At 67.0% G+C, this 55,191-nt stretch carries 57 protein-coding genes, 2 tRNA genes and 1 pseudogene (1 of these 60 only partly in view); 15 read left to right on the top strand and 45 right to left on the bottom strand.

The features are described from left to right. Positions 1-381 (top strand): annotated as a pseudogene (locus tag Q7V45_RS02010) (hypothetical protein); the annotation flags it as partial. A gap of 15 nt (positions 382-396) precedes the next feature. Here the strand turns inward: Q7V45_RS02010 and Q7V45_RS02015 are convergent. The 5 genes from Q7V45_RS02015 to infA all read right to left on the bottom strand — a co-directional run bounded on the left by Q7V45_RS02015 (position 397) and on the right by infA (position 2,709). Continuing rightward, a tRNA-Phe gene (locus Q7V45_RS02015) sits at positions 397-472 on the bottom strand. Between the two features lie 35 nt (positions 473-507). Next, positions 508-732: a DNA gyrase inhibitor YacG gene (locus Q7V45_RS02020; RefSeq protein WP_304846140.1), complete on the bottom strand. Its 225-nt coding sequence runs from the start codon at positions 730-732 to the stop codon at positions 508-510. Further along, the gene (locus Q7V45_RS02025; protein ID WP_304846143.1) at positions 725-1,909 is read right to left on the bottom strand and encodes a ribonuclease E/G; all 1,185 of its coding nucleotides are present in this window, start codon (positions 1,907-1,909) and stop codon (positions 725-727) included. Before Q7V45_RS02025 ends, Q7V45_RS02020 begins: the two co-directional genes overlap by 8 nt. Further along, positions 1,906-2,487, bottom strand: coding sequence for a nucleoside triphosphate pyrophosphatase (locus Q7V45_RS02030; protein ID WP_304846146.1), 582 nt, complete (start codon positions 2,485-2,487; stop codon positions 1,906-1,908). Before Q7V45_RS02030 ends, Q7V45_RS02025 begins: the two co-directional genes overlap by 4 nt. A 3-nt stretch (positions 2,488-2,490) precedes the next feature. Continuing rightward, positions 2,491-2,709 carry a translation initiation factor IF-1 gene (infA, locus tag Q7V45_RS02035; protein WP_295137458.1) on the bottom strand — a complete coding sequence of 73 codons (219 nt, stop codon included), beginning with the start codon at positions 2,707-2,709 and terminating at the stop codon, positions 2,491-2,493. A 188-nt stretch (positions 2,710-2,897) separates the two neighbouring features. On the opposite strand from infA, the gene Q7V45_RS02040 reads away from it, so the two are divergent. Next, positions 2,898-3,653: a hypothetical protein gene (locus Q7V45_RS02040; RefSeq protein ID WP_304846154.1), complete on the top strand. Its 756-nt coding sequence runs from the start codon at positions 2,898-2,900 to the stop codon at positions 3,651-3,653. A gap of 17 nt (positions 3,654-3,670) precedes the next feature. After that, the gene (locus Q7V45_RS02045; protein ID WP_304846157.1) at positions 3,671-4,255 is read left to right on the top strand and encodes a hypothetical protein; all 585 of its coding nucleotides are present in this window, start codon (positions 3,671-3,673) and stop codon (positions 4,253-4,255) included. 34 nt (positions 4,256-4,289) lie between these two features. On the opposite strand, the gene Q7V45_RS02050 is transcribed toward Q7V45_RS02045, so the two are convergent. Genes Q7V45_RS02050 through Q7V45_RS27005 form a run of 8 tightly spaced genes read right to left on the bottom strand, consistent with a single transcriptional unit; the run spans position 4,290 to position 9,876 of the window. Then, complete coding sequence (locus Q7V45_RS02050) at positions 4,290-4,733, bottom strand: low molecular weight phosphatase family protein (protein WP_304846160.1); 444 nt, start codon at positions 4,731-4,733, stop codon at positions 4,290-4,292. Positions 4,734-4,746: 13 nt separating this feature from the next. Beyond that, a complete protein-coding gene (locus tag Q7V45_RS02055) occupies positions 4,747-5,235 on the bottom strand; it encodes a UPF0262 family protein (protein ID WP_304846163.1) in 489 nt (162 codons plus the stop codon). Between the two features lie 2 nt (positions 5,236-5,237). After that, complete coding sequence (gene hisD / locus Q7V45_RS02060; RefSeq protein ID WP_304846166.1) at positions 5,238-6,536, bottom strand: histidinol dehydrogenase; 1,299 nt, start codon at positions 6,534-6,536, stop codon at positions 5,238-5,240. Next, the gene (gene hisG, locus Q7V45_RS02065; RefSeq protein ID WP_304846169.1) at positions 6,526-7,206 is read right to left on the bottom strand and encodes an ATP phosphoribosyltransferase; all 681 of its coding nucleotides are present in this window, start codon (positions 7,204-7,206) and stop codon (positions 6,526-6,528) included. The genes hisD and hisG overlap by 11 nt, the downstream gene beginning before the upstream one ends. Positions 7,207-7,254: 48 nt before the next feature. Then, positions 7,255-7,680 (bottom strand): DUF2948 family protein, encoded by a 426-nt coding sequence (locus Q7V45_RS02070; protein ID WP_304846172.1) that lies wholly within the window; start codon positions 7,678-7,680, stop codon positions 7,255-7,257. 5 nt (positions 7,681-7,685) lie between these two features. Further along, positions 7,686-8,969 carry a UDP-N-acetylglucosamine 1-carboxyvinyltransferase gene (murA, locus tag Q7V45_RS02075; RefSeq protein WP_304846175.1) on the bottom strand — a complete coding sequence of 428 codons (1,284 nt, stop codon included), beginning with the start codon at positions 8,967-8,969 and terminating at the stop codon, positions 7,686-7,688. Between the two features lie 12 nt (positions 8,970-8,981). Next, positions 8,982-9,536 (bottom strand): dCTP deaminase, encoded by a 555-nt coding sequence (gene dcd / locus Q7V45_RS02080; protein WP_304846178.1) that lies wholly within the window; start codon positions 9,534-9,536, stop codon positions 8,982-8,984. Between the two features lie 31 nt (positions 9,537-9,567). Then, positions 9,568-9,876, bottom strand: a complete 309-nt coding sequence (locus tag Q7V45_RS27005; RefSeq protein ID WP_370692541.1) for a hypothetical protein — start codon at positions 9,874-9,876, stop codon at positions 9,568-9,570. Here Q7V45_RS27005 and Q7V45_RS02090 point away from each other — a divergent pair. Next, positions 9,775-10,659, top strand: a complete 885-nt coding sequence (locus Q7V45_RS02090) for a haloalkane dehalogenase (protein WP_304846184.1) — start codon at positions 9,775-9,777, stop codon at positions 10,657-10,659. The genes Q7V45_RS27005 and Q7V45_RS02090 overlap by 102 nt on opposite strands. A 1-nt stretch (position 10,660) precedes the next feature. Here the strand turns inward: Q7V45_RS02090 and Q7V45_RS02095 are convergent, their stop codons facing one another. From Q7V45_RS02095 to Q7V45_RS02120, 6 genes are all read right to left on the bottom strand, one after another. Beyond that, positions 10,661-13,756 (bottom strand): efflux RND transporter permease subunit, encoded by a 3,096-nt coding sequence (locus Q7V45_RS02095; RefSeq protein WP_304846187.1) that lies wholly within the window; start codon positions 13,754-13,756, stop codon positions 10,661-10,663. A gap of 22 nt (positions 13,757-13,778) precedes the next feature. After that, positions 13,779-14,909 (bottom strand): efflux RND transporter periplasmic adaptor subunit, encoded by a 1,131-nt coding sequence (locus Q7V45_RS02100; protein ID WP_304846190.1) that lies wholly within the window; start codon positions 14,907-14,909, stop codon positions 13,779-13,781. A gap of 56 nt (positions 14,910-14,965) precedes the next feature. After that, complete coding sequence (locus Q7V45_RS02105; protein ID WP_304846193.1) at positions 14,966-16,501, bottom strand: efflux transporter outer membrane subunit; 1,536 nt, start codon at positions 16,499-16,501, stop codon at positions 14,966-14,968. A 15-nt stretch (positions 16,502-16,516) separates the two neighbouring features. Further along, complete coding sequence (locus Q7V45_RS02110) at positions 16,517-17,209, bottom strand: CerR family C-terminal domain-containing protein (RefSeq protein WP_304846196.1); 693 nt, start codon at positions 17,207-17,209, stop codon at positions 16,517-16,519. A 286-nt stretch (positions 17,210-17,495) separates the two neighbouring features. Continuing rightward, positions 17,496-19,295, bottom strand: coding sequence for an acyclic terpene utilization AtuA family protein (locus Q7V45_RS02115; protein ID WP_304846199.1), 1,800 nt, complete (start codon positions 19,293-19,295; stop codon positions 17,496-17,498). A gap of 21 nt (positions 19,296-19,316) precedes the next feature. Then, on the bottom strand, positions 19,317-20,102 hold the full coding sequence (locus Q7V45_RS02120; protein WP_304846203.1) for an enoyl-CoA hydratase: 786 nt from the start codon (positions 20,100-20,102) through the stop codon (positions 19,317-19,319). Between the two features lie 78 nt (positions 20,103-20,180). Between Q7V45_RS02120 and Q7V45_RS02125 the strand changes: the two genes are divergently transcribed. Further along, the gene (locus tag Q7V45_RS02125) at positions 20,181-21,071 is read left to right on the top strand and encodes a PaaI family thioesterase (protein ID WP_304846206.1); all 891 of its coding nucleotides are present in this window, start codon (positions 20,181-20,183) and stop codon (positions 21,069-21,071) included. Here the strand turns inward: Q7V45_RS02125 and Q7V45_RS02130 are convergent. Genes Q7V45_RS02130 through Q7V45_RS02140 form a run of 3 tightly spaced genes read right to left on the bottom strand, consistent with a single transcriptional unit; the run spans position 21,035 to position 23,674 of the window. After that, the gene (locus tag Q7V45_RS02130) at positions 21,035-21,391 is read right to left on the bottom strand and encodes an Hpt domain-containing protein (RefSeq protein WP_304846209.1); all 357 of its coding nucleotides are present in this window, start codon (positions 21,389-21,391) and stop codon (positions 21,035-21,037) included. The two genes, Q7V45_RS02125 and Q7V45_RS02130, sit on opposite strands and share 37 nt — an antisense overlap. Then, positions 21,388-23,526 (bottom strand): ATP-binding protein, encoded by a 2,139-nt coding sequence (locus tag Q7V45_RS02135; RefSeq protein WP_304846212.1) that lies wholly within the window; start codon positions 23,524-23,526, stop codon positions 21,388-21,390. Before Q7V45_RS02135 ends, Q7V45_RS02130 begins: the two co-directional genes overlap by 4 nt. Then, positions 23,507-23,674 carry a hypothetical protein gene (locus Q7V45_RS02140; protein WP_304846215.1) on the bottom strand — a complete coding sequence of 56 codons (168 nt, stop codon included), beginning with the start codon at positions 23,672-23,674 and terminating at the stop codon, positions 23,507-23,509. Before Q7V45_RS02140 ends, Q7V45_RS02135 begins: the two co-directional genes overlap by 20 nt. Positions 23,675-23,689: 15 nt before the next feature. On the opposite strand from Q7V45_RS02140, the gene Q7V45_RS02145 reads away from it, so the two are divergent. Both Q7V45_RS02145 and Q7V45_RS02150 read left to right on the top strand, forming a co-directional pair. After that, positions 23,690-24,397 (top strand): response regulator, encoded by a 708-nt coding sequence (locus Q7V45_RS02145; RefSeq protein ID WP_304846218.1) that lies wholly within the window; start codon positions 23,690-23,692, stop codon positions 24,395-24,397. 65 nt (positions 24,398-24,462) lie between these two features. Next, positions 24,463-24,538, top strand: a tRNA-Ile gene (locus Q7V45_RS02150). Positions 24,539-24,553: 15 nt separating this feature from the next. Here Q7V45_RS02150 and Q7V45_RS02155 read toward each other — a convergent pair. Further along, positions 24,554-25,348 carry an alpha/beta family hydrolase gene (locus Q7V45_RS02155; RefSeq protein ID WP_370692542.1) on the bottom strand — a complete coding sequence of 265 codons (795 nt, stop codon included), beginning with the start codon at positions 25,346-25,348 and terminating at the stop codon, positions 24,554-24,556. Between Q7V45_RS02155 and Q7V45_RS02160 the strand changes: the two genes are divergently transcribed. After that, the gene (locus tag Q7V45_RS02160; RefSeq protein WP_304846221.1) at positions 25,347-28,955 is read left to right on the top strand and encodes an autotransporter domain-containing protein; all 3,609 of its coding nucleotides are present in this window, start codon (positions 25,347-25,349) and stop codon (positions 28,953-28,955) included. The genes Q7V45_RS02155 and Q7V45_RS02160 overlap by 2 nt on opposite strands. Before the next feature lie 42 nt (positions 28,956-28,997). Here the strand turns inward: Q7V45_RS02160 and Q7V45_RS02165 are convergent, their stop codons facing one another. The 3 genes from Q7V45_RS02165 to groL all read right to left on the bottom strand — a co-directional run bounded on the left by Q7V45_RS02165 (position 28,998) and on the right by groL (position 32,352). Then, positions 28,998-29,510 (bottom strand): host attachment protein, encoded by a 513-nt coding sequence (locus Q7V45_RS02165; RefSeq protein WP_304846223.1) that lies wholly within the window; start codon positions 29,508-29,510, stop codon positions 28,998-29,000. A gap of 104 nt (positions 29,511-29,614) precedes the next feature. Then, complete coding sequence (locus Q7V45_RS02170) at positions 29,615-30,733, bottom strand: hypothetical protein (protein WP_304846226.1); 1,119 nt, start codon at positions 30,731-30,733, stop codon at positions 29,615-29,617. Continuing rightward, positions 30,730-32,352, bottom strand: coding sequence for a chaperonin GroEL (gene groL / locus Q7V45_RS02175; protein ID WP_304846229.1), 1,623 nt, complete (start codon positions 32,350-32,352; stop codon positions 30,730-30,732). The genes Q7V45_RS02170 and groL overlap by 4 nt, the downstream gene beginning before the upstream one ends. Positions 32,353-32,516: 164 nt before the next feature. Here groL and Q7V45_RS02180 point away from each other — a divergent pair, with 164 nt between their 5' ends. Both Q7V45_RS02180 and Q7V45_RS02185 read left to right on the top strand, forming a co-directional pair. Continuing rightward, complete coding sequence (locus tag Q7V45_RS02180) at positions 32,517-32,954, top strand: universal stress protein (protein WP_304846232.1); 438 nt, start codon at positions 32,517-32,519, stop codon at positions 32,952-32,954. 49 nt (positions 32,955-33,003) lie between these two features. Beyond that, positions 33,004-33,693 carry a protein-L-isoaspartate(D-aspartate) O-methyltransferase gene (locus Q7V45_RS02185; RefSeq protein WP_304846235.1) on the top strand — a complete coding sequence of 230 codons (690 nt, stop codon included), beginning with the start codon at positions 33,004-33,006 and terminating at the stop codon, positions 33,691-33,693. 4 nt (positions 33,694-33,697) lie between these two features. On the opposite strand, the gene Q7V45_RS02190 is transcribed toward Q7V45_RS02185, so the two are convergent. Next, positions 33,698-34,324, bottom strand: a complete 627-nt coding sequence (locus Q7V45_RS02190) for a hypothetical protein (protein WP_304846238.1) — start codon at positions 34,322-34,324, stop codon at positions 33,698-33,700. Positions 34,325-34,509: 185 nt separating this feature from the next. On the opposite strand from Q7V45_RS02190, the gene Q7V45_RS02195 reads away from it, so the two are divergent. Beyond that, positions 34,510-35,223, top strand: a complete 714-nt coding sequence (locus Q7V45_RS02195) for a YbaY family lipoprotein (protein ID WP_304846241.1) — start codon at positions 34,510-34,512, stop codon at positions 35,221-35,223. A 10-nt stretch (positions 35,224-35,233) separates the two neighbouring features. Here Q7V45_RS02195 and Q7V45_RS02200 read toward each other — a convergent pair whose 3' ends face one another. The 12 genes from Q7V45_RS02200 to Q7V45_RS02255 all read right to left on the bottom strand — a co-directional run bounded on the left by Q7V45_RS02200 (position 35,234) and on the right by Q7V45_RS02255 (position 48,346). Beyond that, entirely contained in the window at positions 35,234-35,929 is a 696-nt protein-coding gene (locus Q7V45_RS02200) for a CBS domain-containing protein (RefSeq protein WP_304846244.1), read from the bottom strand. Positions 35,930-36,026: 97 nt separating this feature from the next. Then, complete coding sequence (locus tag Q7V45_RS02205) at positions 36,027-37,010, bottom strand: zinc-dependent alcohol dehydrogenase family protein (protein ID WP_304846247.1); 984 nt, start codon at positions 37,008-37,010, stop codon at positions 36,027-36,029. A gap of 269 nt (positions 37,011-37,279) precedes the next feature. Then, positions 37,280-38,584, bottom strand: a complete 1,305-nt coding sequence (locus Q7V45_RS02210) for an NtaA/DmoA family FMN-dependent monooxygenase (RefSeq protein ID WP_304846250.1) — start codon at positions 38,582-38,584, stop codon at positions 37,280-37,282. 69 nt (positions 38,585-38,653) lie between these two features. After that, complete coding sequence (locus Q7V45_RS02215; protein ID WP_304846253.1) at positions 38,654-39,184, bottom strand: hypothetical protein; 531 nt, start codon at positions 39,182-39,184, stop codon at positions 38,654-38,656. Positions 39,185-39,399: 215 nt separating this feature from the next. Next, positions 39,400-40,131, bottom strand: coding sequence for a L,D-transpeptidase family protein (locus tag Q7V45_RS02220; protein WP_304846256.1), 732 nt, complete (start codon positions 40,129-40,131; stop codon positions 39,400-39,402). A 5-nt stretch (positions 40,132-40,136) separates the two neighbouring features. Next, entirely contained in the window at positions 40,137-40,964 is an 828-nt protein-coding gene (locus Q7V45_RS02225) for a universal stress protein (RefSeq protein ID WP_304846259.1), read from the bottom strand. After that, positions 40,961-41,209 (bottom strand): ChaB family protein, encoded by a 249-nt coding sequence (locus tag Q7V45_RS02230; RefSeq protein WP_304846262.1) that lies wholly within the window; start codon positions 41,207-41,209, stop codon positions 40,961-40,963. The genes Q7V45_RS02225 and Q7V45_RS02230 overlap by 4 nt, the downstream gene beginning before the upstream one ends. A gap of 86 nt (positions 41,210-41,295) precedes the next feature. Continuing rightward, a complete protein-coding gene (locus Q7V45_RS02235; RefSeq protein ID WP_304846265.1) occupies positions 41,296-43,821 on the bottom strand; it encodes a cation-translocating P-type ATPase in 2,526 nt (841 codons plus the stop codon). A 3-nt stretch (positions 43,822-43,824) separates the two neighbouring features. After that, positions 43,825-44,931, bottom strand: coding sequence for an SbmA/BacA-like family transporter (locus tag Q7V45_RS02240; protein ID WP_304846269.1), 1,107 nt, complete (start codon positions 44,929-44,931; stop codon positions 43,825-43,827). Continuing rightward, positions 44,931-45,875, bottom strand: coding sequence for a glucokinase (gene glk / locus Q7V45_RS02245; RefSeq protein WP_304846272.1), 945 nt, complete (start codon positions 45,873-45,875; stop codon positions 44,931-44,933). The genes Q7V45_RS02240 and glk overlap by 1 nt, the downstream gene beginning before the upstream one ends. Continuing rightward, positions 45,872-47,257, bottom strand: coding sequence for a GH1 family beta-glucosidase (locus Q7V45_RS02250; protein ID WP_370692544.1), 1,386 nt, complete (start codon positions 47,255-47,257; stop codon positions 45,872-45,874). Before Q7V45_RS02250 ends, glk begins: the two co-directional genes overlap by 4 nt. A gap of 15 nt (positions 47,258-47,272) precedes the next feature. Next, positions 47,273-48,346, bottom strand: coding sequence for a zinc-binding dehydrogenase (locus Q7V45_RS02255; RefSeq protein WP_304846275.1), 1,074 nt, complete (start codon positions 48,344-48,346; stop codon positions 47,273-47,275). Positions 48,347-48,483: 137 nt separating this feature from the next. Here Q7V45_RS02255 and Q7V45_RS02260 point away from each other — a divergent pair, with 137 nt between their 5' ends. Further along, positions 48,484-49,221, top strand: a complete 738-nt coding sequence (locus tag Q7V45_RS02260) for a tetratricopeptide repeat protein (RefSeq protein ID WP_304846278.1) — start codon at positions 48,484-48,486, stop codon at positions 49,219-49,221. A 6-nt stretch (positions 49,222-49,227) separates the two neighbouring features. Here Q7V45_RS02260 and Q7V45_RS02265 read toward each other — a convergent pair whose 3' ends face one another. After that, complete coding sequence (locus Q7V45_RS02265; protein WP_304846281.1) at positions 49,228-49,809, bottom strand: HdeD family acid-resistance protein; 582 nt, start codon at positions 49,807-49,809, stop codon at positions 49,228-49,230. Between the two features lie 271 nt (positions 49,810-50,080). Between Q7V45_RS02265 and Q7V45_RS02270 the strand changes: the two genes are divergently transcribed. Next, positions 50,081-50,320 carry a hypothetical protein gene (locus Q7V45_RS02270; RefSeq protein WP_304846284.1) on the top strand — a complete coding sequence of 80 codons (240 nt, stop codon included), beginning with the start codon at positions 50,081-50,083 and terminating at the stop codon, positions 50,318-50,320. Positions 50,321-50,361: 41 nt separating this feature from the next. After that, entirely contained in the window at positions 50,362-50,661 is a 300-nt protein-coding gene (locus Q7V45_RS02275; protein WP_304846288.1) for a c-type cytochrome, read from the top strand. A 31-nt stretch (positions 50,662-50,692) separates the two neighbouring features. On the opposite strand, the gene Q7V45_RS02280 is transcribed toward Q7V45_RS02275, so the two are convergent. Further along, positions 50,693-51,052, bottom strand: a complete 360-nt coding sequence (locus tag Q7V45_RS02280; RefSeq protein ID WP_304846291.1) for a phasin family protein — start codon at positions 51,050-51,052, stop codon at positions 50,693-50,695. Between the two features lie 158 nt (positions 51,053-51,210). On the opposite strand from Q7V45_RS02280, the gene Q7V45_RS02285 reads away from it, so the two are divergent. Continuing rightward, positions 51,211-51,690, top strand: a complete 480-nt coding sequence (locus Q7V45_RS02285; protein WP_304846294.1) for a DUF992 domain-containing protein — start codon at positions 51,211-51,213, stop codon at positions 51,688-51,690. 69 nt (positions 51,691-51,759) lie between these two features. On the opposite strand, the gene Q7V45_RS02290 is transcribed toward Q7V45_RS02285, so the two are convergent. The 4 genes in view from Q7V45_RS02290 to Q7V45_RS02305 are tightly spaced (at most 5 nt apart) and all read right to left on the bottom strand, a layout consistent with a single transcriptional unit that may run on beyond the window. Continuing rightward, positions 51,760-53,361 carry an MBL fold metallo-hydrolase RNA specificity domain-containing protein gene (locus tag Q7V45_RS02290; protein WP_304846297.1) on the bottom strand — a complete coding sequence of 534 codons (1,602 nt, stop codon included), beginning with the start codon at positions 53,359-53,361 and terminating at the stop codon, positions 51,760-51,762. Further along, the gene (locus Q7V45_RS02295) at positions 53,358-54,851 is read right to left on the bottom strand and encodes a thymidine phosphorylase family protein (protein WP_304846300.1); all 1,494 of its coding nucleotides are present in this window, start codon (positions 54,849-54,851) and stop codon (positions 53,358-53,360) included. Before Q7V45_RS02295 ends, Q7V45_RS02290 begins: the two co-directional genes overlap by 4 nt. 5 nt (positions 54,852-54,856) lie before the next feature. After that, positions 54,857-55,144: a hypothetical protein gene (locus tag Q7V45_RS02300; protein WP_304846303.1), complete on the bottom strand. Its 288-nt coding sequence runs from the start codon at positions 55,142-55,144 to the stop codon at positions 54,857-54,859. After that, on the bottom strand, positions 55,141-55,191 hold the 3' portion of the coding sequence (locus Q7V45_RS02305) for a hypothetical protein (protein ID WP_304846306.1). 285 nt of this gene lie beyond the right edge of the window; 51 of the gene's 336 nt are visible here — the last part of the coding sequence; its start codon lies off the right edge, out of view; it ends in the stop codon at positions 55,141-55,143. The genes Q7V45_RS02300 and Q7V45_RS02305 overlap by 4 nt, the downstream gene beginning before the upstream one ends.

Here is a 55,191-nt window from a genome sequence, read left to right on the forward strand (position 1 = left end):
CTTGAGGGGAAACCCTACACGCGAGATGGTCTTCAGACACTCCTGTGGAACTTGGTTAAGCGGCTGGAGTACCTGGGGCTAGTCGGGTCAGGGCTCTGCTTCCACGGTCTTCGGCATTCTCTCGGAGCAGCCCTCTACGACCTGGGAGTGGAACGTGAAGCGAGGAAGGCCGCACTCGGCCACATAAGCGATGCGGCCAGTGCTGTATATGAGCGCGACGGAAATCGACGGGCAGCGTCTGACCGGGCGTTTATGGCCTTTGAACAGCGGCAACAACAGCCGATGAACGTTGTCCGAACGAACCAAAAAACACTGATTTATACAACGCGTGGCAAACCACGTGGCAAACTCGCCCCGATCGGGAACTATCGATTTGGCTAAGTCATTGAAAACGAATGGTGCCCAGGGGCGGAGTCGAACCACCGACACTGCGATTTTCAGTCGCATGCTCTACCAACTGAGCTACCTGGGCACATCGTTCGTTGGCGGCCGGGCTTATAGGACGGGCTAGCTCCGCTGTCCAGACGCGCCGCCACCGCTATCCTCAAGGTCTTCCTCGCCGGGCGCCTCGTCGGTCGGCACGCGATAACCTTCCTTCAGCCAGCGGCCGAGGTCGATGTCGGCACAGCGCTTGCGGCAGAAGGGCTTGTACTTGGGGTCTGCGGGCTTGCCGCACGTCGGGCATCTCGGTTCGATGCGCACGGCGCGCAGCGGCGGGGTCCGGTCAGGCATCGCTCTTTTCCAGCGCTTCGAGCTGGGCCGCCAGGGTCGGGCCGCGCCGGGCGCGGGTCAACTCGAACAGGCCGAGCCGGGTGAAACCGTAGATCTGGGTGGGCACCGGGTCGTTCGCCAGATGCTCGGCCAGCACCGCCTGGACCTTGTCGCGGTCGTAGGCGCTGCGCATCGTCACGAAGTCGATGACCACCGCGCCCGCGATGTTGCGCAGCCTGAGCTGGTGGGCGATCGCCGGCGCCGCCTCCAGATTGACGTCGACCGGCCGGCGTGGCGCGCGGCCCTGGCGGCCGCCGGCACTGGCACTGTCGACGTCCACGGCGCACAGCGTCTCGCCGGGCTCGAACAGCACCTCGACACCGCTCTGCAGGGCGATGCGCGGCGCCAGCGCGGTGTCGATCTGTCCCGCGACGTCGTCGATGTCGAAGGCCGGCATCGTCCCGTTGTGCCAGCGGACGCGGATCTTCTCGCCCAGCCGGTCCATCTTGTCCTGCAGCGTGCGCGCCAGGGCGCGGTCGTCGAGGATCACCTCCTCGAGACCCGCCCCATGATCGCGCAACGCCCGCGCGATCGGATCGCGCTCGCCCGGGATGCGCGACGACAGGTCGGCCGGCGGTTCGACGTCGAGCGCCAGGCGCCGGATCTTCTCCCACCGTTCGAGCACGCCCGTGGCGTCGGCCTGCAGGACCTCGGCGGTGGCGCCCGCAGCGGCGGTGCGCAGAACGATCCCGCCGTCCAGCAGCCCCTCGACATGGCCACGCAGGCGGTCGCGCTCCAGTTCTCCCTCGATGCGACGGGAGAAGGTCACGCCGGCACCGTTGGGATGATAGACGAGATAGCGGCCGCTGATGGCGATGTTCATCGACAGGCGCGGACCCTTGTCGCCCTCGCCGTCGTTGCGCACCTGCACGAGGACCGGCGCACCGAGCGGCGGCCAGCCATCGCTGCCCGAGAGGTCCTCGGCCCGCAGGAAGCCCGCCCGGTCTATGCCGATGTCGACGAAGGCCGCATCGAGATCGGGCATTACGCGCTCCAGACGGCCGAGGAAGATGCTCTCGACCCTCGATGGCCGGTCGCGGCGGACCACCTGCAACTCGACCAGGCGACCTTCCGTCACCAGCGCCATCAGGAACGCCGTGGGCAACACATGGCAGACGAGGCGATCGACGCGGCTCATGGGGCAGAGGCCTCGAGGAGCGCCACGGTTTCGAACAGCGGCAACCCGACGACGTTGCTGTAGGAGCCCGAGAGGAAGGCGACGAAGGCAGCGGCCCGGCCCTGGATGGCATAGCCGCCGGCCTTGCCCCGCCACTCGCCGCTCGCGAGATAGGCATCGATCTCGGCGGCCTCGAGGCGCTTGAAGCGCACGATGGTCTCGACGAGGCGCGTCCGCACCCGGCCGTCGGGACCGGCCACGGCGACGCCGCCCAGCACGCGATGGCGGCGGCCCGACAGTCTCACGAGGCAATCGCGCGCCTCGGCCTCAACTTCGGTCTTCGGCAGGATGCGGCGACCGCAGACCACGACGCTGTCGGCCGCCAGCACGAGGGCGCCGGCGTGACGCTCCTTCACGACGGCGAGTTTCGCCAGCGCCATGCGCAGCGCATAGGCACGCGGCAGCTCGCCCGCCCGGGGCGTTTCGTCGATGTCGGCAGGGTCGATCGTCGCGGGCTCGTGTCCGACCTGTCGCAACAGGTCGAGCCGTCGCGGAGACGCGGAGGCCAGTACGAGCGGGGGGATCGGCGAGGCGCGCAACGCCTACTTGAAGCGGAAGGTGATGCGGCCCTTGGTCAGGTCGTAGGGCGTCATCTCGACGGTGACGCGGTCGCCTGCCAGAACGCGGATGCGGTTCTTGCGCATCTTGCCCGAGGTGTGGGCGAGAATGACGTGGTCGTTGTCGAGCTTCACGCGGAACATCGCGTTGGGCAGCAACTCGGCCACGACGCCTGTAAATTCGATCAAGTCTTCTTTGGCCATCCGGCCTCCGGCTGGGGTGAATTTCTGGGAAAGCGGCCGGAAAATGGGCCGCAGGAGGGGGTAAGTCAATGGCGGCGCGACCAACGCGGGGGACAGCCGGCCTTCTCAGGGGACCCCGCCTCCCCTATACAGAGCGCGGCTACGGACGCCCGGGAAAGAAGGACCAGCAGAAGATGAACCCAACGCGCATGTCCGGCCTTGTGGCCGCCCTGCTCCTGACGCCGGCACTTGCCTTCGCCCAGGCGTCGCCGGCTCCCGCGGCACCGCCCAACGCCATCACCCATCCGGCCCAGAAGACGATCGGCAAGCCGGCCAAGCGGCAGTATTCGACGGCCCTGATCGTCATCAATGCCCGCGGCGCCAAGCTCGACGGCCAGAAGCTGGTCCTCGACGGCGTGTTGCCCACGGCGACCCTGTTCACCAGCCGGCCCAAACGCTCGGTCGGTCACATGGTGACGCCGGACATGGCCGACATCTGGCGCACCGGCAGCTTCGCCAAGGATCCGCCGAACGCCACGGTTTCCGTCTTCCACAAGGACGGCGGCAACGTGTCGGACCTCGTGGTGACCCTGAAGACCGCCAGGCTCGAAGGCGAGAAACTCACCTTCGATGTCGACGTGCTGGAGGGCAGCCTCGGCGCCGCCGACGGTCCGGCCTCCGTGTTCATCGACACGATCTGGTTCGGCATCGGCTCGCACGGCGCCCAGTACTATGGCCAGAACCAGACGACCGGTGGCGAGACGCCGGCGATCGGCGATCCGGACGGCACCAGCACGTTCAGCGGCTGGTCCAATCCGTCGCCGACGCACCCCGTCAATCCGTATGCCGGCGGCGGCTACAACAGCGGCGCCGGCGCACCGCCTCCGCCCGACATCGATCCGCGCTACCAGCAGCGCTACAACGCGCCGACGTGCGGCAAGCCGCCCCTCCTGCCCTGCTACTGAGCCGCACGGTGATGATCATGCAAACCTTCCGACTCTCCGTCGCCCTCGCGACCGCCGCCGCCACGCTCGGCCTCGCCTTCGGCGCCGCCGCGCAGTCCCAGCCGGCCGCGCCCGCCCCCTCCTCGGTGCAGGGCCTGCCCAAGGTCGTCGGCGCGGCGCGCCATCCGCGCCTCATCCCCTCGATGTTCGTGCTGAATGCCCGCGGCGCCAAGCTGCAGGACAACAAGCTGATCCTCGAAGGCATCGCGCCCAGCGTCATCGTGTTCGCCGACCGCCCGGTCCGTTCGGCCGGCCACGCGATGCTGGCGCACGTGCTCGAGGAGTGGACGCTGAAGGCTCCCAACTCGTTCGCCAAGGATCCGCCCAATGCCACGGTGTCGGTGCTGAACAAGGCGAAGGCCAGCGTCGTCGATGCCGTCGTCACGCTGAAGTCGCCGAAGCTGGAAGGCGACAGGCTCACCTTCGACGTCGACGTGCTCGAGGGCGACCTCGCGGGCGCCGACGGCGGCGCCTCGGTGTTCATGGACCTCGTCAACCTGCCGGTGCCGCGTCACAGCTCGCATCGCGCCGCCTGGTACGCGGGCGCCGACAGCACGCGCTGACGACGTCCTTTCAGGCGCTCGTGCGGGAACGGTCTCAGACCGAGGGCGTGATCGGTATCCCGAAGCGGGCCTTCAGTCGGGCCAGCACCTGGTCGCGGGTATGGCGATAGGCGTCGAGCCGCGTCTCCCGCGATCCCTCCACGGCGCTGGGGTCGGGCATCGGCCAGTACTCGACTTCGGTCGCCGTCCCGCGCGTGAACTCGAGGGCGCTGTGATGCGCTTCCGGCGACAGCGTGACAATCAGCTCGAACGACGCGGCATCGACGTCGTCGAACGTCTTGGCATGGTGACGGTGGACGTCGATGTCGATCTCGTCGAGAGCGGTGACGGCAAATCCGTCGACCTCGCTCGCGCGCACGCCGACCGAATCGATAAAGACCCTGTGGCCGTAGAGCCGCTTGGCCAGAGCCTCGGCCATCGGCGACCGGACGGAATTCTCGCTGCAGGCGAAGAGCAGGCTGGACGGCAGTCCGATCATCGCCCCTCCGCGCTCACGATTTGATGTGCAGGGCGCAGATCAGCGTGAACAGCCGCCGGGCCGTGTCGTGGTCGACCTCGATCTTGCCGTCGAGCCGCTCGCGCAGCAGGTCAGAACCCTCGTCGTGCAGGCCCCGCCGGCCCATGTCGAGCGCTTCGATCTGCGACGGGCCGAGCTTCTTGATGGCGGCGTAGTAGCTCTCACAGATCAGGAAGTAATCCTTCACGACCTTGCGGAACGGGGTCAGCGACAGGACGATGTCGCGCAGCTTCTCGTCGGCCTCGTTGCGCACGTCGAACACCAGGCGCTGTTCGAAGATGCCGATGCGCAGGCGATAGGGGCCGGGCTGGCTGCCGACCAGAAGGAAATCATTCTCCTCGATCAGGTCGAACAGCGCGACGGCCCGCTCGTGCTCGACTTCGGGCGCGCGGCGGGCGACCGATTCCTCGTCCAGCACGACATCGACGATGCGCCGCGCCTTGTCGGTCGTCCCGGCCGGCATCGCTAGCGTCCCAGCCGGAGCGAGACCGAACGGCCATGGGCGCCGAGCCCCTCGGCATCGGCGAGCGCCACGGCGGACGGGCCGAGGGCGGCCAGAGACTGCGGCGTACAGGCGACCAGCGACGTCCGCTTCAGGAAGTCGGACACGCCCAGCCCGCCCGAGAAACGCGCGGCGCGAGAGGTCGGCAGCACGTGGTTGGTGCCGGCGACATAGTCGCCGATCGCCTCGGGCGTGTGGCGGCCAAGGAAGATCGCGCCGGCATGACGGATCTTCTGCGACAGCGCCTCGGCCTCCGCCATCTCCATCGCCAGCTCGACATGTTCGGCGGCAATGGCGTCGACGATGGGCGGCGCGGCCGAGAAGTCCGGCACCAGGATCACGGCGCCATTGTCGCGCCAGCTCGCCGCGGCGATCTTGGCGCGGGCAAGCGTCTTCAGCTCGGCCTCGACGGCGCGCAGGACGGCGTCGGCAAAGGCCGCATCGTCGGCGATCAGCACCGATTGCGACGACGGATCGTGCTCGGCCTGCGACAGCAGGTCGGCGGCAATCCAGGCCGGATCGTTGTGGCGGTCGGCAACCACGAGGATTTCGGAAGGGCCGGCGATGAGGTCGATGCCGACCTGGCCGAACACGCGGCGCTTGGCCGCCGCGACGTAGGCGTTGCCCGGCCCGGTGATCTTGTCGACCGGCCTGATCGATTCCGTGCCGTAGGCGAGCGCCGCCACCGCCTGCGCGCCGCCGATGCGCCAGATCTCGTCGGCGCCGGCGATCGCGGCCGCCAGCATGACCAGCGGATTGAGCGCGCCGCCGGGCGTCGGCACCACCATGACGATGCGGCTCACCCCCGCGACCTTGGCCGGCACGATGTTCATCAGCACCGAGGACGGGTAGGCCGCCGTGCCGCCCGGCACGTAGACGCCGGCCGCGTCCACCGGCCGGTACCGCGCACCGAGCCGCGTGCCGGTGGCGTCGGTGAAGTCGACATCCTTAGGCATCAGCGCACGATGGAAGGCCTCGATACGCCGGGCCGCAAAGACCAGCGCCTCGCGCTGCGCCGCCGGCACCTGCGCCGCCGCCGCGTCGCGTTCGGCGTCGGAGATGCGCATGGTGGCAGCAGTGATTCCCGCCCAGTCGAACCGGGCGGTGTAGTCGACGACCGCCGCATCGCCGCGCGCGCGCACATCGGCCAAGATGCCGGCGACCACGCGGTCGACATTCTCGTCGGTATCCCGATTGCGCCCGAGGAAGGCCGAAAATTCCTTTTCGAAACCCGGCGCCGAGGCGTCGAGCCTAAGCGGCACGGGCGGCCCCTGCGGCGACCTCGCGGAAACGGTCGATCCAGTGGCCGACCCGCTCCGGCCGCGTCTTGAGCGCGGCGCGGTTCACGATGAAGCGCGAGGTGATGTCGGCGATATGCTCGATCTCGACCAGACCGTTCTCCTTCAGGGTGCGGCCGGAATCGACGAGGTCGACGATGCGGTGGCTGAGGCCGAGCGACGGCGCCAGCTCCATCGCGCCCGACAGCTTGACGCACTCCGCCTGCACGCCGCGCGCGGCGAAGTGCCGGCGCGTGACCTCGGGATACTTGGTGGCGATGCGGACGTGGCTCCAGCGGCGCGGATCGTCCCGGCCCGCCATCTCGACCGGCTCGGCGACGGCCAGGCGGCACTTGCCGATGCCGAGATCGATCGGGGCGTAGATCTCCGGATAGTCGAACTCCATCAGCACGTCGGCGCCGGCGATCCCAAGATGCGCCGCGCCGAACGCCACGAAGGTCGCCACGTCGAAGGAGCGGACGCGGATGATGTCGAGATCGGGATGGTTGGTCGCAAACCGAAGCTGGCGGGCATCGGGATCGGCGAAGGCTGCTTCCGGCACGATGCCGGCAGCCGCGAAGACGGGGCCGGCCTCCTTGAGGATGCGGCCCTTGGGCAGCGCCAGGATCAGCTTCTCGTTAGCCTCGCTCGACACGACAGGTTCTCCAGTAACGAATGCCCGCCCCTCGCCGGAGCCGAAAGGCTATTCGACCGGGTGGGCGGGCTTCCACGGGGTGGGCCAAGGCTCCCCTACGTCCCCCAAATGGCATGCGAGCCGGCCGATTTCCAGCCGTATGGCCCGTCCGGCCGAAAAGCGCAGGAGGACTGAACGGTCGTTCTCCAGCACCACCGCGAGCAATTCCAGCATCCGGTCGGGCTCAGCCGTGGGGATGTCATGGTGCCGCACGCCCGTGACCTCGTTGAAAACGAGGGCGGAATGGGTCCGGGTATGGCCGGTCCCCTGCTCGGGATCGGCTTCCCACCGGAACCGGTTGAGCAGCAGGACGAAGCGGCTCTCGTCCTTCAGCAAGGCGCAGTCGCGGACCGCCACCAGCGCGTCCTGCACGGCAGCGGAAATGATGGCCAAGTCGTCGGCATCGAGGGCGGACAGTTTCAGCTTGGCCGTCATGCGTCCTAGCCCTTCAGCCGCTCGATGTCGGCACCGCAGGCGCCGAGCTTCTCTTCCAGACGCTCGAAGCCGCGGTCGAGATGATAGACGCGATGCAGCATCGTGTCGCCCTCGGCCGACAGGGCCGCAATGGCGAGCGACACCGAGGCGCGCAGGTCGGTCGCCATCACTTCGGCGCCGCGCAGCTTCGGCACGCCGCGCACCAGTGCCGACTGGTGATGGATGGTGACGTTGGCACCCATGCGCGCCAGTTCCGGCACGTGCATGAAGCGGCTCTCGAAGATCGTCTCGGTGATCATCGAGGCGCCCTCGGCCCGCGTCATGAGCGCCATCATCTGCGCCTGCAGGTCCGTCGGGAAGCCCGGGAACGGCTCCGTCATTACGTCGACGCCGTGCAGCGCGCCGTTGGTCCGGTGCACCCGCATCCCGTGCTGGGTGTCCTCGAGCGTGACGCCGGCCGCGCGCAGGCTGGCCGCCACCGTGTCGATCAGGTCGACCCGGCCGCCGATCAGCTCGACGTCGCCCGCCGTCATGGCGACGGCCATGGCATAGGTGCCGGTCTCGATACGGTCGGGAATGACCGCATGTTCGATCGGCTTGAATGACGTCACGCCCTCGATGGTGAGCGTCTCGGTGCCGATGCCGCCCACCGGGACGCCCATCGCCGACAGGCATTCGGCGAGATTGGCGATTTCGGGCTCGCGGGCGGCATTGTCGAGCACGGTCGTGCCCTTGGCCAGAGCAGCCGCGATCATCAGATTCTCGGTGGCGCCGACTGACACTTTCGGGAAGGTGTAGCGCGCGCCCTTGAGGCCCTTGGGTGCCCGCGCGACCATGTAGCCACCGTCGATGTCGATCTCGGCGCCCATCGCCCGCAGGCCGGCAATGTGCAGATCCACGGGACGGGCGCCGATCGCGCAGCCGCCCGGCAGCGACACCCTGGCCTGGCCCTCGCGCGCCAGCAGCACGCCCAGCACCAGCATCGAGGCGCGCATCTTGCGCACGATGTCGTAGGGCGCGGTGGTCGAGGTGATCTTCGCGGCCTTCAGCACCATCGTCGTGCCGTGGCTGTGGCCGTTTTCGCCGGCGGTCGCCTCGATCTCCACCCCGTGCTGGCGCAGCAGCTGCATCATGGTGGTGATGTCGGCCAGCCGTGGCACGTTGTGCAGGGTAAGCGGCTGGTCGCTCAGCATCGAGGCCACCATCAGCGGCAGCGCCGCATTCTTGGCGCCGGAGATGTGGATCTGGCCCTTGAGCTGACGGCCGCCCCTGATACGAATTCTGTCCATGGTCGCCTCCGCTCAGATTTTCGGCAGGGTGACGCCGCGCTGGCCCTGATACTTGCCGGCCTTGTCGCGGTAGGAAACCTCGCAGGGTTCGTTGCCCTGAAGGAAGAGGAACTGGCAGGCGCCCTCGTTGGCATAGATCTTCGCGGGCAGCGGCGTGGTATTGGAGAATTCCAGGGTCACGTGACCCTCCCACTCCGGCTCGAGCGGCGTCACGTTCACGATGATGCCGCAGCGCGCATAGGTCGACTTGCCGACGCAGATCACCAGCACGTCACGCGGGATGCGGAAATATTCGACCGTCCGTGCCAGCGCGAAGGAATTGGGTGGGATGATGCAGACTTCAGTGTTGCGGTCGACGAAACTCTGCTGGTCGAAGTTCTTGGGGTCGACCACCGACGAATTGACGTTGGTGAAGATCTTGAAGTCGGTACCGACGCGGGCGTCGTAGCCGTAGGACGACAGGCCGTAGGAAATAACGCCTTCGCGCTTCTGGGCGTCCACGAAGGGCTCGATCATGCCCTTCTCCTGCGCCATGCGGCGAATCCAGCGGTCGGAGAGAATGCTCATCGGGCGCTTCTAAAGGAGGGAGGGAGCTGGCTCAACCGCCAGCCTTGACCGGGGCCCGGCCAACGTCCGGGCCGGAACTCCGGCCTGTGTCCGCCGGCTTCAGGACATCCCCCTTCGCGCGCGCCTGCGCCTTGCGCCGCTTCAGGTTTTCGCGCAGAGCGGCAGCGAGACGTTCGGCGCGTTCGTCCTTCTCCGGAACAGGTTTCGAGGGGGCCACCATGGCCGGGAGGATACACCATTGATCGAGGCCCTGCGCACGCCAGATGAGCGATTTGCCAATCTTCCGGATTGGCCTTTTCAACCGAAATACCTGGAGCGGCCCGATGCGCTGCGCCTGCACTATGTCGACGAGGGCCCGCGAGATGCCGGAAAAACCTTCCTCTGCCTGCACGGCCAGCCCACCTGGAGCTATCTGTACAGGCGCATGATTCCGCATTTCACGGCGGCCGGGCACCGGGCCGTCGCGCCGGATTTCCTGGGTTTCGGCCGGTCGGACAAGCCGAAAGACGAGGCCCTCTATACGTTCGAATTCCATCGCGACACGATGCTTGGCGTGATCGAGGCACTCGACCTCCGCAATATCGTGTTGGTCGTCCAGGACTGGGGCGGCCTGATCGGCCTGACCCTGCCGATGGCAGCGCCCCAGCGCTACACGGCGCTGCTGGTCATGAACACCGACCTCGGCACGGGCGATCGCCCGCTCGGCCAGGGATTCCTCGCCTGGCGTGACTTTTCGAACCGCAATCCCGACCTGAATATTGCCGGCCTGATGAAGCGCGCCTGCCCGCATCTCTCCAATGCCGAAGCGGCCGCCTATGGCGCGCCCTATTCCGATTCGTCCTACAAGGCGGGAGTCCGACGCTTCCCCAATCTCGTGCCCGACAGGCCAGAGGCCGGCGGAGCCGCCCTGTCCCGGGGGGCCCGGACCTTCTGGCGCGAGCGCTGGACGGGCAAGAGCCTGATGGCGATAGGCATGAAGGATCCCGTCCTCGGCCCGCCGATCATGCGCGAACTTCACACCGTCATCCGCAATTGTCCGCCCCCTTTGGAAATCACCGACGGCGGACACTTCGTGCAGGAATGGGGCGATGAAATCGCCCTCGAGGCCCTGAAGACGCTATAGCTCAGTCGCCCGCCGCCAGGGCCTCGATGTGCTCGCTGGCGCCGCGCTTCCTGGAATGGTCGGCTGCCAGCATCACGTAGACGGCCGGCACCACGAACAGGGTGAAGAGCGTGCCGACCGCCAGGCCGCTGGCGATCACCAGGCCCATCGAGAAGCGCGACAGGGCACCGGCTCCGGTGGCGACGATCAAAGGTACGACGCCCAGCACCATTGCCGCCGTGGTCATCAGGATCGGCCGCAGACGGATGGCGGCGGCTTCCTGGATGGCCTCACGCCGCGACTTGCCGGCCTCCTGAAGTTCGTTGGCCACCTCGACGATCAGGATGCCATGCTTGCTGATCAGCCCCATCAGGGTGACCAGACCCACCTGGGTGTAGATGTTCAGCGTCGCCCCCGGCATGCCCACGGTGCTGAGCGCCATCAGGAAGATGAGCGCGCCCGCGATCGACATCGGCACCGAGAACAGGATGATCAGCGGATCGCGAAAGCTCTCGAACAGCGCCGCGAGCGACAGGTAGATGATGATCAGCGCGAAGCCGAAGGTGACGATGAAGCCGCCCGTTTCCTGGATGTACTGCCGCGACGCGCCGCCATAGTCGATCGAGTAGCCCTGCGGCAGCGTGCGCTGCGCCAGCTCCTTCAGCGTCTCCAGTGCCTCGGCCTGCGACACGCCCGGGAAGGCGACGCCCTGGATGGTGGCGCTGTTGAGCTGCTGGAAGTGATTGAGCGACTGCGGAATCGCCTTGGTGACGATCGACGCGACGGTGGACAGCGGCACCGTGGTGCCGTCGCCGGCCTTGATGTGATAGTCGAGGATCTGGTCGATGTTCTGCCGCGAGGACTGCTGGACCTGCGGGATCACCTTGTAGGAGCGGCCGTCGAGGGCGAAGTAGTTGACGTAGCCGCCGCCCAGCATCGAGCCCAGGGCGCCGCCGATGTCGCTCATCTTCAAGCCGAGCGCCGAGGCCTTGTCGCGATCGATCACGACCGTGGCCTGCGGCGCGTCGATCTTGAGGTCTGTGTTGAGGAAGATGAAGCGGCCGGTGGCGAGCGCTTCCTGCAGGAACTTCTGCGCCACGTCGTTCAGCGCATCGAACCCGCCCGTCGTGTTGATCACGAACTGGATGGGCAGGCCGGTCGACCCCGGCAGCGGCGGCGGCTGGAAGGCCACGACCTGGGCGCCGGCGATTCCCGACAGCTCCTGCTGGACGATCGGCTGCAGCTGGTTCGAGGTCATGACGCGCTGGTCCCACGGCTTCAGCACGTAACCCGCGATCGACTGGCCGGGCACGTCGAGCTGGAAGACGTGATCGGTCTCCGGATGGCTGACGCCGATCTTGTAGATCTCGCGCGAATAGATCTGGCGCTGGTCGATGGTCGAATTGGGCGCCGAGGTCGCGAAGCCGATGATGATGCCCTGGTCCTCCTGCGGCGCCAGCTCGCTGCTGGTGGCCGAGTAGAGGAAGTAAATGCTGCCGAGTACCAGCACGGCGAAGGTCGCCGTCACCGGCAGATAGTTGAGGCTGCCGGTCAGCCAGCGGGAATAGCCGCGCCGCAGCCGGTCGAACACGTTGTCGATGCCGCGGATCAGGCGCGCCTCCAGGCCGCCGTCGTCGTGAGCATGCGGCTTCAGCATCCGCGAGCACATCATGGGCGAGAGGGTCAGCGCGACGACCGCCGAGATGGTGACGGCACCCACCAGGGTGAAGGCGAACTCGGTGAACAGCGCGCCCGTCAGGCCGCTCTGGAAGCCGATCGGCACATAGACGGCGATCAGCACCACGGTCATGGCGATGATCGGCCCGCCCAACTCGCGCGCCGCCTGGATCGCCGCCGGGAAAGGCTTCTGCCCTTCCTCGAGATGGCGGTTCACGTTCTCGACCACGATGATGGCGTCGTCGACCACCAGGCCGATCGCCAGCACCAGCGCAAGCAGGGTCAGCAGATTGATGGAGAAGCCGAAGGCCGCCATCATGGCAAAGGTGCCGATCAGCGACAACGGAATGGCGATCAAGGGAATGATCACCGAGCGGATCGATCCCAGGAAGGCGAAGACAACCAGGGTCACGATGACCAGCGCCTCGACCAGGGTGCGGATCACCTCGTCGATCGAGCTGTTCACGAACTCCGTCGAATCGTAGATGATCTGGCCGTTCAGCCCCTGCGGCAGCTGCGCCTGGATCTCCGGAAAGACGTCCTTCACGCCCTTGATCACGTCGAGCAGGTTGGCGGCCGGCGCGACCTGGATGCCGATATAGACCGCCTTCTGGCCGTCGAAGCTCACTTCGGATTCGTAATCGTCGGAGCCCAGCGTCACGTTGGCCACGTCGCTGAGCCGAACGATCGCGCCCTTGTCCTGCTTCAGCACCAGGTTGCGGAACTCCTCCAGCGAACTCAGCGCCGTCGAGGCCTTGAGGGTGACCTGCACCATCTGGCCCTTGGTCGTGCCGAGGCCGGCGATGTAGTCGTTCGCCGTCAGCGCCTGGCTGACATCGGCGGCGGTCATGCCGTAGGCAGCAAGCTTCTGCGGGTCGAGCCAGGCGCGCAGCGCGAAGTTCTTTGCCCCCAGCAGTTCGGCCGTCTGCACGCCTTCGACCGCCTGCAGCCTGGGCTGCACGACGCGGACCAGGTAGTCGGTGATCTGGTTCGGCGCCAGCTCCTTGCTGTTGAAGCCGATGTACATCGCGTCGATCGTCTGCCCGACCTTCACTGTCAGCACCGGCTGCTGCGTCCCGGTGGGCAGCCGGTTCAGCACCGAACTCACCTTGGTGTTGATCTCCGTCAGCGCCTTGCTCGAATCGTAGTTGAGACGCAGATAGACCGTGATGGTGCTCACGCCGCTCTGGCTGGTCGAGGTCATGTAATCGATGCCGTTGGCCTGGGCGATCGCCTGCTCCAGCGGCGTGGTGATGAAGCCTGCGATGACGTCAGGATCGGCGCCGTAATAGGTCGTCGTGATCGTGACGACCGCATTCTCGGTGCGCGGATACTGCAGCACCGGCAGGGCGCTGATGGCACGCAGGCCGACGACCAGGATCAGCAGGCTGACCACGCTCGCCAGTACCGGACGGCGGATGAAGAGATCGGTGAACTTCATGGGACGATGTCCTGCAGGCTGGCTATTTGTCGACGATCTTCGGGGCGGGGTCGTTGGTCGGCACGGCGCGGTTGTCGACCAGCACCGGCACGCCGTTGCGCAGCTTGATCTGGCCGGAGGTGACGACCGTGTCGCCTTCGGAGACTCCCTTCAGGATCGCCACCTGGTCGCCGCGCGTCGCGCCCGTCGTGACGAAGACCTGTCGCGCGACGAGTTCGGGCTTGGCATCAGCGCCCTTGCCCTTGTCGTCGACGAGGTAGACCAGCGAGCCGTAGGGATTGTAGCTCACAGCGGTCTGCGGCAGCGTGACCAGACGCTGCGCCGCACCGGTGTCCAGCTCGACCGTGGCGAACATGCCGGGCATCAGCTTCTGGTCCGCGTTCGGCAGGGTGGCGCGCACCTGCACATTGCGGCTGCCCGTCTCGATCTTCGGATTGACGGCTGTGATCTCGCCTTGGAAGGTGCGGCCGGGGAAAGCGTCGACCTTCGCCCGCACCTTGTCGCCGACGGCGATCTGCGCCACGGCCTGCTGGGGCAGGAGGAAGTCGACAAAAATGGGATCCATCGACTGCAGGGTCGCGATCATGGTGCCCGCCGCGAGGAACTGGCCGAGGTCGACCTGGCGCAGGCCGAGCTTGCCGTCGAACGGCGCCCGGAGCGTCTTCTTGTCGAGGATCGCCTTCTGGACGGCGACCTGCGCGCGGGCATTGCGCAGATTGGCTTCGTCGTTGTCGACGATCGCCTGGCTGATCGCCTGCGCCTTGAGCTGCTTCAGGTCGCGGTCGTAGGTGATCTGCGCGAGGGACGCCGTCGCCTCCAGCGACTGAAGCCGGGCCTCTTCGTCTTCCTTGCGCAGGGTCAGCAGCACCTGCCCCGCCTTCACCTCGTCACCCGACTGGAAGGTGATCGTCTCGACCACGCCCGGCACCTCGAGCGACAGCTCTGCGCCGCGCACGGCCCGCAGGGTGCCGACCGCATCGATCCGCGGCTGCCAGTCGCTGGTCTCTGCCTTCGTGGCGGAGACCGTCTGAGGCATGTTGGCCATGCCCGCCATGGCTTCCTGAATCTTGCCGTTGACGAAGGCCTTGAAGCCGAACAACCCGCCGAGCACTGCGCCGACGAGAATGAGCATGATGAGCATTCGCTTGATCATCGTATGCCTCTTGAGCTGATCAGGATGGATAGGTCTGAAAGGGAAAGAACGACCGGTCAGTGACCGGCGCGCGGAAGCTTGATGTCCTGGACGGGCGGCAGCGCGAAGCGCGTCGGCTTGCCCATCGATTTCGGATCGACGTCGGTGCGGTTCCACCAGCCGCCCCCCAGCGCCTGGAACAGCGCCGCCGTGTCGGAGTAGCGCGCGGCCTGTGCCCGCAGCCGGTTGATGACGGCGGTCTGGTAGGTCTGCTGGGCGTTGAGCAGGATCAGATAGTTCACGGCACCGAGCTGATACTGCTGCTCGGAGAGTCGGAGGCTCGCCGCTGCGGTCTGCTCGGCGGCGACCTGGGCCCGCAGCGTGTCGGCATCGTACTGCACGGCCCGCAGAGCGTTGGCGACATCCTGGAAGGCCGACAGCACGACGCCGCGATACTGCGCGGCCGCACGCTCGTAGGCGGCGATCGCGGCCTGACGCTGATGGTCGAGCTTGCCGCCGTCGAACACGGTCTGCGCGATTCCGAGGCCGATGCTCCACACGCCAGAGCCCGGCACGATCAGGGAGCTGATCCCGCCCGAGGTGAACCCCAGCAGGCCGGTGATGGTGAACTGCGGCATCTGGTTGGCGACCGCGACGCCAATATCGGCGCTGGCGGCATGGAGCTGCGCTTCGGCCGCCCGCACATCCGGCCGCTGCTCGACCAGCGTCGAGGGCAGGCTGAGCGGAAGTTCCTGCGGCAGCTTGAGCCTGGCGAGATCGAAGCTCTCGCCGCGGTCCTGATCCGGCGAGCGGCCGACCAGCCGCATCAGCTGGTTGCGTTGCTGGGCCAGCTGCTTCTGCAGGGGCGGCAAGGTCGCCTGGGTCTGCGTGAGGGCCGCCTCCTGGGCCAGGACGTCGGCGCGCGAGGCGCCACCCAGATCGAACTGGCGGCGCACCACCGTCAGCGAATTGTTGAGGATGTTGACGACGTCCTGGGTCGCTTTGATCTGGGCCTGCAGCGAGGCGAGGTTGATCGCGGCCACGACGACGTTGGAGGAAAGCGTCAGATAGGTCGCCTCGAGCTGGAAGCGCTGGTTCTCCGCCGCCGCTTCCCGGGATTCGACCTGGCGCCGCACGCCACCGAACACGTCGGGTGAATAGGAGATGTTGAGCGACGCCGCGGTGACGCCGAACATGGCGGCCGATCCCACCTGCCCCTGCGAAGCTGGCGAAGCGAGCTGCTGCTGGCCCGACCCGTTGGCGTTCAAGCTTGGGAACAGGCCACCCTGCTGGGCGAAGTAGAGTTCCCGCGCCTGTCGCAGCGCCGCCTGGGCGGCGTCGACGTCGGGATTGGCCTGCAGCGATTCACGAACCAGAGCGTCGAGCTGCGGCGACTGGAACAGGGCCCACCACTCGCCGGGAATGTCCTGCTCGGGCACGAAAGTCTGCGCGCCGCCGCCGGGACTGGCCGCGGAGCTGGTCTGAAGGGCCAACGGCTCGGCCGTGTAGCCAGTCGATGTCGGCTTGGCCGGCTTCACGAAATCCGGACCGGCGGTGCAGCCGGCGAGGAGGAAGGCCGTGAAGGCCACGAGAAAGGGTGACCGCCTGTGCATGCTGTACTCTTGAAACTATTTTTCGGGCACGACGCCGCGACAGATGGCAAGCGTCTGTTCGCGCACGATCTGCTTCATCAACAGAACGTTCTCTCCCTCGAGACCGACCGCTTTGAGGATGGGTCGCTTGTGGTTGTTGCAGAAGATGACGACCTGCCCGATCAGCGCCATCGTGCGCATCGTCATCTCGGGATCGCCTTCGGACTTGCCGTGGATGCGGGCGAACAGGGCGAGACAGGGATTGAAGATCTGCCGCATGCCGTTCTCGTGCAACCGGTCGAGCCCGGGTGTCTCTTCCACCTCGGAGCGCGCGAAAATGAGGCGCCGGCTGTCGACCTGCGGGCCGCTCGTCACCACGGTGATGAAGGCTTCGAGCGTCTCACACAGAAGTTCCCTCAGCTCGGCCGGCGTAACGCCCGGATCGTCGAGCGCGGCGCGGACGCGGGGCAGCACCCCGGACATGTGCCGCTCCGTGTCGGCGACGATGTCCTCGATGATCGCCCGGTAGAGGCCTTCCTTGTTGCCGAAATAGTACTGGATGGCCGGGAGGTTTACGCCCGCGCCGTCGGCGATCTGCCGGGTGCTGGCACCCTCGTATCCATGGGCGGCAAAGAGATCGAGCGCCGTTTCCAGGATGCGCCGGCGCGTATCCTCGCCCCTCGCCTGGGTGCCCTGGCGGCCACGTGCAGTGGTTGGAATGTTAATCATCGCTACCCTGAGCAGTGCGGTCCCGAGCCAATTACTATCAGTCGATAAACTATGTCAATCGATAGTAATTCTCGCGGGCGGCGCGAATTCTGAGCCGGTGAAGGGGGCAATCGAAAGTTTGGCGTCCCGCTGGCAACGGCGGGCATCGTGCTTCATGCCATCCTGCCGGGATCGCCAGAAAGCCTATGGCACGGGCGCGAGGGACATCATCCGGCTCGACGCGCGCGAGGTCCTCAACCGGGAAATCGCGGGCTTGATCGCCTTCCCCGCGCCTCGGCGTCGGACGTCAAGACTCGAGCTTGGCCGCCATCGACGTCGGCACGCGCACCGGCATGTCCAGAAGCATCTGGGCGAAGGCCTTGGCCAGCGGATCCGCCTTGAGTGAGGCCATGCCGCCGCCGCCCAACGCCTTGCGCAGCAGGAAGTTGAAACCCTTGATGCCCGGCAGCCGCCAGCGCGTGACCGGTCCCTCGATGCGGTGGGCGAAGTAGCTGGCCACCGCCGCCTCCGTCACCTCGGCATCGAGGATGGGTTCGTACTCCGGCCGGCGCGCGAAGATGCCGATGTTGGCGTTGTCGCCCTTGTCGCCGGAGCGGCCGTAGGCGAGCGCGATCAGCGGCACGGTGGCGGTATCGCCGGCCCGCAACGGCGCCGCCGCGGGCGCCTCAACGGGAAGCTGTGCGATGGTGAAGTCGCCGCTCAGCGCGCCTTCCTGCATCGCGATCCTGTGACCGTCGACGTCGACCGTGACCGGCACCATCGACTTCGGCACCAGGCAGGAAAACATGCGGATGACGGGCGACGGGGAGACGCGCCCGGCACCGAAACTGCCGGTCATGCCGACCACGCCGCCGGTGGACATGGGCGAGATCTCGCGGCCAAGCAGCGCCAGCGCTTCCTTCTGGTCGTGCCGGGCGGCGATCTTCACGACGACCTCGCGAGCGTCGGGCACGCGGCCGTGCGGCCCATAGGTCGCCTCGCTGCCGATCACCTCGATGTTGACGTCGCGATAATCCGCCATGCCCTTCTCGCCGAACAGGCGGCGCGTCTTCTTGATGATCGACTCCGCACTGTGTCGGCCCTTCGCGACCGCCTCGCGTCCGCCCAGCATGAAGATCGAGCTGAATTTGTAACCGTCGGGCCAGGTCGTCGAGACCTTGTAGGTGTCGGTGGGCGGGCGGCCGCGGGCACCACTCACCCGCACGCGGTCCTTGGCCACCTGCTCGTAGGTCGCCTGCGTGAAATCGCACACCACGTCGGGCACCATGTAGGCGCGCGGATCGCCGATCTCGTAGAGCATCTGCTCGGCGACCGTCGCGGTCGTGATCAGGCCGCCGGTACCGTCGGGCTTGGAGAGCACGAAGCTGCCGTCGCTCGACACTTCGGCGATCGGGAAGCCCATGTTGTCGTAGTCCGGTACCAGCCGCCAATCGGTGAAGTTGCCGCCGTTGCACTGCGCGCCGCACTCGATGATGTGGCCGCACAGCGTCCCGGCGGCGAGACGATCGAACTCCTCGGGTGTCCACGAGAACGCGTGGATCAATGCGCCCAACGTGACGGCCGAATCGACACAACGGCCGGTGATGACCACGTCGGCGCCCTCGGCCAGCGCCCGCGCGATCGGGAAGCCGCCGAGATAGGCGTTCATGCTGGCGATCTTCGCCGGCAGCTCCGCGCCCGTATCCATCTCGCGGATGCCGGCGGCGCGGAACGCCTCGACGCGCGGCAGGATGTCGTCGCCCAGCACGACCGCGACCTTGAGCGTCACGCCCGCCGCCTCGCAGGCCTTGAGGACCGCCTCCCGGCAGGCCAGCGGATTGACGCCGCCGGCATTGGTCACGACCTTGATCTTCTTCTCGGCGATCTCGCGCGCCAGCGGCGCCATGACCACCGACACGAAGTCGATGGCATAGCCCGCTTGCGGATTGCGCAGCTTCTGCGCCGCCATGATCGACATGGTGACTTCGGCAAGATAGTCGCTGACCAGATAGTCGACGTTGCCGTGGCGCACGAGCTGCACCGCGGCGGTTTCTGTGTCGCCCCAGAAGCCCGAGTGGCAGCCGATGCGGACGGTCTTCTTGCTCATCGCCCAGCCCCTCTCGTCGCCCTACTTCTTCTTGCGATTGACGAATGCTGCCATGCGCTCGACGTGCTCGCCCTCGGCGACCGACTGGGCGAAGGAATCGATTCCGGCCTGGACCGCCTCGTCGAGCGGCAGCCGCTCCCAGCGCCGCATCAGCCGCTTCTGCGCCCGCACGGCGAGCGGCGTCGCATCGACGATGGAATTCACGCAGCGCTCGACGGCCGCATCGATCTTCGCCACCTCGACGACCTCCTCGACCATGCCCCAGGCTTCGGCCCTGCGCGAATCGATGTTCTCGGCGGTCAGCAGCATCCACGAGGTGCGGCCCCAGCCGATCAGGCGCGGCAGCAGCGCCGCCTCGACGACGGAGGGAACGCCGACCTTGACCTCGGGCATGCCGAAATGCGCCGTGTCGGTGGCGATGCGCAGGTCGCAGGCGGCCGCCACTTCGAGGCCGGCGCCCAGCGTGTAGCCTTCCATGCGGCAGATCACCGGTACCGGACAGTCGCGGATCGACTGGCAGAGCTTGTGAACCATGGTGATGAAGGCGCGGCCGTCCTCGGAGGTCCGCATGCCCGCCATGTGGTTGATGTCGGCACCACCGATGAAGGCCCGGCCGCCGGCGCCGGAGAAGACGACGACGCGCAGATCCTCCTCGGCCGACAGCGTGTGGAACGTCGCGGTGAGATCGTGCAGGGCGGGCGGGTTCAGGACGTTGAGACGCCGCGCATTGTCGAATACGAGATGAGCCACCGTGCCGGCATCGCGTTTTTCGCGCCGGATCTCGATCTTGTGCGCGGACTCCGCCATGACGTTTCGCTCCGTGGGTCTTTGTGATTGCGTGATTCTCCCCTATTAGAACCCGCCAACGACGCTTCACAAGAGCCAATGCCCGATACGATCGACCTCTCCCGCTACACCGTGTTCGTGCCGCCGGATCCGTTCGAGGATCATGTTGGGCCGTTCTACTTCGACCTCCAGGGCGATGCCCGGAAGGCCGGCACGGTGCATTGCGTGCTACCGACCCTGCCGCGCCACGGCAACTACATGGGCGGGGTGCATGGCGGCGGCATCCTGACCTTCGCCGACTATGCGCTCTGCCTGGTGGCCGGCCGCGCTGCGGACGGCGGCACCAACACGTCCTTCGCCATGACGGTGAGCATCGCCGTCGAGTTTCTGAACGGCGCGGCCATAGGACCGCCGCTGGAAGCGCGCGGCGAGCCGCTGCAGGTCACGGGCCGCCTCGCCTTCGCGCGCGGCTCGATCACCCAGGAGGGCCGCACGATCGCGCTGTGGTCGGGCGTGTGCCGGCACGTCGCCCGCGCCAAGGCGATGGCGCGCAAGGACGAGCAGGCGCCGTCGAGGATCGACCTGCCGCCGCAGGTCGTGCCCGAGGGCTTCGAGCCGTTCAAGGCCAGCGCCTACTCCACGCATATTGGCCCCGCCTTCGTCCGCAAGGAGGCCGACGGCGCCTCGCTGGTGCAGCCGACGCTGGCGCGCATGTGCAACTCTGGCGGTGCGCTCCACGGCGGCTACATGATGAGCTTTGCCGACACCGCCATCACGCGCGCTGCGGCCCTGACGACCGACCTCGCGCCCGCCACCGTCTCCTTCGCCGCCGAGTTCCTGGCCGCCGGGGACATTTCCGCGCCGCTGGTCACCCGCGTGGAAGTCCCCAAGCACGGACGGTCGATTGCCTTCCTGCGCGGTCTGCTGGAACAGAACGGCAGGGGCCTGCTCTCCTACTCCGCGACGGTGATGCTGAGGCCGCGGGCCTGATCTGCACCGGCCTGAGCGGCCACCTTCGACACTTCCTGCGCGAGGGCTCCGTCGAGGCCGAGCACAGCCGGCAGGTCCCCGGACAGGGCCGCGCGTTCCACGGCGTCGGCGATCCTGCCGAGCGCCGCCGCGCCGATCATGCCGGAAGCGCCCTTCAGCCGGTGCGCCGCCCGCGCGATCGTATCGAGATCTTCAGTCGCGCGAATTTCCTCGTGGGCGCTTCGCGCGGTGTCGAGGAACTCGCGCTCGATCTCCGCGAGCGTGGCCGCGTTGTCGCCGAACAGCTCGACGAGCCGGTTGCGATCGTAGGCCGGGCTCATGTCACGCGCTCCCGCGATTCATCCTTCAGCCAGACCTCCAGGGTCGCTTTCAGCTGCTCGATGCCAACCGGCTTGGTGATGAACCCATCCATCCCGGACGCCCGGCTGCGCTCCTCTTCCGACTCGAGCGCGCTGGCGGTGACAGCGAGGATCGGAAGGCGCGCGCTGCCGGTCGAGGCCTCGCCCTGGCGAATGCGCCGGGCCAGTTCGAAGCCGTCCATGTCGGGCATCTGCAGGTCGGCGAGCATCAGGTCGTAGGGACGCGAGCGCCACATCGCCAGCGCCTCCTCGCCGCCGGCCGCCATGTCGGCCGATGTGCCTGCCAGTTCGAGCTGCCGCGCCAGGATCCGGCGGTTGACCGAATTGTCGTCGACCACCAGGACGCGACCGCCCAGCCGGCCGACCGGAGCCGGCGCCTGCGCCGCCGGAGCGACAAAGCCCGTCCGTCCGGCGGCCTGCGCGATCACCCGCACCAGCACGTCACGTCGCCACGGGCGCTTGAGGTCGGCGAGACACACCTGATTGCCCTGGTGCTTGCTCTGGCCCTCGATGGTCACCGCCGCTTCGGACGACACCACGACATCGACCTCTGCGCCCGCGTCGCGCAGATAGCGCGCGATGGCGGCGCTCTCCTGCGGGTCCGGCAGGGACAGGATCAGGGAGAGATGGTCGAGCGGGAGCCCGGCGGAGGCGGGTGCCGGCGGGGCCGCCTCGAGCCTGACCGTGACGACGAAGGTCGAGCCGACGCCGGGCGCGCTGTGCACCTCGACACGTCCCTCCATCGCCTCGGCGAGCCGACGCACGATGGACAGGCCGAGCCCGGTGCCGCCGAAGCGGCGGGTCGTCGAACTGTCGGCCTGGACGAAGGGATTGAACAGCCGCTCGCGCTGGGCGGCCGTGAGACCGATCCCCGTGTCGACCACCCGGATGCGGAGCACGAGCGAGCCGTCCTGCTCGCCGCCGTCGCCTTCGAGGAAAAGGCGGACACTGCCCTTCTCCGTAAACTTGATGGCGTTGCCCAGGAGGTTGAACAGGATCTGCTGCAGCCGCAGCGGGTCGCCGATGGCCCGAGCGGGCACCTCGGACGCCACATAGGCCGACAGGATCAGCCCCTTCTCCGAGGCCCGGGCAGCCAGCGCCTCGGCCGCCCCTTCGATCAGCTCGACGGTGGAGAATTCCACCCGCTCCAAGTCGAGACGCCCGGCCTCGATCTTGGAGAAGTCCAGGATGTCGTCGATGATCCGCAGCAGCGACGCCGCCGAATAGCGCACCGTCCCCAGGTGGTCGCGCTGGTCGGGCGAGAGTTCGGTGCGCTCCAGAATGTCGATCATGCCCAGCACGCCGTTCATCGGCGTGCGGATTTCGTGGCTCATGGTGGCAAGGAAGGTCGACTTGGCCTGGTTGGCCTTCTCCGCGTCGCGCTGGGCGGCCAGAGCCGCATCGCGAGCCTGCCGAGCCTCGTCGTAGGCGACCTGCAGCCGGTGCGCCAGATCCTCCTTCTCGTAGGCCAGGGCGATGTTGTCGTACTGCCAACGGTGCACGTCGCGCACATAGGCCATCAGATGGCCGACATAGGCCGCGCCGGCGATGCCGACGAGCTGGTAGAAGGGCCCGCCCGAGGCGATCAGGACCAGCAGCAGCGGTGCCGCAGTGGCCACGGCGAAGGCGTAGAAGGTGGGCGGATGGGCCGAGCGGATCGGCACCGCCGTCGTGACGGTGGCCAGCAGCACCAGTCCGAGCAGCATGCGTTGCAGCTCGAACTCCCTGGACGCCAGCAGATATCCGGCCCAGCCCCAGCAGGCGCCCCCCAGGAAGGTGAAGCCGGCGAACCACCAGCCCCAGCGGAGGGTCTGCTCGTCGTCGGGTCGGGCACGCGCAAAATTGTGGCGGAGAAGGTCGAAGCCCAGCGTCACGCCGAGGTATGCCACGAACGGTCCGGCCAACTCGACCAGGTCGATCTGCCGCCAGTAGATGGCCGCGATCACCGGCCAGAGGACAAAGGAAAAGTAACGCGACGGTGCCGATCCGTGGAACAGGCGTCGCACCAGCTCGGCGCGGATGAACCGGTCCTGGCGGGCGGCCGCCTCCGCCTCGTCGACCTGAGGGGCGGCCGGGTCAGCGGCGGCGAGCGACATCAACCATCCCGGAACTAGGGTTCGAGCCGCCGCCCCATCGGGCAGCTACAGCTTGCGGATTCTCCGCGAGGCCAATCGTATCAAAAATATCAAGAAAACGATATAATTCATTGAGAAATAGTGTTATTTTGAAGGCATTGAAAGTCATTTATTAGGTTAAATCATGCAGCTTCCGTCCGTGTTGTTGGTCGAGGACGACGCATTTCAGCGCAAGGCCGCCGAGACCTATCTTTCGAACCATGAGCTGAAGGTCATTGCGGTTGAGAACGGCGCCCGGATGCGCCGCCAGATTGCCCGCGCGATGCCCGACCTGGTGCTTCTGGACGTCCAGCTTCCGGGACCGGAAGACGGCTTTGCCCTGGCCCGCTGGCTGCGCGAGAGCAGCCCCCGGGTCGGGATCATCATGCTGACGGCGTCCGCCGACCCGGTCGACAAGGTGCTGGGCCTCGAGAGCGGCGCCGATGACTACGTCGCCAAGCCCTACGAACCGCGCGAACTGCTCGCACGCTGCAAGAGCGTGCTGCGCCGGTCGGTGAACAAGGCCACGCCGTCGCGGCTGGAGCGCATCCGAATGGGGGGGCACATGCTCGACCTGTCCAAGCGCCAGCTCCTGGACTCCGAAAACGGCGACGTGCCGCTGACCTCGGGCGAGTTCGACATCCTGAAGACCTTCGCCGAGCACCCCAACCGGCCGCTGTCGCGCGACTGGCTTCTGGAGACGACCAGCCACCGCGCCCGCGACCCGTTCGATCGGGCGATCGACCTCCGGATCACGCGCATCCGGCGCAAGATCGAGCCGGCGCCGGACAAGCCCACGGTGATCCGCACCGTGCGGGGTGTCGGCTATATGTTCGTGCCGCCGGCCGAATAGCCGGGCTATAAGGTCCGGCCCCGGCGCACCCGGGGCGCGGCCATGCTGGCCAAGGTCGGTACGGGGGGCCCGTAGTTCAGCGGTTAGAACGAGCCGCTCATAACGGTTATGTCGCAGGTTCGAATCCTGCCGGGCCTACCACCGCCTCTCGTGGTGTCACGTGCGGGCTTCAGCGGGCCGTCTGCCCAACTTTCCAGATTTCATCCACTTGCCGAGGATGTCGGCGATTTCGGCGAGCACCTCCTGGCTGGTCCGGCCGGACCGGACCAGAACACCGAAGGAATGATCGGCGTCCCTTATCGGCCAGAAGCTGGCTCGCTTCCCCAAACCCTTCAGGACCTTTCGCAGGAGCGCGGGCCGAGCGAGCGCGTCGCGCGTGCCCTGGATGAACAATAGGGGAATGTGGATGTCGGACAGATGCGCCGCGCGCTCCACGGAGGGCTTTTCCGGCGGGTGCAGCGGAAACCCCAGGAACACCAGACCGCGGACCTTCGGCAGGGGTTCCAGCGCCTGGGCCTGGGAGGTCATGCGACCGCCGAACGACTTGCCTCCCGCGAACAGCGGCAACGCCGGCGCCAGCTTCGCGGCTTTCCGGACGGCCGCCCGTATCGCGGCATGGGCCACGGCCGGCCGGTCTGGCCGCTTCGAGCCGGCCTCCATGTAGGGGAACTGGAACCTGAGGGTGCTCACACCCGCTTCGGCAAGCCGGTCGGCCACGGCCACCATGAATGGATGTGTCATGCCCGCCCCTGCGCCATGCGCCAGCACGACCAGCGCGCGAGCGTGAGGAGCCTTTTGATAGAGAGCCGAAACGGTCGTTCCTGGCACGACACGCACGCCCAGCCGCCGCGCTTCCGCAAGAGATTTCATCGGTTGGGGAGTCACCACCATGAAAAATTCAGAAAACAGATTATGATCAACGCGTGGGGAGGACGAGTTCGAGGGACGCATGCGGAAGCACGACGCGTTGGTCTGTGGGCTGGCAATTCTGGCCTGCTGTGAGATTTCCACGGCGATCGGCCAGACGCCGACACAACCGGTCAGCATCCCACTGAGTTACGTCTTCGACAGTCAATCTTATGCCGCGCGTCTCTCGATCAACATCGGCATCAACGGCGGGGCGCCGCGACCATATCTGTTCGACACCGGCTCCTCGCTGTTCAATGCGGCCTTCGACCCGAAGACCTGGGGTGACAAATATTCCGGGTATACGTCGTCCGTTCCGCCCTCCAGCCTTCCCAACGGCAACGGTGTAGAGCTCTGCTATTCGGAAGACGGTGGCTGTCGTGGATATCAGGGAAACATCCTGCAGATACCGTCGCTCAGCTTCTACAAGCCCGACGCAAAGACGACGGAGGCAACCCCGGTGGCGACCCTCACCACCCCCGACGGGCCCGGCCAGGGCTTTCAGATCAATGCTGCCTACCGCTATACCGATCCCACGACCGATCCCAAGACACACGATTTCTTCCCTCACTATTTTTCCGACCCCACGACCAAGGATACTGCTCCGCAGGAGGGCCTGTTCTACGGCGTCTTCGGCTCGCGCATTTCCGTCGATCAGCTTCCCAAGGCGAGTTGCCCCGGCTCGCCGGACTGTTACGTCGCAGGAGGCATACTCGGGCAGGTGAGCATTCCGGGAGCGGCCAAGCAGGGTTTCGTCGTGGCAGCGAACGGCCTAGGCTATGTGATAGACCCGAATGGGCCTCAGCCCGATCCGTCCCCTCCTCAGAAAAACGCTACCGTCCGGATCGGCGGCAAGACCAAGGAGTTGTCCTGCAATCCGTGCGTGACGGTGGGTCTGTCACCGGAGGTTATCGGCCAGTTCGCCCCCGTCGCGATGCCGACACCGAGTTCGGCTCCGGGCCTGATCCCGTGGGTGGCGCCGAAGTCGCCCGATGAAGCGCCTGCCTTTCCGAATCCCTACGGCAGCGGAACCGGGAACAACTCGGCACCGACGGATGCCATGTATTTCACGGTTACCGTGACAGCCGGCGAGGACGGCAAGAACAAGACAAAAACGGCAACGGCCTTCACACTGCTGGATACCGGGACGAAGTACTATTCCTTGAGCAAGGATTTCAAAGACTTTTCCGATAAGGACACCGGCACGATCTCGATCACGGGCCTGACACCGGACCAAGCGTCGATCACCGGCCTGCCGGCAGAAACAAGCTCACTCTTCGGCAAACCCAACCCCAACTACTATGTCGAAGGGAGCGGAAAAACCAACACGATCGGCATCCCGTTCTTCACGCTCTATTCGGTGATGTTCGACCTGACCGACCAGGCGACCGGCTACACGTCGTTCTTCGTCACCACCGAGAAGCTCGACACCAACGCCGGCGGCCCCCTGATCGTCACCAGCAGCAACGTTCCCCTGGGACTGGCCGGCGTCGTTTCCGGTCAAGGGGGCCTCAAGATCGAGAGTGGAGGAAGCGTACAGCTCAGTGCCACGAACACCTATATCGGCCCGACCAGAATCGATGGCACGCCCACCGGGATTCCAGGGACGCTGTTGATTTCCGGACCGGGCAGCATTGCCGCCTCGAGCGGCGTGGTGAACGATGGCGTGTTCGACATTTCGCGGGCCTGGGCGGCGGTCAGCATCAAGGACCTGAGCGGCACCGGGCAGGTGAACCTCGGTGACCAGAATCTCACGATCACCAACGGGAGCAGCACGTTCTCCGGCATCATCGCCGATGGTGGCAAGTATCCGGGCAGCGGCGGCAGCGTGACCATCGCAGGGGGCACGCAAACCTTTGCCGGGGTGAATGGCTACACCGGTGGCACAAGAGTGAGCGGCGGCACGCTCAACCTCACAGGCACCCTCATCGGCGGCATGACGGTCGCGCCTGGCGGCACCTTTAACAATTCGGGCATCTTCGCATCCTTTGGCGGCGCTGGCTTCTGGAACCAGGGTGTCACCACCAACACAGGAACCTTGGCCACCGACGTGCTCAACACCGGCTCGTTCCTGAACAACGGAACCTTCGCCGGCACGTTCGCGAACCTGGGTGTTCTTTCGGGAACCGGCACACTGACGGGTACGCTGGCCAATGCGGGCGTCGTGGCGCCGGGCACGCCTTACGGCACGATGACGGTGAACGGTTCGTACATGCAGTCCTCCGGCGGCACTTTCCAGGTTGCGGTCTCCGACACGGGCCAGGCGAGCCGGCTCAACGTCACCGGGGCGACGGGCACCGCCTCGCTCGCCGGCTCGGTCCTTGCGCAGGTGCAGGCCGGCGGCCGTTATGCGCCACGTTCGACCTACACGATCCTGCGGGCCTCCGGCGGATTGAACGGCAGCTTCTCCAGCGTCGCGAGCAGCTCGCCGTTCCTGCTGCCGAGCCTCAGCTACGACGCCAACAACGTCTATCTCACCCTGGAGATCGGCGGCTTCGCCACCGCGGCGCTCAATCCGCAGCAGCAGGCGGTTGCGAATGTGCTGGACAGCACGGCGGCCACCGCGACCGGGGACTACGCCACCGTGCTGGGCTCGCTTTCGACGCTGACGCCGGCCCAGGTCCAGCCGATCCTGACAGCACTCTCGGGCACCAACTATGCGGGCTTCTCCTCCGCCATGGTGCAGGGCGCACAGCTCTTCATGAACAATTTTGCCGGCCAGGCCACCGGCGGCGGCCCGTCGGGCAGCGCCCGCGTGGCGCTCGCCGAGGCCTGCGAGGTCGCGTGCGATGTGTCGGACACGCCACGCTGGGGCGCCTGGGGCGGGGCGATCGGCGGCCTCGGCACGATTGGCGCCGGCACCCCGCAGGGCGCCGTCACCTACAATGCCGGCGGGTTCGCTGCCGGCCTCGACCGGACCTTCACCGAGAACTTCCGCGCCGGTGTGACGGTGGGTTACAGCGGCGGCACGCAATGGGTCTCGGGTTTCAGCGGCCAAGGCTACAGCGACACGGTGCAGGCCGGTCTCTACGGCAACTATGCCAACGGGCCATTCTATGCCGACGGCCTGATTGGCTATGCCTACAGCAACAACCGGATGACGCGGCAGATCCTCATCCCGGGCCTGGCGGCGCGCACCGCCTTCGGCCAGACAGGCGCCAACCAGTTCTTCGGCCAGTTCGAGACCGGCTACAGCTTCGACATCGGCACCCGGGCCGACGCCTTCGTCAAGCCGTTTGCACGGCTACAGGCCTATACCGGCACTCAGAACGGTTTCACCGAGACCGGGGCACAGTCGCTCAGTCTCTCGGTCGCACCGCAAACGACCAACTCGCTGCGCTCGGTGATCGGGGCCCAGTTGGGGGCGTCGATGGATATGGGCTGGCGGGACAGGCTGGCCATGCGCTTCCGGCTGGGCTGGAGCCACGAGTATGCCGATGTCGCCCGGCCGGTGACGGCCGCGCTGGCCGGCGCCCCGGCATCGCCGTTCACTACTTTCGGCATCTCGCCGGTTCGCGACGGCGTCCTGCTGGGCCTCTCTGCCAGCACCGCCGTCGCCGACGCGACGTCGCTCTACCTGCGTTACGAAGGCACGCTGGCCGGACCCGATGGCAGCCAGGCCCTCACGGCCGGCCTGCGCATGACCTGGTGAGTCACGCGGTGATCTGACCCGACCTGCAGTCGCCGACGGACGTCACCGTCGCTTCAGGTCGGCGGCGGTCATTCTGGGTGGGGATCCGAGCTTGCCGGTGAGCACGGGCTGCAGCCTTCGCCGCAGGCTGCTGGGCGGCTCGCCGGTGAGGTCCTTGGCCACTTCGTGGCTCACACATTCGAGGACCGCCTTCGCCAGGAGGCCGCGCAGCTCACCGAGGCTGCGGCGCGGCGCCACCAGGATGAGATCGTCGAAGGAACCACGGCCGCAGGCATCCTCCAGCACGCCCGCAAGCGTCACCATGAACCGGTGCTTCTCGAGCTTGTGATAGTCGTGCGGCGGCTCGTAGGCGTGCCGGGCGCCACTGCGCGCGGTACTGAAGCCGCGGCCGGGCCGGTCGCTCTTGAGGTCGCGCGTCCGCTGCCGGCTCGCCGGCGACACGAGATCGGAAGGGCCGGCCGGAACGAGCTTTCCCAGCTTCCTGTCCGGACTGAAAATGCGGGCACGGGCGCCGTCGGCAACGACGACCCATGTCTTCGTGATTCGTGTGGCCATGATCATTCGCCTGCGAGTGAAATTCTGAAGAGCGATTGCGTTCGAAGGCTACGCCCGGTGCGGACTGACGAACTTGATCTGCCTCAATCACCGACGCGAGCCGATCACCAGGGACACCGACGGTCGGCACCGAACAGCGAGGCGAACTGCTGCGCCGTGCAGGTCAGCGGCTGGCCGGCGCCCGTCCCGTCGGCGACGCGCGAGAACTCGATCGTCCAGGCCGAGAAGCCCGCCATGAAGAAGCGGCCGACCGTTCCCATCTCGGTATCGCCCTGCCCTTGCTCCAGTCCGACGGCCTGCGGATACCAGGCGCCGCCGTGGACGATCCGGAGCGGCGAACTCCACGCTTCGGGATCCGCAGGGTCGCGGTTGAAGCTCGCGTAGATGCCTTCCTGCACCAGATCGCCGGTGCCGCCGGCGGTGCGGTTGAGCAGCATGACGAAGGCCCCGAGCGCACGGTTGTAGTGCACGGCAGGACCCCAGAACCCGTCGGGATCGGCATGCCGCCAGCCGCGCCGCATCGGCCAGATTGGGCGAGGCGACCGGCTGACGTCCGTCGACCATCCCTGTCCGGTCCAGAGCATCGGTGGCGCGGCCAGGTCCGCGATCGGCAGGCGCAGCACGGCCACACCCTGTGCCGGCTCGTCGGGATGGTAGCTGGAGAAGAAGACGTAGAGCCACCGGCCTTCACGATCCGCAAGGGCACTGAGATCGCCATAACCTCCGGCGAAGAATCCGTTGCGCCACGTGCGGTCGACGCGTTCAGGCGGTAGGCGCAGCAGGTCCCCCCGGTGGCGCCACGTCAATCCGTCGTCGCTGGATACCACCCGCCCCATGTGGGGCGCGAACAGCCTCTCGGACCCACCGACCGGCGTCTCCGCATGGAACCAGCCGTGCAAGGGCCCGCCGGGCTCCTGCCAGATCGCTTCGATCCATTTGCCGATCCCGGGCCCGGGATCGTCGAGGAACCTCACCGGCACCGGCGGGACGTCGAACGCGAGATCGGGCCGCCCGACCCGCCTCAGCGTGTGCCCGATGGGCTCGTAGCGGGAGAAGAACGCGACGGCGGCGTCCCGGTCGATCCTGACCGGACTGTTGCCATCGGTGCGCCAGCAGGTCCGGCCGTGCAGCGTGAGCGGAGAGGCCGGGCGGAAGCGTACGCACACCTCGCCGTTGGCCACGGTCGCGACTGCCGCTTCCGCCTCGCCCGTCATCGCGTTCACATCAAGGCCGCCTCTTCACGTTCCTGCTCTTTCCGCGGCTCGGCGATCTCCGTCATGGTCGCCTCGCTCAGCAGCAGGATGCTCGCGACCGAGACGGCATTCTCCAGGGCGATGCGTACGACCTTGGTGGGATCGATGATGCCGGCTTCGACGAGATCGACATACTGTTTGCGCGCCGCGTCGAAACCCTGGTTGCCCTTCGATTCAAGCATCCGCGCCACCACGACGCCGCCGTCCGCGGCCGAATTCTCCGCGATCTGGCGGGCGGGCGCCTCCAAAGCACGCTTCAGGATCTGGATGCCCGTCCGCTCGTCGCCTTCAGCCCCGGCCTCCTCGGCAGCAACCGCCTCGGTGCAGCGCAGGAGCGCGAGGCCACCGCCGGGAACGATGCCTTCCGCCACCGCCGCCTTAGTGGCGCTGATGGCATCGTCGAGAGCCTCCTTCTTGGCTTTCATTTCGGACTCCGAGGGCGCACCGACCTTTATCACGGCAACGCCACCCGACAGCTTGGCCAGCCGCTCGCGCAGCTTCTCCTTGTCATAGTCGCTGGTCGACGCTTCGATCTCGCGCCGGATGGCCGCCACCCTGGCCTCGATGGCCGCCTTGGCGCCGCCACCGCCCACGATGGTGGTGCGGTCCTTGTCGATGACGACACGCTTGGCCGTCCCGAGATCCTCGATCGACGCGCCCTCCAGCTTGAGGCCGAGTTCCTCCGAGATAACCTTGCCGCCGGTCAGCACGGCGATGTCCTGCAGGATCGCCTTGCGCCGATCGCCGAATCCCGGCGCCTTCACCGCGCAGCAGCGCAGCGCGCCGCGTAGTCCGTTGACAATCAGCGTGGCGAGCGCGTCGCCTTCGATGTCCTCCGCGATCACCAGAAGGGGGCGCCCGGTCTTCACCATCTGGTCGAGCAGCGGGAGCATGTCCTTCAGCGCGGAAATCTTGTGGCCGCACAGCAGGATGCGGACATCCTCGAAGGCCGCCTCCATCCTCTCGGGATTGTTGATGAAGTAGGGCGACAGGAAACCGCGGTCGAACTGCATGCCCTCGACGACCTCCAGCACCGTCTCCGTCGTCTTCGATTCCTCGACCGTGATGACACCGTCGTTGCCGACCTTCTCCATGGCGTCCGCGACCATCTCCCCGATCGCCAGGTCGTTGTGTGCAGAAATGGTCGCCACCTGCGCCTTCTCCTTGCGTGTCGTCACCGGCCGCGACATCGCCTTCAGAGCGCCGACGGCCGCCCGGGACGCGCGATCGAGGCCGCGCTTGATGTCGATGGCGCTGGCGCCCGCGGTCACGTTGCGCACGCCATCTGCCAGCAGGGCGTGCGCCAGGATGGTGGAACCCGACGTGCCGTCGCCCACCACCTCCGCGGTCCGCTCCGCCGCCTGCCGCAGCATCTGCGCGCCTAGATTCTCCTCCGGGTCCTTGAGCTGGATCTCCTTGGCGATGGTTACGCCGTCGTTGCAGACCAGCGGCGCGCCCCAGCTCTTCTGGATGAGCACCGATTTCGACTTGGGCCCGAGGGTAATGCGTACGGCATCGGCCAGTTGAGTGGCACCGCGCAGCACTTTCTCCCGCGCGGCGGCACGGAACATCATATGCTTGAAGGCCATGGCCATCCTCCGTTTCGAAGTTGACTGTGGACACAGACTAGACTCCCGCACCCCGGCCCGACCTGATCCATGTCAATCGACCCGCCGGCCGGGTTGATCCAAGTCAAGAAGCAAGCGTCCCGGTTGTGATATCCTTCCGAACATGCAGTCGGGAGGATCAGGACATGTTCAAGCACATCCTCATTCCAACGGATGGCCTGGCGCTGTCCACGGCGGCCATTCAGAACGCCATGCAGCTGGCTCGCGACGTCAAGGCAAAGGTCACGGTGATCACCGTCATCGAACCCTTCCACATCTTCTCCATGGATAGCGTTCAGCTTGCCGATACGCAGTCCGCCTATCAGACGCATGCAGGGGAAGCCGCCAAGCGTTGCCTGGAGGCTGCGAAACGGCAGGCCGAGGCGCTCGGCGTGGAGTGCGAGGCCATCCATGTCGAGCATGCCATGCCCTACAAGGCGATCACCGATACTGCAGCAGCGAAGGGCTGCGATCTGATCGCCATGGCGTCGCATGGCCGCCGCGGCGCGGCTGCGCTGATTCTCGGAAGCGAAACGGCGAAGGTGTTGACCCACAGTTCCATACCGGTCCTCGTCTATCGCTGAGGATCGGCTGCGAGGCCGCTCAGGGCTGCGGCAGGCGGAGGATGGCGCGATGAAATGGATCAATCCGTATCTCGAACTCCGCGAACGCATGATTCGCGACCAGATTGCCGGCCGGGGCGTTCACGACAGGCGCGTTCTCGACGCCATGCTGCACGTTCCGCGGGAGGCCTTCGTGCCCGCGGCGAGCCGCCTCGCAGCCTATACGGACCAGCCGCTCGCCATCGGCGAAGGTCAGACGATCTCGCAACCCTACATCGTTGCCGCGATGCTCGAAGCGTTGGGACTGCAGGGAGGCGAACGCGTGCTGGAGATCGGGACGGGCTCCGGCTACGGCGCCGCCGTCCTCGCTCATATCGCCCGCGACGTGCATACGATCGAGCGCATCCCGGCACTGGCCAGGGCAGCCCGCGAGACGCTGAGGCGGTTGGGATACGGCGGTGTGGACGTGATCGAAGGCGACGGCACGCTGGGGTGGGATCGGGCCGCCCCCTATGATGCGATCGTCGCGACCGCCCACGGGCCGGGAATACCGCCCTCCCTGCGAGCCCAGCTGCGCCCGGGCGGACGGCTGGTCATGCCCGTGGCCGACAAGGACACGGGACAGATGCTCGTTCGGGTGGTCCGTGCAGGCGACGGCCACGACAGGACGGAGCGCCTCGAGCCGGTCCGGTTCGTTCCCCTCATCGGAGCACAGGGCTGGCCTGAAGGTGACCCGCGAGGCTCGGTCGATCTCCCCTGAAGGGTCAGCGGCTCGGGATTGCGAGCGCGACGGTCTGAGGGGCCGGCCCCGTGGCGCAGCGGCGCACCGCGGCGACGGCCTTGCCGCGCGTGCCGGCCGGGCCACCCTGAAGATCGACCACCGCCTCGCCATCGAAGGCAGCGGGCATTCCCGGCGGTTCGGCGATGAGGTCAAAGCGAAGCCGCATCGTCGTGCCCTGCTCGATTGCATCGAGCAGGCGCTCCGAAACGCGCGGGAACAGTGCCTGGGTTTCGTCGCTCAGCACGACATGGTCTTCGGCGAACAACAGGCCGACCGGAAAGACATGGTCGTCGATGACGATCTCGGCGCGCGGATCCCTCTTCGTCCGTCCCACCGCCACGCCATTGGGCATCAGGGGGCCGTCATTCGTCAGGTAGAGCTGGATCTGCGGGATGCGGCGGTCGTCCGCCTGCTCGCAGGCCAGCACCACGACGTCGAGATTGAGATTGCGGCTGCGCGGCTCGATCACCGCATAGCTGGGCACATCGACACCCTGCTCCAAGGTCCAGCCCGTGGCCTCGAACTCGCCCGCGAGAACCGGGGTAAGCCACAAGCCGGTGGCAATGCCGGCCACCAGAGCCGTTCGCACAATCCGCCGCAGAGCCTGCATGATGGAAGATCCTTCCCGCCTTCGACCTCACGCTAGCCGGGAATTACGCGGCCCGGGCTGATCCAGATCAAACCGGCATCCGGTCGCAGAGCGCGATCGCCGCTTGACGCAGGTCAATGAGGCCGCGCGGGAAGCAGGCAGGCTGAGCCATCGAACTCCGCCATTTACCCGCCGAGGGGCGCCCCATGACGACCATCCATCGGCTCCTTCCCGCCCTGCTTGCCGCCTCGATCGCCTCTCCCGCCCTGGCGGGCCCCGACGGCGGCATCTCCACCCCGATGCTCTCCCGCTGCGCCGGGAAGGCCGGCCTCGAGACACGGCAGTCGGACGCGGCCTTCGGCCTGCTCAGCCTAGACGGCGCGCCGTGGCTCTCCATCGAGCGCACGGACGAGGCGGTGGGAATCCAGCCGATCATGACCACCATCACGGGGACGGGATCGCGACATCGCCGGAATGGCACCTCGGTGCCGTTCCGCTTCACCTGCGTGCTGGATGCCAACGGGCAGGCCCTGATGTTCCACGCGAGCCTTCTCATGCCCAAGCTGGGCGATACCTTGCCGCCGGCGACGGTCATCTCCGGTGCCGCTACGCTGGCCGAGAAGACCGCGCTGCCGCGGGGCGTGGAGCTGCAGCTCCAACTTTTCGATATCGCCCGTTCGCCGGATGGCGAGCTGCTCGCCGAGCAGGTGGTGCGCAGCGGCTGGCAGGTTCCGATCCCCTTTGCCCTGCGGCTGCCCGCAGCCTTTTCGGCCGAGGGCCGCAAGCTGATCCTCATGGCGCGGCTGGTCGCAGCCCACCAGGTCCAATACCGGCTGCCAGCGCCTCGCGTGCTGACCGACCGGGAAATCCTCGCCCCGGTCGTTCTCACGCTCGAGAAGCCCGAATCGAAGGGCCCCTGATGGCCCTGCCCTAGACGCCCATGCCGACGGTGGCGGGTATCGAACGCAGGTGGCTCCTGACCTTCTTCACGCCGGGAACGTTCTCGGCGGCCACGCGGTAGGCCTTCCGGACGTCCTCGCCCCCGACGAAGCCCCAGAGATGGACCACGCCGTCACTGACGACGACATTGACCGGCCACCGCGACTTCCAGGCCTGCTTGTCGAACGCTTCCGCCACGGCCTGGCGGAGCTTCTTGTCGTCGGGCAGCCCGGCGGCACTGTCCGGCTCGCGCGACAGCAGTGCCCCGAGAATATTGGCGCGGCTGACGATGCCAACGAGCTTGTTGTCCCGCACGATCGGGATGCGCTTGACGTGGTGCTTCTCGATCAGCTCGACCAGCTCGCCCAGCGTGGCCTCGTCGCTGGCCGTGACGACCTCGCGGGTCATGACGTCCGCGACATTGCGGGCGTTCGACGTGACGTAATCCCGGGCGACCGAGGCTTCGCTGTCGAGAAGGCGCAAGAGCCACGACTTGCGCGGCGCGGTCTCGAGCTCGGCGCGATGGATGAGGTCGGCTTCGCTCACGATACCGAGGACGTTGCCCTGGTCGTTGACGACCGGCGCCGCGCTCACGCCGGCGCCCAGCAACATTTCCGCGGCGTCGAACACCGTTTCCTTGACGTTCACGCAGACGATGCTCTCGGTCATGATGTCCTTGGCGCGCATTTCCCGGTTCCTTTCGATCGATCTGTTGATGCACGTTCGCCCAGGGGGCGACGGGCCGCATTGCGCCATGTCAAATCCCGGCACAGGCGCACGCCGGTCAGGGCACCAGAACCGCCGCGCCCTGGAAGGCGCCCGAACGCAGATCGGAGATGGCCTGGTTGGCAGACGCCAGCGGGTAGACGGTCGTTGTCGTCCTCACCGGCACCAGCGGCGCCAGCGCCAGGAACTCCCGGGCATCCTCGCGCGTGAGGTTGGCGACCGAAAGAATCTGCCGCTCCTCCCAGAGGAGCTTGTAGGGAAACGAGGGGATGTCGCTCATGTGGATGCCGCCACAGACCACGCGCCCGCCCTTTCGAACCACCTTCAGCGCCGCCGGTACGAGGTCGCCGACGGGCGCGAACAGGATGGCCGCATCGAGAGGATGGGGCGGAATTTCGTCGGAGCCACCGGCCCAGATCGCTCCCAGCGAACGCGCATGCGCCTGCGCCGAAAAATCTCCCGGCCGGGTGAAGGCATGGACTTCCCGCCCCTGCCATCGGCACACTTGGGCGATGATGTGGGCAGCGGCGCCGAAGCCATAGAGGCCGATCCGGTGCGCTTCGCCGCAGAGCTTGAGGGACCGCCAGCCGATCAGTCCGGCACACAGCAGCGGCGCCGCGGCCACCGGATCGTCGAAGCCCTTCAGCGCAAACGAGAAGTCTGAACTGGCCACGACATGGGTCGCGAACCCGCCATCCCGGGTGAGGCCGGTGAAGACCGGGCGGTCGCACAGATTCTCCCTGTCCGCCGCACAGTAGGGGCAATGGCCGCATGTCCCGCCGAGCCACGGCACACCGACGCGTGTGCCCAGGCGTGCGGATGGCACGCCGCCACCCACCGCTTCGACGATCCCGACGATCTCATGACCGGGCACGATCGGATGTCGGATTCCCGGAAGATCGCCGTCGAGGATATGGACATCGGTGCGGCATACGCCGCAGGCCTCGACCCTGATCAGCAGGTCGCCGGGACCGGGCCGGGGGTCGGGCCGCTCCTCGAGCTGGAGCGACCCGCCGGGGGAAGAGAGAACCATGGCCTTCAAGGAAGGACTCCTTCTTCCTTCGGAGTGACGGCCCTCAGGCGGCCTTGATGGCGACCTGCCTGACCTGTGAGGACGGGTTCGCCGTCTTGCGATCTCCAGCTGTCGTCGGTCTGCTCGACCTTCTTCGCGCCGGAGATGGTCCTTCCCGGCTTGCTGTGGTTGCAGGTCCCTGATAGCGGCGTCCGCGCCATCGCGACTTGATCAGGATCAATCCACGCTCTCGCCGTCCGAAGTCACAGCGGCGAGCCCCACGCCGGCCGCGCCAGGTTTCAGAACTCCAGCAGGTTGTCCCGCAGGTGCTTGTGTGCGTACTGCTTGCGGGTCACACCGCGGCGCTGCAATTCAGGCACCAGACCGTCGCAGACTTCCATGATGTAGCGGCGGTCGAAGTAGCTGTTGAAGATCAGGAAGCCGTCGCCTCCCACCTCCTGCATGATCTCCGCCATCAGGCCGGCGACGTAGTCGGGCGTGCCCGTGAAGTCGATGCCGCCCTTGCGCGCATAGCTCTGCAGGATCGAGCGCGGCGTCTTGCCGATCCACTTGGCGAGCGACGACTGGTGGCCGTTGGTCGTGAGATGTGACGGCAGCGGTTCGTCGAGGTCGAACTTCGAGAAGTCGATGCCGGTCAGCCTCGACATGCCCGACAGATGCAGATCGAGATGCTTCTCGGCCTCGGCCGCTTCCATCCGTGAGCGGTCGCGCGCCGCTTCCATGCTGACGTCGATAATCGGATGGGCGAGGTACAGCACCTTGATGTCGTCGGGATTGCGGCCGTGTTCGAGCGCCTGCTTCCGGACCTTGTCGCGATAGGCCTTCATGCTTTCGATGCTGCCACCGCCCTCGGTGATGATGGTGTCGGCCCAGCGCGAGGCGAACTGCTGGCCGCGCGGCGAACCACCAGCCTGGCAGATCGGAACGCGCCCCTGCGGCGAGCGCGGCGCGTTGATCGGCCCGCGCACCTTGAAGTACTTGCCCTCGTGGTTGATGGGATGGACCTTCGAGCCGTCGGCGAACATCGGCTTTTCGCGGTCGAGCACGACCGCGTCGGGCTCCCACGCCTCCCACAGTTTCGTCACGATGTCGGCGAACTCGTCGGCCACGTCGTATCGCTCGTCGTGCGGCCGGTGCTTCTCGTGGCCGTAGTTCTGCGCCGCGCCATCATTGCTGCCGGTCACGCAGTTCCATCCGATGCGACCCTCGGTCGTATGGTCGAGCGAGTTGACCAGGCGCGCCAGCAGGTAAGGCGGATATTCCGACACCGACAGCGTCGGCACGAGGCCGACCGTCTTGGTTGCCATGGCAAGATACGGCACCAGCACCGCCGGATCGAGCTTGGGCGCGCTCGCCGCGTACTGCAGGTACGAATTGTGCGAGCCCTGGTAGGTGTAGGGGACGTTCGAGGAGTCCTCGATGATCATGTAATCGAAGCAGGCCCGGTCCATGCCCTTCGCCAGATCGACGAAGATGTCCGGCATCATCCAGCGATTGAGGTCGCTGCCGGGAAACTGGCTGCGCCAGCTCTTCGGGCCATAACCCTGCGACAGGAACCACGCCAGATGGAACGGCTTCTTCATGACTGAGACCTCACGCTACGATGGTTGGAAGTGGCCGCGTCCTCGTACGACATGATCCGGCATCCCTGCCTAGGCAGCAAGGACGCTCACCTTCATCGTGGCCAGCTTGCGATAGAGCCGGCCGTGGTGACGCACCGGCCACCAGTCGTAGAGGAAGAGCTGAAGCGGCCGCCACATCGCTACCCAGCCCAGGATCAGCAAACCCTCCTGGAAGACCTGCTGGAGGGGTGCGGGCGTGATCGAACCGGCGAGCTGGCGGAGCAGGATGCAGACCGCCAGGAAGGCTAGGCCCATTGCGAGGGCGAAGCGGCCCTCGCGAAGCTGGAATCGAATCCGCCGCGCGCTCGCCACCGCGCGGTAGGAGAAATAGTTGTGGACCGCCTGCGGGATGTTCGATTGCCGCGCCTGGTCGAGCTGCTCGTGCGGCACGCGGATGACGAGTTCGAGAGGGCTCTGCAGCGGATACTCGTCCGCCCATCCGACGATGAACTCTTCGGCCTCCCGGTCGAGATCCCTTTCATGAAAGGGGGACGGATCGAGGGAATTGAAGAGCTGCCGGATATCGCTGATCCGGATGTCGATGATGTTCGAGTCGGGCATGGCTCCCTCCGGCGCTGCTGCGCGGCAGCGCTGACGAATACGCGATCAGCTCGGCAGACTGCTGGAACAGGGCTTTTTGCAGGGACCGGCAAGAAAAATTCACCCGCCTACGGTATCAGGATACCTGAACAGGGGGCTGCGGCATTCATTTCGTCTGATTCGTCTATTTCGTTTATTTCGTTTATTGGCCAAGGCTAGGCTCTTTCAACGGCCTGCTAGATCGGGCCAAGGCAGAACCCGCGAGTGACCTCCTCCGGCGTGGCGGCAGTTTGCGACCGGTAGATGTCGGGATACTCGACGAGGCGGCCGTCATCCTCCGGGAACCGCGTGCGATACACCAGCGCCACGGGAATGTTCGTCGCCAAGATCTCCCGGTGCGTCCCGCCGCGCGCGATCGATCGGTCGATCTCGACCTCCGTCACGTCGAGCGCCCAGGCGGCCAGGGCACGTGCCTTCTCCACGCGTACGCATCCGTGGCTGAAGGTGCGCACCGGCCGGTCGAAGTATCTCCGGTCATTCGTGTCGTGCAGGAAGATCAGCTGGTCGTTGTCGAGTTTGAACAGGATCCGACCGAGCGGGTTCTGTGGCCCGGGCGCCACGCGACGCGCGCCTTCCCAGCGCACCATGGCGGGCGTCGGTGTCCAGGACGGGTTGAACGTGACCGCCCAGATCGCCGTCGACAGTTCGGGCGTAGGCGTCGAGGGTCGGCCGACGACGACGCGGCTGCGCAGGATCGGCTTCCCGTCCTGCAGTGCCACGAGCTCGAACGACGGAATGTTGACGACGACCAGCCGGCCGCGCGGCGGCACGGCGATCCCGATTCCCTGCAGCGCCGCTGCCAGATCGGACACCGGCTCGACGGGCGGACCCGCCGCGACGGAGGCAGCGGGGTTCGGGCCGCTGGCGCAGCCCGCAATTGCCGACAACAGACCGAGGACGGCAATCAATCTCCCTAGTGCGAAAGCAGAACGCATCGCCCGCCCGACAGGAGCTCGCTCGTGATGCCGCCGAGCGCCCAGCGTCCCTGGCGATTGTGTCCGTAGGCGCCAGCCACGATCACGTCGGCGTCGTAGGTCCGTGCCAGACCCGAGACCTGAGACGCGTTCGCCATTTCCGCCGCGACCACCTTCTCTTCCGCAGCGATGCCGTGGCGGGCGAGCCAACCGGACACCCGCGCCACGCTCTGCCAGGCCGCCGCATGCTCGTCCGCCTCGTGGATCTCGACGACGAGGACGTTCCTGGCCCTGGCCAGCAGCGGCAGCGCATCGCAGACCGCCCGCCGCGCCTCGCGCGTGTCCTTCCACGCGACGAGGATCCGGTCGAACTTCGCGCTCCGCGAGGACTCCGGCACCAGCATGACCGGACGCCCGGCCTGCATCACCAGATCGCAAAGGTCGGGCTGCCGGGTCGCGTCCGGCAGCTCGCCGACCTTGGGGATACCGGCGACGACGATGTCGGCTGCGGCGGACTCGCGCGCAAGGCGCTCGGAAAGCGGCTCTGTGCTGCTTTCGCCCTGCCAGTCGCCTGCATGGTCGTGTTTCGCGACAATCGCCCGGAAGTCCGCTTCCGACGCCTTGAGATGCCGCTCGATCTGCCGCCGGTCCTCCTGGAACAGCGCCGCGGGGACCGAATAGTCGCCGCAGATGCAGTGAATCGGACGGCAGTAGGCTCGCGCCAGCAGCATGGCATCGAACTGCCGGGCAAGTGCGATCGCTGCGCCGGCCACGCCCTGACAATCGCGACCAGGCGACAGCGCCGCCATGACGACACTGTATGTCATCGTCCCGCCTCCTCCGGACCCGGCAGCCCGGAGGGCACGTTCGGCTGCCACTGGCCACCCGGCATGGCGTGGTAGTGATGCCTCACGGCCGCCCATGCGGTGCGGCTGGCATGTTCCTCGCGCCCGGCGTCGCCGGTATGCAGGGACCAGGTTTCATTGAAGGCCTCCCGATAGAGGTCCTGCGCCCGCAGCGGAAGCTGCTGGCGAACCGAGATCGGCAGGTTGGCGTTGGAGAGGTAGAGCATGACGATCGCGACCCGTTTTGGTGGCAGCGCTCGACCATGGCCGCGCCGGCACCGCGGTGCCTTGACCTATCTCAACATCGGGCGTGTCAGTTGCGCAGGCTGTGCCGCCACCAGGGCTTCAACGCCTCCAGCGAGAGGATGAGGCCCACGGTCGCCAGCAGCGACACGCCGAGATCGTCGGCATGCAGCGGGCCGAACTGGAAGAGATCCATCGCTGGCGGCCAGGTGAGCGCAATCGTCAGCACCACGGCGACCACCGACAGGAGAAACCACAGAAAGAAATTGGGCCGCCGCAGAGCCACGGACAACGACGAGGAGAAGGAGCGATTGACGACGATCAACCCGACGTTGGTCAGGACGAGCGAGGTGAACATCAGGGCGCGCAATTGGTCGGTCGGCATGTCCCGGCCGATGCCCACCACCAGCACCACAGCGAGCGTTACGAGCGCCAGGCCGCCTTGCAGGAGGCTGAACGCCATCATCGAGGGCGACAGCAACCGGCTGTCTGCGGCCCGTGGCGGCCGCTGCATCAGGTCCCGCTCTTCCGCCTCGGCCTCGAAGGCGATCGAGCAGACCGGATCGATGACCATCTCGAGGAACGCAATGTGGATGGGGCTGAGCATGAACGGCAGGCCAAACAGCAGCGGCAGCAGCGCGAGGCCCGCGATCGGTATGTGCACCGCCACGATGTACGCGCTCGCCTTCCGGAGATTGTCGTAGATGCGCCGTCCGAGGCGAATGGTCCGCACGATCGAGCCGAAATCGTCGTCGAGCAGAACGATGGCGGAAGCTTCCCGCGCAACGTCGGTGCCGCGCCCTCCCATCGCCACGCCGATATGCGCGGCCCGGAGCGCCGGCGCGTCGTTGACCCCGTCGCCCGTCATCGCCACGACCTCGCCGTCGGCCTTCAGGGCCTGTACGAGGCGAAGCTTCTGCTCCGGCATGATACGGGCGAACACATTGGTCGTGCGAATGCACTCGCGCAGGGCGGCGGCGTCCATATTCTCGAGGGAACGTCCGTCGACGGCCTTGCCGGCGTCGAGGCCCGCGCGCCCGGCAATCGCGCGCGCCGTGGCCGGATAGTCGCCGGTGATCATGATCACCCTGATCTGCGCCGAGCGGCATTCGCCGATGGCGCCCGGCACGTTGTCGCGCAGCGGATCAGCAAAGCCCACCAGGCCGAGGAACTCGAGATCGAAGCCCGTCTGCTCCTCCGGCAAGGGACCGTCCGGCAGTTGTCCCCGGGCGACGCCCAGCACCCGCATGCCTTCGCTGGCCATGTCCTCGATCCCGCGATGCAGCCATGCCTGGCCCGCGGCGTCGAGCCGACAGAGGGCGCCGATGGCCTCGGGCGCGCCCTTCGTCGCCACGTGCCGACCGCCATCCTCGTCCTGCCAGACATGGCTCATGGCCAGCAACGTCGGCTGCAGGCCGTAGCGGCGCACGAGCTTGCCGGCCGCCCTACCGCCGGCCTGGGCGGCGAGGGCCTTTTCCATCGGGTCGGAGGGTTCGGGCGAACTCGCGCCCCGGGCGGCCTCGATCAGGGCGGCAACCTCGGCATCTGGTTCGCCATGCCCGACGCGCCACGTCGTGCAGACGGTGCGCACCTCCGCCAGGTTCATGCGGTTCTGGGTCATCGTGCCCGTCTTGTCGGAGCACAGCACCGTTGCGGCGCCCAGCATCTCGATCGCAGAGGCGCGGCGCGTCAGGACCCGCACCCGCGAAAGGCGCCACGCCCCCATGACCATGAAGGCCGTGAGTACGAGGGGAAACTCCTCCGGCAGGAGAGACATGCCGATGGCGATCCCGCCCAGTACCGCCTGCAGCCAGTCCCCTTGCACGATTCCGATCAGGAGCACGACGGCCAGGCTGGCGGCGAGCCCAACCGCGGCAAAGATCCGGACGAGCCGCCGCGTTTCCACCTGCAGCCGTGGCGGCTCCGGGGTAATCGCCTTCAGCGATTGTCCGATGCGGCCGAGTTCGCTGTTCGGTCCGGTCGCGCGCACCACCGCAACGCCCTCGCCATGAACGGCAAGGGTTCCCGAATACAGGTACGGAGTGTTCTCGCCACCGGGGCGCGCCATGGCGGCCCCCGTGTCACCGGCACTCTTGTTGACGGGAGCCGATTCACCGGTGAGCAGAGATTCGTCGACGACGAGGCTGCTGGCCGAACCGACGACCGCGTCGGCGGGAATACGATCCCCTTCGAGCACGACGATTGTGTCGCCGCGCACGACCTCCCGGCCCGGGATGCGTCGCCGCTCTCCGTCGCGGATCACCAGCGCGCGCGGGCTCGCCTGATCGCGCAAGGCCGCCAGCACGTGCTCGCTGCGGGTCTCCTGGACGACCGTGATCAGGACCGAGAAAGTCGCAAAGGCGAGCAGTACGATCGCCTCGCCGAGATCGCCGAGCAGCAGATAGATGGCGCCGGCCGCCAGCAGCAACGAGAACATCGGCTCCCGGAGCACATCGACGACGATGCGCAGGATACCCCGGCCATCGCCCATGGGCAGTTCGTTGAAGCCCTCTGCTCGCAAGCGCGCTTGCGCGTCCGCCTGCGAGAGGCCTGCCCGCCACGAGGCTCCCGCCGGCTCGGTCTCAGGTAGCGACATGGCTTATCTCCCGGACGCAGCCTCGGTCGCCGGGGGCCGGCGCAGGTCGCCCAACTGGTCGACCGCGAGCAGCAGGACGCCCACACGGCTGGCCGACGAGGCCCACTCCGCCAGGCGCGGATAGTTGTCGACCAGCCAGTTGAATGCAATCTGGACGGCCGCGAACGCTGCAGCAGCCTGGGTCACCTCGCCGAGCGACAGGGAGCCGTCGATGTACTTGGGCACCGACAGGATCAGGCCGATGATGGGCGCCAGCAGCGTATTGCCGGACGATACCAGAGTCGTCCGCACATGCTGGCCGCACAAAAAGCGCCAGGTTCGGAGCACCTCGTCCAGCGCGAAGCTGACCGCCCCCGCCTGCACGCCCGCCCCCGTCGCACCGACCGGCGCTGTGCGAAGACGGGCGACCGCGAACTTGAGTTCCGATTCAGCCTGGTTCTTCCGTTCGATGACATGCGCCATCCGCCGCCCAACCAGCAACATGGCCCCCGTGGTCAGCATGGCGTAGGCGATGCTGGCGAACACAAGGTAACCCGGCAGCTCCAGACCGAGGCGCGCAGGCCCGATGGCGATCGCGCCGCCCACCGTCCACAGGACCACGACGAAGGTCGCCGCCGTCAGCACCGAGGAAAGCAGGCCGGTCACGAGATCGATCGGGGCATCGGTGGCAATGCGCGCATCCTCGGCAATCCGGTACTCCGCGAGTTGGGGTTCGTCGCTCCCGGCCTCGAGGCGACGGTAGTTGCCGTTCTGCAGCCACAGCCCGACCAGGTGCGGTGTCAGCCAACCGCGCCACCTCCGCTGGAAGGTCATCCGCGCCCAGACGGCAAAGGCAGCGAGGAAGATGCTGCACGCGGCAAGACCGGGCAGCAGAAAGGTCTGGTGGCGGATCCCTGCCCCGTTCCGCTTTTCCAACGCATCGAAGAAGTCACGGTTCCAGACGTTCAGCCGGTACTGCACCAGGAGCTGCGCCACGACGCAGAGAATGAGCAGCCCGATCAGCGTCCACGGAACCCAAGCCCCCTTGCCCCGGCCAAACCCCAGGGCGCTGTGCCAGAAGCGCCTGAGCGGCCCCGGCCCGACGGCCGAGACACCATCGTCCGTCCTCATCAGGCCCCCCGGGCCGCCAGCGCCGCCAGGCCAAGGAAGGTCGGCTCCAGCCGAACGATGACGGCGGTGGGAATTTGATCGACATACCCGGCGAAGCGGCCCTTCGCGGCGAAGCGCTTTCGAAACGACGAATCCCGAAGAACAGGGACGATGTGAGGCGCAATCCCTCCGCCGATCAGCACCCCGCCGCGGGCCGCGAACGTGAGTGCCATGTCGCCCGCGAACGATCCCAGAAACCCGCAGAACAGTTCGAGCGCGCCAGCGTAGCGGGGCGCGGTGCCGGAAAGCGCGCCCCGGACGATCTCCTCTGGCGTCGGAGTCCCCGGCGCGTGGCCGTCCTGCACCGCCAGCACCGCGTGCAGGTTCACCAGTCCGGCACCCGACAGGACCCGCTCGGCAGAGACATGGCCGAAGCGCTTGCGCAGCCCCGCCAGGATCGCGTCGTCGCCGGCGTCGCTCGCCGCAAGCGTCGTGTGCCCGGCTTCGCTGGCCGCGACGCGTGCAACGGCGCCGGGAAGATGGCAGGAGAGGCCGAGACCGGTCCCCGGCGCGATGACTACGACGGGCTCGCCCATTACGGCGCTTCCCTCGCCGACCGCCACGACATCGTCGGGACCGAACTGCGGCACGGCCCAGGCCAGGGCCTCGAGGTCGTTGACCAGACGGACCGACCGCAGGTGCAGCGATTGCCGGAGGCTTTCGGCGTCCAGCGTCCAGGCGGCATTGGTGAGTTTGCAGCGGCCGCCCGAGACGGGACCGGCCGCGGCGATCACCGCGCGGTCCACGACCGTGCCCTCCGGCTGCCCGTTGAGAAAGTGATGCGCGGCGTAATGCATGCTGGCGTAGGCGCCGGTGCGCAGCGATTCGATCGGCCCCACCTGCCCGTCCGCGAGCAAGGCAAAACGGGTGCGCGTACCCCCGACATCGGCGAGGAGGCAGCTCACGACACCCTGCCGCGAATTTGGGCGGCGATGGTCGCCTTGTACCAACGTGCCGAGGCCTTGGGGATGCGGCGCTGCGTGGGATAGTCCACGCGGACGAGCCCGAAGCGGTTGGCATAACCCGCACCCCACTCGAAGTTGTCGAGCAGCGACCAGACGAAATAGCCCCGCACGTCGGCGCCGAAGGTGACGGCCTCTTCGAGCGCATCGATGTAGCGCGACAGATAAGCGATGCGCTCGACGTCGTTCACCGCCCCCGAGGCATCGCCGCTCTCCTCCGCGCCGGCGCCGTTCTCCGTCACGTAGATCGGCAGCCGATACCGGTCGCAGGCGTCGAGCAGCGTGTCCCTGAAGGCTTCGGGATCGATCTGCCATCCGATCGGCGATCGCGGAACGTCGGCCGGCGCGTCGCTCCAGGCGAATCCCAGGCGCGACTTGGCGTCGGCCCGGGCGTAGATCGGCGAATAGTGGTTGATGCCGAGCCAGTCGATGGGGCGCCGGATCCGGTCCATGTCGCCTTCCTGGACGAAGGGCGCGATCCGCGCGGCGAGCCGCTCGGGATAGGCTCCGCGAACCTGCGGATCTGCGAAGGCACGGTTCCAGTAGTCGTCCAGCAGGGCGGCCGCAGCACGGTCCGCTTCCGTCGGATCGACCGGCCGCACCGGCTGCAGGTTGCAGATGGTTCCGAGCGACGCGCCAGGCAGGTAGGCCCGAAGCACGTCGATCGCCGCGCCGTGCGCCAGGTTCACGTGGTGGATCGCGGCATGGTGCTGCGCGGCATCGTCGACCGCCGGTGGATGCCAGCCGAACGCATAGCCGAACAGACTGAAGACGCCCGGCTCGTTGAAGGTCGCAAACCGCTTCACACGATCGCCCAACCGGCTCGCCACCAGACGGGCATAGTCCGCGAACCAGCCCGCAATGTCTCTATTGGCCCACCCCCCTCGATCCTGGAGCGCCTGCGGCAGGTCCCAATGGTACAGGCAGACCCAGGGCTCGATTCCCGCGGCGAGCAGCCCGTCGACGAGCCGGTCGTAGAAGGCAATCCCGCGCTCGTTTATGGCGCCGCGGCCGTCCGGCAACACACGCGGCCAGGCGATCGAGAAGCGATAGGCGCCCACACCCATGTCGCGCATCAGGGCGATGTCCTCGGCGTACCGATGATAGTGATCGCAGGCGACATCCCCGGTATCGCCGTTGGCGATCCTCCCGGGCTCGTGGGAAAACCCGTCCCAGACGCTGGGACCGCGCCCCTCGTCCCGGGCCGCGCCCTCAATCTGGTAGGACGAAGTCGAGACACCCCACAGGAAGTCAGGACGCAACAGGCGCCGGCCCGGCAGCGAAGGCACGGCCGGACCGTCGAAGCCGGAAGGAGGACTGACCATCGGAATGGCTCCGAATCACGGTGTGAGGGCGACCTTGAGAACCCCGTCGCGCTGATGCGCGAAAAGGTCGTAGGCCTGCTCGATGTCGGCGAGCTTGAAACGGTGCGTCACCAGCGCGCCCAGGTCGGCTCGCCCTGCCGCGATGACGTTCATCAGCCGCCGCATGCGCTCCTTCCCTCCCGGACAGAGCGACGTGACGATCTTGTTGTCGCCCAGGCCCGCCGTGAAGGCATCGAGCGGGATGCGCAGGTCGGACGAATAGACGCCGAGGCTCGAGAGCGTACCGCCCGGCCGCAGAACGCGAAGCGCGTTCTCGAAGGTCTGCTGCGTCCCCAGCGCCTCGATCGCGACGTCGACGCCGCGGCCGGCCGTGAGTTCGCGGATCGCCGCCACCGGATCGCCCTTCTTGAAATCGACGACATGGTCGATCCCCAGCTTGCGCGCGACAGCCAGCCGTTCCGGCACCGTGTCGACGCCGATCACCGTGGTGGCGCCCATCAGCCGGGCGCCCAACGCGGCGCAGAGGCCGATCGGACCGAGAGCGAAGACCGCCACGATGTCGCCGATGCGGACGCTGCCGCTCTCGGCGCCGGCGAAGCCCGTCGACATGATGTCGGGACACATCAGCACCTGCTCGTCGGTAAGGTTCGACGGGACCGGCGCGAGATTGGTCATCGCATCCGGCACGAGGACGAACTCGGCCTGGCAGCCGTCGATCGTGTTGCCGAAGCGCCAGCCGCCCGCCGGCCTGAAGCCATGCCGCGTGCCCGGTCCGTCCTGCGAATGCGCGCCGCAGAGACAGGCGTAGCTGTGACCGCTCGGGGTGATGGCGCCGGCGATCACGCGCTGGCCTTCCTTGTAGCCTTGGACCTGCGATCCGAGCTTCTCGATAATCCCGACCGGCTCGTGGCCGACGATCAACCCCTTGGCGACGGGGTATTCCCCGCGAAGGATGTGCACGTCGGTGCCGCAGATCGTCGTCGTGCTGATCCGCACCAGCGCATCCAGGGGACCGACATCGGGCACCGGTCGCGACTCAAGGACGATCCGGCCCGGCTCGGCAAACACAGCCGCCATCATCTTTGGCATGGGTTCCTCCGTTGTTCGTCCGCACGGTAAGCGCGAGGGACGGTCGGAGAATTGATATGCCTCAAGCCATGTTGCCCCACTCGGTCGATCCTTGATCTGGATCATGTTGCGCCGGGCGAGCGCTGGTAGATCAGGGCATGATCAGGCAATGGGCCCTCCTGTCGATCCTGTCGGGCGCGCTTTGCACCGCGGCCGCCGAGGCACCGCACGCGCAAGGCTACGAGGCGTTCTATCGGAAGTGCTACGAGGATGCCGCATCCGAACAGTTGATCATCAGCTGCACGGCCGTCATCTCGCGAGGGCTGGTCGACAGGAACGACCTGGCAACGGCCTACAAGAATCGTGGCAACGCCTACGACGACAAGGGCCAGTACGAACAGGCTCTGGAGGATTACGCCCGGGCCGTCGAGACCAATCCGCAGGACGCGGAGGCGTTCAACAGTCGGGGCACGACCTATATCGCCCTGGAACGCTACAGGTTGGCGGTCGACGACTTCGATCAGGCCATCCGGATCAATCCCTCGAGCCCGGTCGCCCTTGGAAACCGGTGCTTTGCAAAGGCCGTCCTGGGAGAACTCGAACAGGCCCTGTCGGACTGCAACGAGGCTCTTCGCATCAAGCGCAAGTATCCCGCCGCCTATGCGTCCCGCGCCATCACCTACCTGAAGCTGAAGCGTTACGACGACGCCATCGCGGACTACACGGCGCTGCTCAAGACCCAGCCTGAAAATCCCTACGCGTTGTTCGGCCGGGGCGTGGCCAGGCGCATGAAGGGAGATGCGCGAGGCGGTGACGGGGACGTCGCGGCGGCGGCATCGATCAAGCCGGACATCGCCGAACACATGGCCAGGCGCGGGATCGCGCCTGGGGAGTAGCGATCGCTACGGTGTCGTCCGGCGCAACCAATAGCCTACGCTCACGAGCAGGCTGCCAACCGCCGCCGCGAACCATCCGACCAACCAGAGCAAGGCCTCCGCCCGAAGGTTCGGCCAGAAGGCCAAAGCCAGCCCGAACAGAAGCGCGCCCAGTCCATCGAGCACCAATATCCAATTGCCATCAACCGCCTTGCGCAGCTCGAGCGCAGCCCAGACCTGCATCGCCCCGATCGTGATCGCCCAGATGGAGATGATCCCGACCAGATGCGCGGTGACGTCGTCGAGCGCAAACAGCGTGCCACCGGCACAGACCAGCCCGGCCGATCCGATCAGGCCCAGCCAGAGCCGCGGTGCACCACTCCTCCCGCGGATCGCGGCAACCAGGGCTAGAACACCGTCGACAAGGGAATAGCCACCCCAGAGCATCGCCAGACCGGTAATGGTGAGCCTGGGCCAGAAGAAGACGAGAAACGCAAAGAGCAGGGCCGCCACGCCGCGCAGCAACAGCAGGCGGCTGTAATCGGACGCCACGTCCTCGAAGGCCTCTCCATCCGAGCCCGTGGTGATCTGACCCGGCAGTTGGTTCATGCGACGCTTTCCAGAAAGACTCAGCCGACGGCAATGGATATTGCCGCACTCGACGATGAAGTGAGTCAACTGGGAAAAGCCACATGAGGCCGTGATCCAGATCAAGTCAGCGCGGGTGCCTGTTTGATCTGGAACAAGGCGCCCGGAGCGAAACTCCAATGAACTGGCCGCCGAGACGATCCTGGTCTAGGGAGTCAGTGTGCCGTGTCGACTTCACCACCTGAAGCCGAACGATCGGGGAGGAACGACTGAAATGGGCTCCGGACGGGCATTGATCACGCTGTGGCTGGTCGGCAGCGCCATGTCGTGGATCGGCTGGATGCTCTTCATTAACATGTCGTGCGTTCGCCAGGTCGACGGCCGCCTGTTGTGCCAGACGGAGCGGACGTGGCTCGCCTTCCTGTCGCGCTCATCGAGGGACCCCCTCGAGGTCGCCTTGATGGGGCTGATTCCGGCGCTGTTGGTGCTGGTCGTCGGGATCGCGCTTTTCCGGGCCATGCGGCGTTCCTGAGCGGGCCCGATCGTCACGCCCTTTGGATCATGGAGGAGTCTATGAAGCGACTAGTCGCCCTGCTGCTCGTTCTCCTGCCACTGCCTGCGGCGGCGCAAGGCCCCGGCTATGGCGCGGCCCTGGCCCAGCGCTGGTGCATGGCCTGCCACATCGTCGAGCCCGCGCCCAAGACCGCCAGCGCAAATGGCATTCCGAGCTTCTCCGCCATCGCGGCCAAGCCCACGGCCAACGCCGAGCAGCTCAAGGCCTATCTCTCGACGGGACACACGCGCATGCCCGACTTCTCGCTCAGCAATCGGGAGCGTCAGGCCTTGGTGGACTACATTTTGAGCCTTCGTTAGCTCGCGTGAACGGCGGCTTCGCGATACGGCCTTATCCCAGAAGCTGGGTCGTCTGCTGGGCCTCGGGCGTCGCGCCGGAAAGGGTCACGCTGGTGACCAGCTCAGCCAGTCGCTTGGCTTCCTCGGAATAGTCTTCGGCGGCACGAACGCTCCAGGCGCCCTGAGCCTGCCACACGCTCGCGGCGTCTCGCGCCGACAGCAGCGTCAGCCAGGTCGAAAGATTGTCCTTGAGGCGCCGCTCGGCGAACTGCGAAACCTCGCTCTGCCAGGCCGTACCGGCCGCCGCCCATTCCTCGAAGCAGTCGGCATAGGTCGATAGTGCCGAATTCCACATGTTGCTCGCCGGCAGTGACTCCACGCTCGGCAGCTTGTCCGTGTGCATGTCGTTCATCTCACCCTCCGCATCCGAGGCAACTGTAGGCGCAAAGGGAGCCCGCTCCGTTGATCTGCATCAACGTCGAGGGGCTTGATGCAGATCAACGCTCCTTCAGAGTCGTCGCCCTAGCTTGAAGACTGCGGAGCCCTTTCCGCCTGCCCAGGAGACAAGCGATGAACATGTATGCTGCTGCCCTCACGGCAGCGCTCTCCATTCTTCCCTTCGGTCTTGGGGCGCAAGCGCAGTCGGCTCCCAAAGGCGTGAATGTCGGTTCGCTGACCTGCACGGTCACCGGAGGAGTCGGATTCGTGTTTGGATCCTCGAAGGATCTCGACTGCATCCTCGCCAAGACCGACGGCACCGCGGACCACTACACGGGCACCATCAAGAAGTACGGCGTCGATCTCGGCTTCACCAAGCAGGGCCACGTCGTGTGGCTGGTCTTCGCCCCCGGCCAGGTCGCGAAGGGTGCCCTCGCGGGCGACTATGTCGGTCCGACGGCCAGTGCCTCGGTCGGCGTGGGCGCGGGCGCCAATGTCCTGATCGGCGGCGGCAACAAGCAGGTCAGCCTGCAACCGGTCAGCGTCGAGGGCAATGTGGGCCTCAACGTCGCCGCTGGACTGGCCGAGGTCACGCTCAAGGCGGCCAAGTAAACACCCGACGAACTCGCAGCAGGATGCGCCCGGGCGGTTCCGGGCGTGTCCTGTTTCTGCCTTCGGCTTCTATCGGCTGCTATTGCCCAGCACGCGGCGCAGCTGTTGCAGGAGCCTGTGCCGCGCGGCATCGTCGGGAGCGGCTTGCAGGGCTCCGCGGATATCCAGCAGCATCTGCGCATAGTCGTTGTGCCAGTCGCGCCGCGCGTTCGCGGCCTCGGGCGGGAGACGCGGCATTCCGTCCGCCTCGGGTGTCGCTCTCCAGCGCCCGTCGCGATGGACGAACACGAAATTCTCGTCGAGGGTCGGGGCGACGATGCAGCGTCGGTCGACACCGGCCGCCACGAGCGCGTCGGAGAGACCATCGATCCCCTCGGGCTCCCCGTGTACGAGCATGAGGGAACCGAGACCGTCCAGCATCGGCCTGCACCAGGCGACCAGCTCCTCGCGATCGGCATGACCCGAATAGGAACCGATCGACCGGATGCGCGCCCGGACTCCTATTTCCTCGCCGTGGATGCGCACCTGCGCGGCACCACCGCGGATCAGCGCCCCCAGCGTGCCGGGCGCCTGGTATCCGACGAAGAGAATGGTGGAATCCGTGCGCCAGAGATTGTCCTTGAGATGATGCTTGACCCGCCCGGCATCGCACATTCCGGAACCGGCCAGGATGATCGCGCCGCCGTGGATACGCCCGATCGCACGGCTCTGATCGACGGTCTCGCTCAACCGGAACTCGCCGCCGCTGAAGGCATGTCCGCCCTCCGACCGGCTCAGGGAGTGGCGATGAGTCCGGAACACTTCCGTGGTCCGGCCGGCCAGCGGCGAATCGAGGAAGACCTGCGCGCCCTTTAGTTTCCCGCCGCGCTTCAGCTCCGCGATATCCTCCAGGATTTCCTGCGTACGCTCGACCGCGAAGACCGGCACGACGACATTGCCGCCGGCGGACAGGGCGGTCTCCAGTTCGCGGCCCAGGACGGCCCTGCGGCTGACCTCGGAGAGGGGCTCGCGAGACCGGTTGCCGTAGGTGGACTCGACCAACGCCACGTCAGCACCCCCGGGCAGCGCGGGATCGGGCTGCAGGGCCTTGTCGAGGGGCCCGACATCGCCGGAGAAGACGAGCCGCAGCGGACGCGGTTCGGCGTCGACCTCGATCTCGATGAAGGCGCTGCCAAGGATGTGGCCGGCATTGCGCATGCGGGCCCGCACGCCGGGCAGCGGTTCGAACCAGCGATCGTAGGGCTGCGCGTCGATGAAGGAGAGCGACGCCTCGGCGTCGGCCCTCGTATAGATCGGCACGACCTCGGGCTCGGCCCGGCGGGCGTTGCGGCGATTGAGGCGTTCGACGTCGTTTTCCTGGATGGCGCCCGCGTCGGGCAGCAGCCACCGAAGCAGGTCGCGCGTCGCTTCGGTGGCGAAGGCCCGCCCCTGGAATCCTGCGAGGGTCAGCTTGGGAAAGAGGCCGCTGTGATCGATATGGGCATGCGTGAGCAGCACCGCGGCGATCTCCGCCGGCGCGAAGGGAAACGCCCGATAGTTCAGGGCACGCAACGACTTCGGCCCCTGGAACAGGCCGCAATCGACCAGAAGCGTCCCGCGCGGCGTCACCAGTCGGTGGCAGGATCCCGTGACGGTGCCGGCGGCGCCATGGATGTGCAGCGACAGGGTCATGCGCGCCGCCCGATCGTCATGCCATCCTCGGCAGCGGCGAGCTGGGTGGCGAAGCGGAAGTCGGCCTCGAAGGCGGCATGGATCCGGTAGAGCGGCTCGCCCCGCTCCACGGGATCGCCGATGCGCTTGAACAGATCGACGCCCGCACCCTTGTCCATCGGCGCACCGGCAAGACGGGCGACGCGCGCCAGGCGGAGGCAGTCGATCGCCGTCACGACCCCGTCCTCGGTGGCCGGTACGTCATGGGTGAGCGTGCCGAGGCTGGTCGCCTGCGGGGGAGCCCCCTGGGCCGCGATCAGCCGTCGCATCTTCGCGAGCGCCGCGCCGCTGTGGAGCAGCTCGCGGGCCCGCACGATCCCCTGGCCGCCGCGCAGCGCAGGATCGAACTCGAGCACGTGGCCGGCCAGCAACACGGCCCGCTCCTCCAGGTCGCGCGGCGCATCGGGATGTCGCTCCAGCACCTGCATGACGTCGCGGGCCTCGAGCCACGGGCCGATGCCGCGGCCAATCGGCTGGCTGCCGTCGGTCGCCAGGACGGTCGTATTGATTCCGACCTGGTCCGACACGTACTCGAAGAGCTTGCGCAGCCTGACGAATCGCTCGCGGTCCCGCAGTTTCGCCGTGGGTCCGACCGGCAGATCGAGGACGAGATGCGTGGATCCCGCCGCCAGCTTCTTCGACAGGATCGAGGCGACCATCTGTTCGGGCGTGTCGATCGCCAGCGGCCGTTCGACCGATATCAGGACATCGTCTGCCGGAGAGAGGTTGGCGTGGCCACCCCACACCAGGCAGCCTTTCTCGGCGGCCACAATCTCGTGCATCTCGTCGGAACCGACATCGACCCTCGCCAGCACTTCCATCGTGTCGGCAGTACCGGCCGGCGAGGTGATCGCGCGCGACGACGTCTTGGGAATGGTGAGGCCGTGCGCGGCCACGATCGGGACGACGATCATGGAGGTCCGGTTTCCCGGGATGCCGCCGATGCAGTGCTTGTCCACGACCATGTCGATGGGCCAGGACAAGCGGCCCCCGACGGCCGCCATCGCCCGGGTCATCGAGAGCACCTCGGGTGCCGTCGTGAAGCGTGCGCCGGCGATCAGGAAGGCCGCGATCTCCATCTTTGAATAGCGATGCGCGGCGAGGTCACGCGCGATTTCCTGATAGGCGGCAGGACCGAGCTCGGCACCGTCGATCTTGGCACGGACATGGTCGAGGCTGGGAGGCGGTCCCGCCTGGGCGATCTCGACCGCCGTTCCCTCGGGAAGGCCGAGCTGGCGATAGGCGAGTTCCGACAGGCCGAGCTCGTCGGTCGCCATGATCGACTCGTCGTCGACGATGTTCAACGTGGCGACGATGCGGCGGCCGCCACCCCAGATCTCGATCCGGGCAAGAGCCACGAACTCCTGAGCGCGATAAGGCTCGCAGCGGCGTGCGAGGAAGGCGACGGTCTCCTGGCAGGCGTCGATCCCGAGCTTGCGGACCTTGAGCATGAACCCTAGCGACGGCGCATCTGAGCGACCAGCGCCGCGGTCAGGCCCGCGACCAGGTAAAAGCAGCCGACGATCAGGGGGGCATAGACATCGCCAACCGACACCATGATCGCACGATAGGCCGACAGGGTCAGGAAAGCGAGGCTGACGGCCAGCAGCAAGCCGACCAGAACGTAGGCCGCCACGGTGGCCGCGAGGCGCCGCCCGGACGCGACGAGGACGCCGGCGCCCAGGGTCGCGGCCGACCGGACCAGGGCGACCAGCAAGGTTCCGGTTTCCGACGCAACGCTCATTTGCGCCGCACGAGCAGCGCCAGCACGAAGCCGGCGGCTGTGGCCAG

The sequence above is a fragment of the Reyranella sp. genome (genome assembly GCF_030651995.1).
In the GTDB taxonomy this organism is placed as follows: Bacteria; Pseudomonadota; Alphaproteobacteria; order Reyranellales; family Reyranellaceae; genus Reyranella.

Excerpts from the sequence above, each read along its gene's own strand:
- Q7V45_RS02230 (WP_304846262.1), bottom strand. The coding sequence starts at position 41,209 with ATGCTCTACCTCTCCAACGCCAACCTGCCGATCTCGGTTCGCCAGCAG.
- Q7V45_RS02295 (WP_304846300.1), bottom strand. The coding sequence starts at position 54,851 with ATGCTCAAGGTCCGCAAGCTCGGGATCGACGCCTGCCAGGAGACCGTC.
- Q7V45_RS02125 (WP_304846206.1), top strand. The coding sequence starts at position 20,181 with ATGCCCGATACGATCGACCTCTCCCGCTACACCGTGTTCGTGCCGCCG.
- Q7V45_RS02160 (WP_304846221.1), top strand. The coding sequence starts at position 25,347 with ATGCGGAAGCACGACGCGTTGGTCTGTGGGCTGGCAATTCTGGCCTGC.
- Q7V45_RS02290 (WP_304846297.1), bottom strand. The coding sequence starts at position 53,361 with ATGACCCTGTCGCTGCACATCCATGGCGCCGCCGGCACCGTCACGGGA.
- Q7V45_RS02105 (WP_304846193.1), bottom strand. The coding sequence starts at position 16,501 with ATGCACAGGCGGTCACCCTTTCTCGTGGCCTTCACGGCCTTCCTCCTC.
- Q7V45_RS02215 (WP_304846253.1), bottom strand. The coding sequence starts at position 39,184 with ATGCCCGACTCGAACATCATCGACATCCGGATCAGCGATATCCGGCAG.
- Q7V45_RS02185 (WP_304846235.1), top strand. The coding sequence starts at position 33,004 with ATGAAATGGATCAATCCGTATCTCGAACTCCGCGAACGCATGATTCGC.
- Q7V45_RS02240 (WP_304846269.1), bottom strand. The coding sequence starts at position 44,931 with ATGAGGACGGACGATGGTGTCTCGGCCGTCGGGCCGGGGCCGCTCAGG.
- Q7V45_RS02070 (WP_304846172.1), bottom strand. The coding sequence starts at position 7,680 with ATGACGGCCAAGCTGAAACTGTCCGCCCTCGATGCCGACGACTTGGCC.
- Q7V45_RS02140 (WP_304846215.1), bottom strand. The coding sequence starts at position 23,674 with ATGACTTTCAATGCCTTCAAAATAACACTATTTCTCAATGAATTATAT.
- Q7V45_RS02250 (WP_370692544.1), bottom strand. The coding sequence starts at position 47,257 with ATGGTCAGTCCTCCTTCCGGCTTCGACGGTCCGGCCGTGCCTTCGCTG.
- Q7V45_RS02285 (WP_304846294.1), top strand. The coding sequence starts at position 51,211 with ATGAACATGTATGCTGCTGCCCTCACGGCAGCGCTCTCCATTCTTCCC.
- Q7V45_RS02225 (WP_304846259.1), bottom strand. The coding sequence starts at position 40,964 with ATGACATACAGTGTCGTCATGGCGGCGCTGTCGCCTGGTCGCGATTGT.
- dcd (WP_304846178.1), bottom strand. The coding sequence starts at position 9,536 with ATGAGCATTCTCTCCGACCGCTGGATTCGCCGCATGGCGCAGGAGAAG.
- Q7V45_RS02110 (WP_304846196.1), bottom strand. The coding sequence starts at position 17,209 with ATGATTAACATTCCAACCACTGCACGTGGCCGCCAGGGCACCCAGGCG.
- Q7V45_RS02050 (WP_304846160.1), bottom strand. The coding sequence starts at position 4,733 with ATGATCGGACTGCCGTCCAGCCTGCTCTTCGCCTGCAGCGAGAATTCC.
- Q7V45_RS02210 (WP_304846250.1), bottom strand. The coding sequence starts at position 38,584 with ATGAAGAAGCCGTTCCATCTGGCGTGGTTCCTGTCGCAGGGTTATGGC.
- Q7V45_RS02265 (WP_304846281.1), bottom strand. The coding sequence starts at position 49,809 with ATGAACCAACTGCCGGGTCAGATCACCACGGGCTCGGATGGAGAGGCC.
- murA (WP_304846175.1), bottom strand. The coding sequence starts at position 8,969 with ATGGACAGAATTCGTATCAGGGGCGGCCGTCAGCTCAAGGGCCAGATC.
- Q7V45_RS02040 (WP_304846154.1), top strand. The coding sequence starts at position 2,898 with ATGTCCGGCCTTGTGGCCGCCCTGCTCCTGACGCCGGCACTTGCCTTC.
- Q7V45_RS02025 (WP_304846143.1), bottom strand. The coding sequence starts at position 1,909 with ATGAGCCGCGTCGATCGCCTCGTCTGCCATGTGTTGCCCACGGCGTTC.
- infA (WP_295137458.1), bottom strand. The coding sequence starts at position 2,709 with ATGGCCAAAGAAGACTTGATCGAATTTACAGGCGTCGTGGCCGAGTTG.
- Q7V45_RS02200 (WP_304846244.1), bottom strand. The coding sequence starts at position 35,929 with ATGCGCGCCAAGGACATCATGACCGAGAGCATCGTCTGCGTGAACGTC.
- groL (WP_304846229.1), bottom strand. The coding sequence starts at position 32,352 with ATGGCCTTCAAGCATATGATGTTCCGTGCCGCCGCGCGGGAGAAAGTG.
- Q7V45_RS02055 (WP_304846163.1), bottom strand. The coding sequence starts at position 5,235 with ATGCCGGCCGGGACGACCGACAAGGCGCGGCGCATCGTCGATGTCGTG.
- Q7V45_RS02100 (WP_304846190.1), bottom strand. The coding sequence starts at position 14,909 with ATGATCAAGCGAATGCTCATCATGCTCATTCTCGTCGGCGCAGTGCTC.
- Q7V45_RS02095 (WP_304846187.1), bottom strand. The coding sequence starts at position 13,756 with ATGAAGTTCACCGATCTCTTCATCCGCCGTCCGGTACTGGCGAGCGTG.
- Q7V45_RS02260 (WP_304846278.1), top strand. The coding sequence starts at position 48,484 with ATGATCAGGCAATGGGCCCTCCTGTCGATCCTGTCGGGCGCGCTTTGC.
- Q7V45_RS02165 (WP_304846223.1), bottom strand. The coding sequence starts at position 29,510 with ATGGCCACACGAATCACGAAGACATGGGTCGTCGTTGCCGACGGCGCC.
- Q7V45_RS02275 (WP_304846288.1), top strand. The coding sequence starts at position 50,362 with ATGAAGCGACTAGTCGCCCTGCTGCTCGTTCTCCTGCCACTGCCTGCG.
- Q7V45_RS02130 (WP_304846209.1), bottom strand. The coding sequence starts at position 21,391 with ATGAGCCCGGCCTACGATCGCAACCGGCTCGTCGAGCTGTTCGGCGAC.
- Q7V45_RS02180 (WP_304846232.1), top strand. The coding sequence starts at position 32,517 with ATGTTCAAGCACATCCTCATTCCAACGGATGGCCTGGCGCTGTCCACG.
- Q7V45_RS02280 (WP_304846291.1), bottom strand. The coding sequence starts at position 51,052 with ATGAACGACATGCACACGGACAAGCTGCCGAGCGTGGAGTCACTGCCG.
- Q7V45_RS02020 (WP_304846140.1), bottom strand. The coding sequence starts at position 732 with ATGCCTGACCGGACCCCGCCGCTGCGCGCCGTGCGCATCGAACCGAGA.
- Q7V45_RS02155 (WP_370692542.1), bottom strand. The coding sequence starts at position 25,348 with ATGCGTCCCTCGAACTCGTCCTCCCCACGCGTTGATCATAATCTGTTT.
- Q7V45_RS02120 (WP_304846203.1), bottom strand. The coding sequence starts at position 20,102 with ATGGCGGAGTCCGCGCACAAGATCGAGATCCGGCGCGAAAAACGCGAT.
- Q7V45_RS02190 (WP_304846238.1), bottom strand. The coding sequence starts at position 34,324 with ATGCAGGCTCTGCGGCGGATTGTGCGAACGGCTCTGGTGGCCGGCATT.
- Q7V45_RS02145 (WP_304846218.1), top strand. The coding sequence starts at position 23,690 with ATGCAGCTTCCGTCCGTGTTGTTGGTCGAGGACGACGCATTTCAGCGC.
- Q7V45_RS02115 (WP_304846199.1), bottom strand. The coding sequence starts at position 19,295 with ATGAGCAAGAAGACCGTCCGCATCGGCTGCCACTCGGGCTTCTGGGGC.
- Q7V45_RS02255 (WP_304846275.1), bottom strand. The coding sequence starts at position 48,346 with ATGCCAAAGATGATGGCGGCTGTGTTTGCCGAGCCGGGCCGGATCGTC.
- Q7V45_RS02300 (WP_304846303.1), bottom strand. The coding sequence starts at position 55,144 with ATGAGCGTTGCGTCGGAAACCGGAACCTTGCTGGTCGCCCTGGTCCGG.
- Q7V45_RS02195 (WP_304846241.1), top strand. The coding sequence starts at position 34,510 with ATGACGACCATCCATCGGCTCCTTCCCGCCCTGCTTGCCGCCTCGATC.
- Q7V45_RS02135 (WP_304846212.1), bottom strand. The coding sequence starts at position 23,526 with ATGTCGCTCGCCGCCGCTGACCCGGCCGCCCCTCAGGTCGACGAGGCG.
- Q7V45_RS02045 (WP_304846157.1), top strand. The coding sequence starts at position 3,671 with ATGCAAACCTTCCGACTCTCCGTCGCCCTCGCGACCGCCGCCGCCACG.
- Q7V45_RS02235 (WP_304846265.1), bottom strand. The coding sequence starts at position 43,821 with ATGTCGCTACCTGAGACCGAGCCGGCGGGAGCCTCGTGGCGGGCAGGC.